The sequence below is a fragment of the Acidobacteriota bacterium genome (assembly GCA_022340665.1).
Classification (GTDB): domain Bacteria; phylum Acidobacteriota; class Thermoanaerobaculia; order Thermoanaerobaculales; family Sulfomarinibacteraceae; genus Sulfomarinibacter.
In genome coordinates, this window is sequence record JAJDNM010000027.1 from 1 (window position 1) to 57671 (window position 57671).

Below are 57671 nucleotides of genomic sequence, written 5' to 3' on the forward strand. Positions count from 1 at the left end.
AACCCCGAGCGGCAGCATTCGAATGGGCGAGCCCGCCGCGTAGTGGTCCGGCACCTCGTCCGGAGATCCGCCCAGAAGCTGATCGATGACATCCCCCCCGCACACCTCATTGTCCATGTCCCGAAACGGTGCCAGCTGTCCTGGTCCGGCCAAGCTCACCGCAGCCACGATCGGCAGGGACGTTTCCGAGTACAACACGCTCTCTTCCTCGATCCTCGGTCGAGCGGCTGCCCAGAGAGCGAGGTGTCCACCGGCCGAGTGGCCTACCGCGACCACACGATTCAGATCGAGTCGATACTCGGACTCCATAGCCCGCAGAAAGTCGATGGCTTTGGCAACATCGAGAAGGGTATTCGGCCAACCACCTCCGGGGCTGTCGACGCGTCGATACTCTATGTTCCACGTCGCGATGCCCGCCTGCGCGAAGGCTTTCGCAAACCGACCCAGGTACTCCAGATCTGCGAACGACAGCCAGCATCCGCCATGGATAACGACGAGCACCGGGAACGGGCCTTCGCCGTCCGGCAGAAACAGGTGGCCGAATTGGTTTGCGTCCGTCCCATAGTTCAGCACCACGTTAGGCACCACCGGATCCGCTCCCAATACATCCCGAGATGTCAGATACTGCGCCATCGACCGCGCCGACCACAGGCACAGACAAGCACACGCAATCACGGTTGCCGTTCGAGTTCCCGGAACCCTAAATCGCATCCCGACCCCCTTCAATCGCCCAACAGATTTCAGGTCGAGCAACAACCTTTTTCAACGAGAGATCCCGCCCATCTTACACGGCTCGAGAAGGCAAGCGGCGAACACCATGCCTCATTCCGAACTCCGAATTTCGAATTCGTTCTTTTCTCCCATGAGAAAATCTCCACAATGACTATCGACTGCAACCATTGCGGCCTGCCTGTGCCGACGGGTCTGGTGGAGGACGGGGCCGAGCTCCAGTTCTGCTGCAACGGATGCCGGGTGGCTTACGAGGTGATCCATCAGCACGGGCTCGACGGCTACTACGACATCAAGGCCCGTATCGACGGGCCCGATCTGGCCGCGCAGCGCTCCGGCAAGAGCTTCGCGGAGTTCGACGATCCCGCATTCTGGGACCTCTACTGCCGCGACCGGTCCGACGGTGTCGCGACTGTCGAGCTCTACCTCGAGGGCGTGCACTGCGCCGCTTGTGTGTGGCTGGTGGAGAAGCTAACGGTTGTGGTCGACGGGGTAGCCGAGGTGCGACTCGACCTCGGCCGCTCGCTCGCCACTGTCACCTGGAACCCCGAAACCACGCAGCTGTCGGAGATCGCTCGGTTCCTCGATTCCATCGGCTACGCGCCACATCCCTTTCGCGGGGTCGAGGCGCGGGACATGGCGCGGCGTGAAGAGCGCTCCTTGTTGATCCGGATAGCAGTCTCCGGTGCCATCGCCGGCAACGTGATGCTCATCGCCTTCGCTCTCTACGGCGGCCATTTCCACGGCATCACCGACGAGTTCAGGAACCTCTTCCGGTGGGTCAGCATGGCCCTCGCGGTGCCGTCCGTCTTCTGGTGCGCCAACGTCTTCTACCGCGGGGCCTGGGGGGCGCTCAAGACTCGCAGCCTGCACATGGACCTGCCAATCGCGATCGGCATCCTGGCCGGTTTCACCCAGGGTGCCATCAACACTGTCCGCGGCACCGGCGAAATTTACTTTGACTCGGTGACGGCGCTGATCTTCTTCCTCCTGGTTGGCCGGTTCCTGCAACGTCGTCAGCAACTCAAAGCGGCAAGCTCCACCGAGCTGCTCTTCACCCTCGCCCCATCCACCGCGCGCCTGGTGGAAGCCGAGGGTGTTCGCGAGGTACCGATCGAAGCTCTCGGACCCGGGGCCATAGTCGAGGTCCGGGCCGGGGACTCGATCCCGGCGGATGGTGTCGTGTCCGACGGCTCCTCGACCCTCGACCGATCGCTGCTCACCGGTGAGTCACTGCCCGAACCGGTTACCGCCGGAGACCCCGTCCACGCCGGCACCGTCAATTTGGGAAGTCGAGTCCTTGTGGAGGTCCGCGCGACCGGCGAGGACACGCGCGTCGGCCGATTGATGCGGCTGGTCGAGGAGGGAGCCCTTCGGCGCGCCCCGGTGGTACAGCTCGCCGACCGGATCTCGGGTTGGTTCGTAGCCCTCGTGCTGGCGTTGGCGGCAATCACCGTCGCCGTCTGGCTGCCGCTCGAGCCCGAGCACGCGGTCGAGCACGCAGTCGCGTTGCTCATAGTCAGCTGCCCCTGCGCCCTCGGGCTCGCCACGCCGTTGGCGGTCAGCGCCGCGATCGGCCGTGCCGCCCGCAAGCAAATCCTGATCAAGGGTGGCGATGCGCTCGAGAACCTGGCCCGGCCTGGGCGAATGATCCTCGACAAGACCGGCACGCTGACAGAAGGGAAACTGGGGATCCTAGCCTGGTGGGGCGATGTAAGCGTGAAACGGATGGTGGCGGCGATCGAGCGTCACTCCGCCCACCCGGCAGCTCGCGCCCTGGGATCGGACGATCTCATTGAGGGGCTGCCGGAGGTGACGGAGGTGCGAGAGATCACCGGCGCCGGCATCAGCGGGATGTGCAATGACCAGGAAGTCATGATTGCCTCGACGGGCCACGTCTCCAGCGAGCTTGGCGGCCTGCCGGAAGAAGCCTCGGAGGCCGCGGATGCCTTCGCCCGCAAAGGCCTGAGTCCGGTGGCAATAGCGGTCGACCACCAGGTCGTGGCGATAGTGGGGATCGGCGATCCCCTTCGCCACGACAGCGCGGATGCCGTGAGCGCAATTGTCGACGATGGATGGACTGTTGAAATTCTCTCCGGGGACCACCCGCTGGTCGTTCAATCGATCGCCGAACAAATCGGCCTTCCGGCGGCATCGGCTCACGGCGGAGTGACCCCAGAGCAAAAGCTCGAGGCGGTGCGGGAGGGAGCAGCAGGCGCAACGACGGCAATGGTCGGCGACGGCGTGAACGACGCCGCGGCGCTGGCCGCGGCCACGGTTGGCATAGGCGTCCACGGGGGCGCAGAGGCTGCGTTGGCCGCCTCCGACGTCTATCTCGCACGTCCCGGCCTCGCGCCGGTTGTGGAGCTTCTCGACGGCGCGGAGCGCACGCTCGGCGTGATCCGCCGCAATCTCGTCTTTTCACTCGCCTACAACCTTGTCGCGGTGAGCTTCGCCATCACCGGCCACATGAGTCCGCTCCTCGCCGCAATTCTGATGCCGTTGAGCAGTATGACGGTTGTGTTGAGTTCGTATCGAGCACGGACGTTTTGAAGTTTTGAGTTCTTAGTGTTGAGTTTTGAGTTCCCACCCGGCCTCCCAGTTCTCGGGCGGGCGGGGGATAACTCAACACTCAAGATTCAAAACTCAACACTGAGGAAACGGGCGGTAGAATAGCGTCGTGTCCGCTGTCTACATCGCCCTGCCATTCGCCCTGCTGCTGGCATTGCTCTTCCTCGCAATGTTCATCTGGTCGGTGAGATCCGGGCAGATGGACGACCTGGAAACCCCGGCCCACCGCATCCTCGGAGAAGACGAGGAGCGAAGGACGCCCACCCCGTCGGACGACGACCCACTAGATCGGTGACCAACTCGACTGCCGCTGGGGCGGGGCTCGTAACCGTCGGCCCCCCTCCGGAATAGGAATCCACAGGAGATCCAGTGATGTGGTGTTTCACTCTTGAAATGGCTTCCCGGAGAGCCGACCGCAGCCGCCCTCCAGCGGTCACGGGACGAGACACCCATCCCCCAAGAGATCTCCACCCCAACGTCATCCACCTGATCTGCTGACAACCCCACCCAACCCGCACACCGTTGCGGCGTCCGGGCGCCGCGATGGTCCATCCCCGACCACCCAACCGATGCTCGATGCTCGATGCTCGATGCTCGATTTAACGAATCGATAAATCGCGTTGCTGAATTGTCAAGGGGCTTACCATGGCAAAGCCCGAGGGGCGAAGCCGGGTGGGCGGATCGATTATCCAGTATCCAGCATCTAGCATCGGGTGGGCGGGCGGTCAGACGATCAGCATCGCATCGCCGTAGGAGAAGAAGCGGTATCGTCGGCCAATCGCCTTGGCGTAGGTGTCGAGAATCTTCTCCCTTCCGGCGAGGGCGCTGATCATCATCAAAAGGGTCGAACGAGGCAGGTGGAAATTGGTCAGCATGGCACCCACGCCCCGGAACGCATATCCGGGCGTTATGAAGAGCCGGGTCAATCCGTCGCCGGTCCGGGCGCGGCCCTTCCCTGCGGCCAGGGCACCCTCGAGGGCGCGCACCGAGGTGGTGCCAACGCAGACGATCCGGCGTCCCGCCTCGAGGGCGGTGTTGACCGCCACCGCCGTAGGTTCCGACAGCCAGTACCACTCCTCGTGCATCTCGTGATCAGAGATGTTCTCGACCGATACCGGCCGGAAGGTGCCGAGCCCAACGTGCAGGGTCAGCGATGCGATTTCGATGCCGCGGTCCCGGATATCCTGCAGGTGGCCCTCGGTGAAGTGGAGCCCGGCGGTCGGCGCCGCGGCCGCACCCGGAGCGGCGGCATAGACCGTCTGATAATTCCGCCGGTCCTCCTCGATGCCCCCCTCGGGCCGTCCGATGTAGGGAGGCAACGGCATTTCGCCAATGCGGTCCAGCCGCTCGAGACCGAGCGACGGGTCGAACCGCACGCGCCAACGTCCCTGGCCACGCCGCCCCTCCGGAATCGCCACGCCTCCATCGGAGAGCACGATGCGTTCGCCGATCCTGGCGCGAGCCGACGGGCGCAGCAGTGCTTCCCAGGCGTCACCGTCCAGCGCTCTCAGTAGTAGCAGCTCGAACTTCCGGCCGGTGGGGCGGTGGGCCCAGAGGCGCGCCGGAATCACGCGCGTATCGTTGAGCAGCAGCAGGTCATCGGGCCGAAGGTATTCGACGAAATTGCCGATGTGGCGGTGCTCGAGTTCGCCGCTCGCACGGTCGAGCACCAGCAGCCGCGACGTGCCGCGCGGCACCGGCGACTGCGCAATCAGCTCCTGCGGCAGCTCGTAATCGAAGTCGTCGGTTCGCACGGGCGCATTCTACCGTTCGCCCGTCGATCCTCGATGCTCGATCCTCGATGCGCATCGTTGTTTTCGACTCGTGGATCGGTAATTGAGTACCTTCCGGCACGTGACAGATGCCAACCCAATCTTTCCCTAACCGGTCGGATAACCCGACCCCAATTCCTGTACTACCTGTGAACATCGGATCGAGGCGCATGGCGCCGGTTCGACGTTAGAATCACTGAAATGAAACGACCGAAAGAACACCGCCTGGGTCGTCGCGCCGAATGGGCGGCGATGGTGCTTCTGCTGGCCAAGGGTTACCGCCCAAAACACCGCAACTGGCGCGGTGCCGGAGGTGAGATCGACCTGGTGATGAAGCGTAACGGCACCACGGTCTTCGTCGAGGTCAAGGCCAGGTCGGGCCGGGAGTTCGGCGGCGCTGGCGAGGCGCTGAACACCAAGAAGCAACAGATTCTCACCCGCGCCGCCTCGGCCTACCTCGGTACGTTCGGACTCTGGGAGGAGCCGTGCCGCTACGATCTGGTGACTATCGAACGCGTGGGGGGCCTCTTCCCCTGGCGCATCCGCCACTTCCGCGACGTCTTCCAGCCGAATCTCGGACGGCAATTCTGAATTCTCAATTTTGAATGTTGAATTCCCACCCACCCGTTCTCTGGTCGTGCGGGTGGGAAATTCGAAATTCGAAATCCCAAATCAGCTCTCTACTGCCTTCACCTGCCGACTCACTCTCATCTCTTCGGTTGCGGTTCCAAAGGCCATCTTGAGGTCCTCGAGGATGCGATAGAGCGTCGGTACGAGAAGCAGTGTGATGGCAGTCGCGAAGACGATGCCGTATCCCAGACTCACCGCCATGGGAATCAGAAACCGAGCCTGCATGCTGGTCTCGAAGATCATCGGTGACAGACCGAGAAAGGTCGTGGCAGTGGTCAACAGGATGGGTCGGAATCGCCGTTCGCCCGCCTCCCTGATGGACTCGTCCACCGACACACCTTCACGGCGCAGGCGATTGATCAGGTCGACCAAAATAAGCGAGTCGTTGACCACGACGCCGGTCAACGCAACCATTCCGAACATCGACAGCATGGTCAGGTTGAGACCCATCGCGATGTGGCCGAAGACGGCACCCACGAGGCCAAATGGAATCGCCGACATGATAATCAGGGGCTGGGTGTAGGACCTGAACGGAATCGCCAGGAGCGCGAAGATGGCAATCTGAGCCACCAGGAAGTTGACCTTCAAGCTGTCCAGCGATTCCTTCTGTTCGCGCTGCTCACCTTCAAAGTCGTACGTCAGGCCGGGAAACTCGAGCGCGAGATTCGGCAGCACCTCTTTTCGCAGATCGGCGTTGATTTCATTGGCGTTCGCCACGGATGCGTCGACATCGCCCGTCACAGTCACCACGCGACGGCGATCCGTTCGGTTGATTACGGCGTATCCCCGTCCCTCCTCGACCGACGCGACAATCGTGAACGGAACCTCGCTACCGTCCGGCAGGCGCACCCGCATGTTCTCGATGTCGCCCAAAGACCGCCGCTCATCTTCCGGGTACCGAACCATGACCCGGATGTCGTCTCGACCGCGTTGGATCCTCTGGACCTCCCGACCGTAGAAACCTGCACGCACCTGGCGACCCAGATCGGCCAGGGTCAAACCGGCGGCACGACCCTCTGGCGTCAGCGAGAGCTCGAGCTCCTGCTTGCCCGGAAGGAATGAGTCCGCGATGTCCTTGGTTCCCGGGTACTCGGCTATGATCCCCTTGAGCCGATCGACCACGTGAAGCAGGGTGTCGAAGTCCCTGTGAGCGAGCTGCACGCTGATCGCGTCCCCGGGTGAAAAGAGGCTCGACTTGTATATGAGCGACACCGCACCCGGAACCTCGCCGACGATCTCGCGCCATCGGTTCAGGAGCTCTGAGGAACTGACCGATCGGTGCTCTGAACCCAGAAGTTCAACGCTGACCTCGCCGAGGTGAGCGGAGTTCTGTGCCACGTTCTGTGACGCCATCGGACCGTGCGCCCCGGCGGTCGGATGTTGTCCCACGGTCGCCGAGATATGGGTGACGATCGAAGGGGCCCCTTCGGACTTGCCCTCGTCGTACTCCCGGGCGAGCTGTACCGCGCCCTCGGTAATCCTGTCCAGCACCGCCTGCGTCTGCTCGACCGGCGTCCCCTGCGGCATGGTCAACATCGCCGCCATGCTGTCGGCATCCACGTTGGGCATCATGCTGAACTTGAGGTATCCGCCGACTACCACCGCCACACTCACGATGAGGAAAACGAGAGCCATGGAAACCGTCAGATACCGCCACTCGAGGGCCAGGTCGAGGCTCTTCCGATAGGGACCACTGATGATCCACTGGAGACCTCTATGGACCGTCTTCTGGACACGCTCGATCGGGCCGAGGATCGGCCTCAGGATCCGGTTGAAGAGATGACCGTCACCCGACAGGTGGGCCGGCAGGATGAGGAGCGCCTCGACCAGCGACATCAGGAGCACCGAGATGACGACGATCGGGATCTGTTTCATGATCTGGCCCATGCGACCCGACACGAAGAGCAGCGGAGCGAAAGCGGCAACCGTCGTGATGACGGCGAAGGTCACTGGCATCGCCATCTCGCGCACGCCGCGGATGGCCGCGTCGAGGGGTTTGATGCCTTTTTCCAGATAGTTGTAAACGTTTTCGCCGACAACGATTGCGTCGTCGACCACGATGCCGAGGACGACGATAAACGCGAACAGCGAGACCATGTTGAGGGTGACATCGAAATGTGGGACCAGCCAGAATCCCCCGAGGAACGAGATTGGAATTCCCATGGTGGTCCAGAATGCCAGCCTGAGATTCAGAAACAGGGCCAGACAGGCAAAGACGAGGATCAGACCAAGGCGGGCGTTTCGCAGCAGCAGGCCGATCCGCTGCCTGAGAATGATCGAATCATCGTCCCAGGTATCGACTGAGACCCCCGCCGGAAGGGTCGGCTCGAGGTCCTCGATGAAATCCTTGGTCACTTCGGCCACCTCGAGCGCACCTTCGCTGCCGACTCTGTAGACCTGTATCAGGGCCGCTCTCTTGCCGTTGAAGCTGGTAGCCGTGTCGGTGTCCTCGAACCCGTCGACCACGGTCGCGACATCTGACAGGTAGACCCGTGTCCCATCTGACCGGGTCACCACGACGATGTCCTCGAATTCGGTGCCGTGATACATCTGGCCCTTGGTCCGGAGCAGGATCTCGCCGCCACGAGTCTTGACCGCTCCACCGGGTAGATCGAGGGACGACATCCCCACTACGTTGGCCACCTGCTCGAAGCTGAGGCCATATCGCCTCAGATCTTCCTCCGAGACCTCGATCGAGATTTCGTAGTTGCGGACACCCGCAATTTCCACCTGAGACACGCCTTCCCGGGCCGTGAGCTCATCTCGAACCGTTTCCGCCAGTGCCTTCAGCGTCTTCTCGGAGGCGTCTCCGTGGAGCACGACCGTGATCACCCGTCGCCGGGTGTCACCCTCGGCAACCACTGGCTTCTCGGTCTCGATCGGGAAGGTCTCGATCCGGTCGACCGCAGCCTTGATATCGTCGAGGACCTTTGTGTCGTCCGCGTCCTCTTCAAGCTCGGCGGTGACCACTCCCATGTTCTCTTGCGCCACGGACCGAATTCGCTTGATACCCTCGATCGAGGCGATTGCCTCCTCGACCCGCACACACACACCCTCCTCCGCCTCGGCCGGTGACGCTCCACGATAGGGCACCCGGATTGTCACGGTGTCGGTGTCGATTTCGGGGAAAACCTCGACCACGACTCGAGCCAGGGCCAGCGCACCCGAAACCAGAATGAAGATCATCAACATGTTCGCCGCGACGTGGTTGGCGGCAAACCAGGCCAGCGGTCCCTTGCGGCTGTCTTTCATGCCGGTCCTCCCGCCGGGCCGTCGCTCGCCCGCCGCACCTTCATCCCGTCCGTCACCGCGTCGAGCGCAGTCACAACTACCAGATCACCGTCTTCGAGACCCGCCGAAACGAGGCTCCGCTCGCGATCCGCACGCAGCACTTCCACATTACGAATCTCGAGAGTACCGTTCTCAAAGACCCACACCCGATTGTCCTCTCGAACTGCATAGCGGGGCAGGGACACGACATTGGCAAGCGTGCGGCCGAAAATCCGTACGTCGGCGAAGGTGCCGGGCAGCAGCGGAGGGTGATCTACGTTGGCTTCGTACGGATCTGCGACCTCGACCACTACGTGAACCATCCTCGAGATCTGGTCGACCTGGGCTTCCATCCGCGTCACCGTGCCATCCCACACGACCTCGTGGCCTCCGAGCTCCGCGCTGACCTCCGCTCTCGGACCCGAACTCCGGTTCCCGGAAGGCACGTCGAACCACGCGAGCTCTCGGCTTTCGAGCGGAACTCGCACCTCGACGGTGTCGGTGCCGTAGACGGTGGCGAGACGGCTGCCGACGCCCACGAACTGGCCGACATCGACGTTTTCAGACACGACCACCCCGTCAAACGGAAGGGACAGCCGGGTTCGCTCCAGATTGAGCTCTGCGACGGCGAGATCCGCGACGGCCGCCGCGTACTCCGCCTCGGCCTGCCGAATCTGCGGTTCGCGAATCACGAGGCCGGTCGGCTCCTCACCTGGATGGAGTCCGTCCCACTCTTCCCTGGCCACCTCCGCCTCCGCCTTCTCGCGGTCGAAATTGACCTTTGCTCGAGCCACAGCCGCTTCCGCGCGCTCCATTGCCAGCTCGTAATCGCGCGGATCGATGGTCACAAGTACCTCTCCTTTCTTGAAGAAGCCACCCGCGACCACCGATGGGTGAACCCGGATCACCTGGCCCGGTACCTGGGGCACCAGGTCGACTGTTACCCGAGGTGCGACCTCACCGTGGCCGGTGACGATGATCGGAGCATCAGCGACTTTCACTTCGATGACCTCGACCAGAGGCCCGAGGGCCGGCCGTTCCACTCTGGGGGGCGCCTTCCGGGCGGAGGCAATCAGCGCTGCGGCGGCGACGCCCACGACGAGAACGATGACCGGGATGACGAGCTTGAGAGTTTTCGAAGACATCAGAGCACCTCTCTTGAATTCGGAATGAGGAATTCGGAGTTAGGAATTGTGGATTCGGCCTGTTTCCCACGTTCCTCGGAATCACCAACTTCGGCAGATGGAGTGTCTGTGGACCAGTCGCCACCGAGGGAGAGGAAGAGATCGATACGCGAGCTCCATACGTCTGCGGTCGCCGCGAGGTTTGCCTGCTCGGCGAGCCGCAGCCGCCGTTCGGTCTCGAGCACGGTCAGCAGGCCCCCCACACCACGCTGATACCGCTCCTTGGCCAGGCGGTCGGCCGCTCGGGCCTCTTCGACCCGCTGGTCCGAGAACTCCCGGTTGCGTTGCGAGGCCTCGCTGAGCACCAAGGCCTCCTCCACGTCGCGCAGAGCGTTGAGGACCGCCCCGGCATACAACGCGGTTGCCTGCTCGGCCCGCGCCCGGGCTGCGTCGACATCCGCCCGCCGCTGACCTCCGGAGAAGATCGGCCCGACGAGACTGGCGATCGCGTTGTAGACGATCCCGTCCACCGACGTCAGATCGGCTAGGGTGTCCGAACGGCCGCCCGCCGACCCGGTCAGGCTGAGGTCCGGATACAGGGTTGCGATCGCCGCACCGACGCCGTAGGTAGCAGCAGCAAGCTGCATCTCCGCCTGACGGAGGTCCGGCCGGCGATCGAGCAGCTGGGCCGGAAGACCGACCGGCACCGGATCGAGCGACGGCAGGCGCGGCAGGGTGTCGGGAAGATCTCCCCCACTTCCGGGGCGCCGGCCTACCAGCACGTCGAGGGCAAGCTTGGCCTGCTCGAGCTGGGCAGCGATCACCGCCTCGGAGGCCCGGGCCGAGGCAAGGTTTTCACGCGCCAGGTGGACCTCGACCGCGTCGGCAATACCCGCTCTGTAACGCCGCTCCACCGTGCTCAGGGTCGATTGCCAGCTTTCGGTAATATCGCGATTGATATCCAGTGCCCACCCTGCGGTCGCGACCAGGACACGGGCGCGCACCACCGCGCCCACTACCGAGTGGATCACCGCCTCGCGAGACGCTTCCTCGGCGAGCAGGCTCGCCCAGGATGCCTGCCGCGTCCGCTTGAGACGTCCGAAGAAATCGGCCTGCCAGGAGACGTTGAGATCGTACGAATAGGTCGTCGAGAAGATTTCTCTTCGCCCCGTGCCCGGCAGGACAAAGGACATCTTCTGGCGGGTCCCACCCGCGCCGTATCCAACCTGCGGCCACATCGCGCCCCCGGCCCTGCGCAGGCCGGCTTCGGCCTCGAGTACCCGCGCCGCCGCGGCCCGCAGATCGGGGTTGTTGGCGAGGGCCAGTTCGACCAACACGGTGGTTGTCTCGTCACCGAACTCTTGCCACCAGGGCGTTACTTCCGGCAGCGGCTTCGCATCGGCCCCCGACGCGTGAACAAAGCCGTCGGAAACGTCCGCAGCCGTCGCAGGGCGTTCGGGATCGGGACCGAGCGTGCATCCCACCGCAAGCAACAGGGCGATTCCCACTCCCGCGAGCCGAATCAATGGCTGATTTTTCATGAGACTACCTCTCGTCCTGGCTCACGATCTTCCCGGATCATCTCCGCGTCGGCGCAGGCGCGGATGCCTCCGGCCGAGAACCGAACGAAATGGCTCACATGATCCGCGAGGCGTTCCGGTACCAGATTGGATCTTTCGTGAACCGTGAACAGGTGATAGGTCTTGAGCACGTGCAGGAGCTGGCCGACCTGTGACATGGTGCACATCCGGGCGGTCTCCGGATCGAGAGGCGGCCCGCACTTGGCCAGGGCAGCGGTGGCGCGCTCCATTAGCGGTCGGATGAACTCGTTCAGGAAAACGCCTTGTGGAAGCCGCGGAGTGATCATCTCTCGCGACACCAAATCGAGAAAGAGGCGGCCGTGGCTATCGTCGACCAGAGGCTCGAGGAATCCGTTTGCGAAAGACTGCAAGTACTCCTCGAGAGCCGGCGCCGGGTTCCTCGCCAGCAACTCGTCGAGGGTCTCGATTCGCCGATCGCGAAGGGCGGTGACCATGGACCGGAAGGTCTCGAGATAAAGGTTTTCCTTGCCGCCGAAGTGGTAATTGACCGAGGCCACGTTGCAGCCCGCTTCGGTCGTGATGTCGCGCACCGAAGTCGCTTCGAAACCCTTCTCGGCAAAGAACTTCTGTGCTGCACGGAGGATTCGCTCGCGGGTATCCTCAGACTCCTGAGTTCGACAGACATGGGTGGACGATGCTTCCATGACAACTCCCAACAAATGTTTCAAACAATGATTCTAAACAAATGTTTTAAACTGTCAAGAAAGGCTCGGCTCGACGGTCGATCGGCTGGACGGCTCATCGGCCCGCCGTGTTGCCGTCTTGCCGTCCTGCCATCTTGCCGATTGTCGGCGTTATCATGCCCTCCATGCAATACGACCTCACCTCCCGCCGTTGGCTGATACTCGCGTCCACGGTCGTCAGCTTCTTCGCTGTCGGCGTGACCTTTTTCGCGGTGCCTCCGTTGATCCCGGAGCTGGTCACGCGTTTCGGCCTCAGCCATCTCGAAATCGGAGTGCTGATGGGATCGATCGCCATCCCGGCGATATTCCTGTCGATTCCACTCGGTGCGGCTGTCGATCGTTGGCCGGCGCGAGCGGCGGGAAACGCCTCACTGTCCCTGATGCTCATCGGCTCACTCCTCTTCGCCGTGGCACCGAATTACATGACCCTCCTGATCGGTCGCCTGCTCTTCGGGCTCGGCGCTCTCGTCGTCAATCTCCTGCTCGCCCGCCTCGTCACCGCGGCCTTCGCCGGTCGGGAGCTTTCCCTGGCAATGGGCGTCTTCAATGCCGTGTATCCGGCGAGCATGGTGGTCATGTTCACCCTTCACCCGCGCCTCCTTGGAAGTCTCGGGTGGCGGGGTGAGCTCATGGCGCTGGCCATCATCGTCGTCATCGCCATTCCTCTGCACAATTTTGCGGTCCCGAAAAACCTGCGCGGCGAAGCAGCTACCGAGACCGACTCGCGCGAGCCTTGGATCACAGCGCCGCTGCTGGCGTTGGCCGTTTCCTGGATGCTCTTTTTCGCGGCCTACGCCTCGGTCTTCACCTTTGCTCCGGAGTGGGCTGGTGGCGGCTCCTCATCGCTCCTCATCGGCAGCCTGATTGCCTGGGTCGCCCTCATCCTCGCCCCAGTAGTGGGGACATTGATCGACCGTACCGGACGCACCGCCAGGTGGGTGCTCGGCGGTCAGCTCCTTCTGGCCGCAGTGTTGGCGACAATGGCCGGATCGGTGATCCATCCTGCTCTGGCAATGATTCTCGTTGGCCTCACGTTTGCGACGGTTTCGACTGCGACCTACTCGATGCCGGCTATTCTCGCACCCCCCGCCAGGATCGGATTTGCATTCGGTTTCATCACTGCCTTCTCCAACCTCGGAACACTGCTCGGGCCGGCGGCCGCCGGAGCAATCCGCGATCAAACCGAGGGCTGGAGCCTTGCGTGGGCGGTCCTCGCCGCCGCGGCAGCCGTCGGCGCTATGGCGACGCTGAAGTTGCCGGTCAAAGGAAATCGAGCTGCGGGACCTTCGGAATGAGACGTTCCTCGAACGCGCGCTCGAGGAACGAACTGACGGCCCTGCGCCCTCTCTCTCCGTAGTCCACGGTGAGCTCGTTGACGTACATCCCTACGAATCGGTCCGCCTTGTCGCGGTCAAGGCCACGACCGTAGTCGAGGGCATAATCGAGCGCCTCCTCACGATGTTCGAGGGCGTACTCGATGGATGATTTGAGGAGCACCGCGACCCGCTTGCACATCTCTCCGCCGAGATCGCGTCGGATAAGGTTTCCACCCAGCGGGAGCGGAAGCCCGTCGGTCTCCCCCGCCCACCACACTCCGAGATCCACGATCCGGTGAAATCCCTCGTCCTTCCACGTCAGCTGGCCCTCGTGGATGACTACGCCGGCATCCACTTCGCCGGATCTCACGGCCGGCATGATCTCGTCGAACGAAAGGGGCACCGTTTGCAGCCGCGGGTTCCACATCTTGAGGGCGAGTGCCGCCGACGTCAGACGGCCGGGAATGGCAACCGTCATCTCGGCGAGATCGTCCGACGATACCACCTCTCTCGATACCAGCACCGGCCCGTAACCGTCGCCCATCGACGCACCCGACGCGAGCAACGCATATCGATCATCGAGGTGGGCGTAGGCGTGGATCGACACAGCTGTCACCTCGTAGGTCCCGTCGAAGGCCTCGCGGTTGAGGGTCTCGATATCGGAGAGCACGTGCTCGAAGCGCAGGTCACCGGTGTCGATCAAATCCTTGGCCAACCCGTAGAACATGAATGCATCGTCAGAGTCCGGCGAGTGCGCAACACGAATCAGGGTCATCGATCCTCCAGGTCCCTGAACGGGAGGCGGCATTCTAACCCGGACGCTAGAATCACCACAGAGTCACGGAGAGCACAGAACCCGCCCGCCCAACCTCGCATTTCGGATTTCGGACTTGCCGCCCACCCACCTAACATCACCAAAACGTCAAGAAAACCAGCAGGCCCTCTCTGTGTTTCTGTGGTTCAAAAGTCTTTTTGACGCGCGACGAAACGTTCGATCAGCGCGCGAGTCGAGCTGTCGTGATGCGAGAGATCGACTTCACGGCCCGCCTCAAGGCTGCCGGTCTCGCCGAGGACGGTCCCCGCGAGGATTTTCCCCAGCTCGACGCCCCACTGGTCGAAGCTGTTGATCCGCCACACGACACCTTGCACGAATATCTGGTGCTCATACATCGCCAGTAGCATCCCCAACGACCTCGGCGTCACACCGTCGAGGAGAAATGTGTTGCTCGGGCGGTTGCCCTCGAAGACCTTGTGCGGCACAAGCGCCTCGATCTCTCCGTCCTCCATTTGCCGCAAGCGGAGTTCTTCCTCCACCTCGTCCGCGGGCCTTCCCCGCATCAGCGCCTCAGACTGGGCGAAGCAGTTGGCGATCAGCTTCTGGTGGTGGTCTCCAACCGGGTTGTGGGAGTTGATCACGCCGATGAAGTCACACGGCACCAACTCGGTGCCCTGGTGAATGAGCTGATAGAAGGCGTGCTGGCCATTGGTGCCCGGTTCACCCCACACGATCGGCCCCGTACGGTAACCGACCCGGTGTCCTTCGCGGTTGATCGACTTGCCGTTCGATTCCATATCGCCCTGCTGCAGGTAGGCCGGAAATCGACGAAGGTACTGGTCGTAGGGCAGCACCGCCCTGGTCGATGCGCCAAAGAAGTTACGATACCAGATGCCGAGCATCGCCATCAGGACGGGGATGTTCTTTTCGAGCGGCGCTTCGGCGAAATGCCGGTCAACCTCGTGGGCTCCCTCGAGAAATTCCTCGAACCGCTCGAATCCGATGGCCAAAGCTATGGTCAGCCCAATCGCGGACCAGCTCGAATATCGCCCGCCAACCCAGTTCCAGAACTCGAAGATGCAGTCAGGATCAATGCCGAACGCCTCGACCGCTTGGTGGTTGGTCGACAACGCCACGAAGTGTCGCGCTACAGCCGCTTCGTCTCCCAAAGCATCGACTAACCATCTACGAGCCGTGTGCGCGTTTGTCATCGTCTCCTGGGTGGTGAAGGTCTTAGACGCGATGACAAAGAGCGTTTCGGCGGGGTCGAGATCGCGGGTGTTCTCCGCGAAATCCGTCGCGTCGACATTCGAAACAAAGCGGACCTTCGGTCCGTCGCAGTACGGGGTCAGCGCTTCACAGATCATCGCCGGGCCGAGGTCCGAGCCACCAATGCCGATGTTGACGACAGTGGCAATCGGCCTCCCCGAAAAACCGAGCCACTGACCTGTTCGAACCGCTTCGGTAAATCCCCTCATCTTCCGGAGTACCGCTTCGACGCCCGGCATCACGTCTTCATCATCGACCTCGATCGGTGTCGCTGCACGGTTGCGCAACGCCACGTGCAGTACCGAGCGGTTTTCGGTCCAGTTGAGCTTTTCACCGGCGAACATCGCCCGGGCCGCCTCTTGCACACCGCTCGCCCTCGCCAGGTCGATCAACAGCTCGATGGTGGTCTCGTTGACCCGGTTCTTCGAGTAGTCGAAGAGTATGCCCGCAAGCTCGAGAGAGAACTGACTGAATCGGTTTGGGTCTGCCGCGAAGAGGTCGCGCATGTGGAGGCCGCGGATTTCACGGTGGTGCGCCTTCAGGGCTTTCCACGGCGCGGTCTCGGTGAGCGGTCTACCCTCACGCACCGCACGGTCTATCTCTGAGTCGAAAAGCATCGCCGAGCCTCCTCGAGTTCTGACGAGGATAGCGCAGAAAGGCTTTTCGGCTCGTCGGCCGTGCGGCTCATCGGCAAGTCGGGGGGCCCAGAGGACAGCTCGTCGAGCCGAGGGTGGGAGGGCGGGGGAAGCCGTTGGACCGTGCCGGCCGGGCGGGTTAGGCGGATTCAGCTACTCGCCCACTCAAGCGCGCGTGCGGGGTCCTCTTCGAGGAGCTCGAGCACCTCGTCAGAGGGCATGCGGCCGCGGGCGGTGTAGTGCTCGAGATAGGCTTCGACGGACTCGATATCCTCTTCGGCGACGTAGCCGTCGGGAAGCGATCTCGCGCCTTCGAGTCCGATCCTCCACAGCTTACACGCCAGATCTCGCAGTTCAGGGTCACGGACGCCATCGATCGCCGCCCTCCGCCACATGTCTGGGAGGCGGGATCGTTGAACACCCAGAAGGTCGAGCGCTCGGTGGCGTGCGTTGTCGTCGTATAGCAATGCGGCGGTCAGGGTCACCGGCACCACACGCCAACGATCGGGGAGCGCTTCTCCGGCCCTGAGCTCGAGAAAGCCGCGGGGACGTACCTCGAAAAACAACGTCGTCAGGTGGTAGTCGAGATCGTCGGCTGTCGGCCAACCCCAACGTGGGTGACCCTCGCGAATCCACTTTTCGAAGTTGCAACCGCTGCAACCGGGCTCGAAGTGATCGCCGTCAACCCGGAAGATCATTACGTCGGCCTCGAGTGCCGCACGGCCCCATTCTCCGCGCGGATCGTTGTCAGGTTCCTCCACCAGGAGGCGTGGGAATCCACTCCTCGTCGGGTCGAGCTCCTGCCAGGCGCGTGCACGACTGCAGACCGCGCCCGGCCCCGGGCTGGAGGCGAAAGTCGCGGTCATCAGTGGACTCAAAAGATTGGAGATCAACCAGCGTTCCTGCCAAACGCATTCCGGACCGAGATCGAGATTGATCTGCAGGCTCGCTGTGTGTCGCATCATGACCGAGCCCCACTGGCCCCGCTGCCGGTAATACGCCGCCTGGGCCGTATATCTCCCGGCCCGGAGCTGTTGCGGCACAGTGTCCACATCGTGCCAGACGTCAATGCCGATCGCAGCGAGCACTGTGCTGTGGCGGCCGAACGCTCCCCGAAGCCGACCGAGAATATCGCCGACATCGGTGCAGGCGGTGGCGACCGAGGGATAGACGGCGGTCGAGTGCTCCACCTGCGCTCCAGGTTCGAAGGTCAGCCGCCCTCCACCATCGACGGGGTACTCGACCGCCGCCGGAGGACTCGATCGACGTGCGCCGATGCGGTCATCGGACACGGCAAGCTCATCCACCACCTCCAGCACGCCACAACCCTCCGGCTGGGTCAGCAGGAGCCGCCCTTGGGGTCGTCCCTTCTCGTCGCGAATGATAGGGAAGAACTCGGGCTCGAGTCCGATGCCACCGACAGAGGCTCCTGGCACCGGCTCCGGGAACGCTTGCATACCCGCTCGGTGGAGAGCTTCATCCATCGAGATGGCGGCACCTTTGTCCTGAGTCGGCATGAACCTCCTCTCGCGTCACGGAACGATACACCCGCATGCATAGGATGCCAACTGACCGATCCTCCGCTCGATGCTCGATGCTTGCGGCTTGAGGCCTGGGGCTTGGGCCGGACGAAAGCATCGAACCTCAGACCCCGGTCCCAAGCCAAAAAAAAGCGCGGCCGAAGCCGCGCAGATCTGGATGTGGATAAGAGCCTTTTCTGGCTATTCCCCCGGGGGATTCTTGAACTCGTGGATCGCTTCTTTGTTGCTGAGCTGGTCGCCGATCACCATCGCAGTCGCGTGATCGTCACCGGTGTGACAGCCATCACAGGTCGCCTGGGTCGGGATGACCAACCCGTTCGCCTTCGCGGCCTCGAGGTCCTTCATGATGCTCATCTTCTTGTAGTCGTTGCCGGGCCCGTGACAGGCTTCACACTGAACGCCAGGAAAGTCCTCGCTCGAGTTGGTGGCGTGGCATCCCAGGCAATCCGCCGAGAAGGTCCGATCACCGGTCGAGGCCTTCGCGTTTTCAGTCGCCTTCGCGTGCTTGGTGTTCTCCCACGAAGCGTACTGCACCTTATGGCACATCTTGCACTTGGTGGCACCCGCGTACTCGTGGTCCTGCGCCTGGGCGCTGAGGGACACTGCCACGACTGCGATCATCAAAGCGATCCAAAGAGATGTCTTTCTCATCATTCTCCTCCACTTCTCGCGCACGACCCTGCCGGGCGCGCAGCGTGGGCCGAATCTACCACTGTCTCACCGTCTGTTCAACAATGACTCCGCTGTGACATTTCATTTGCCCGCAGGTCATGCTCGGAAAACCGGCAAGCCGAACGATCAAACATATGCGCTTACAACATCCTAAATCATTAAAAAATTATGCACTTGGATCCGCAGGCTACTATCTTCACCAACGGTCCGGGTCGACGCCGTTGAAGACCAGCAGACTGCTGGAGGTCGTGCGCCGATTCATCACCAATTCACCCGTCCGGGGGCTCACCGTGAGCGGCAGGTGCTCGAGATGCGACGCTGCCGGGGCGCCGAAATCGAGAACCGAGCGGCGGGACCAGGACCAGATTCCAGGCGTCGCCTGCCACAGCTCGATCCGGTCGCCCGCGCGCCGGAGCTGCAACAAACGACTCCCATCGCGGCTCCAAACCATCCGGGTCGGATGCTCGCCGACCATCCTGGGTGTGCCCCCTTCAGCGGGCACGACCCACGCGCCCTGGTTCGGATCGGAGTCTTGGGTCCATACGGAGTATGCGATCCAACGCCCGTCGGGACTCCACTGCGGATAGTCCCCGCCCATCGGCGTGAGTTCCCTCGGTTCACCGCCCGCAGCGGAGACGACCCATACCTTGATCGGCGAACCGGCGGCAAACGTCACATAGCGACCGTCGGGCGACCAGCTCGGGAACTCGGACCCTTCAACTGTTGCAGCGAGGGTCACGGGTTCACCTCCATTGCGGGAAACAACCCTCAAGGCGGTGGGGCCCTGTTCATCCTGCGCCAGATACGCAATCCTCGTACCGTCGGGAGAGATCGAAGGGCACGAGGCATCTTCAGACGGATCAGTGATTGAAATTTCCCGACCAGAGGGCTCGCGCAGAAACAGCGTCGCGCTGCCGACAACGTTGCGCCGGTAGGCCACGGACCCGTTCTCATCCTCGCTCCCCCATCCGCTGTCAGGCACGCCGCAAAGCAGACAGCTCCAACCATCCCCATCCAGGTCCACAGCCACGAGATCGTTGATCGTGTTCCGGTTCACAACTGCCAGCCGATCACCGCTCGGCGAAAAGGACGGGTACCACAGCCTCTCCAATCTCGGGATCACCGGGGCGCCTCCGTTTTCATCGACCCGAACGATCTGACCACCCACCGACGCCACAACGGACCGTCCCGAAGCCGCCCAATCGACGCCATAAATCCGTTCGCCCGGAGGCAGCCAGGACGTGACCGGTCCGGAAAGCTCGCGTGCCACGAAGAGACTGTCTGGGTTGGCTGAAGGCCCCGCGAGCAGGGCGAAACCGCCACCGGGCCGTACCAGCGCCCGATACCACGAAAGACCACCTTCGGAATCCCGCACCCGGACGGCCTCCTGCCGGCTCACGGAAAAGCGATAAAGACTGAAACCCCCCTTACCGTCCTCCCTCGAAAAGAGGAATACGTCGTTATTCTCCCAGCTGCCGCCGCCGGAGTTGATCACCTCGGTGATCGGCTGCCCGCCGACTACCGGAAAGACCCTGAGTATTGGACTGCCCGCCACCACCGCCTCGAGCAGCAGCGCCTTTCCGTCAGGCGAGTACTGCGGCATGCTCAGGGCCTCGCCAGGAGCGCCCTCGACGATCAACCGGGTCTGGCCGCGGGCAACATCGACGCCGATCACCTCGCCCGATCCGGCGTGGTTCTTGGCGACGGCGATCTCGGTCCCAACCGGGTTCCAGCCGGGAAAACCGAGATTGCCCACCGAATCCAACAGCGACCGCGCCTGCCACTTCCCCGGATCCGGGCGCAAGGGCTCCGTGTCGAAGCGGCCAAAAAACCACCCCAGCAGGATGCCGGCCACGATCGCGGCTACGGTAATGATCGCTCCGTGAACCGCGAGACGACGACGACGCGCGGACACTGCCTCGAGCCTGCCAGAGCTGATCGCCAGGGTCGGCGCTTCCGCGAGGCTGGTTTCATCGGTGCCCTGGAATATCGTGAGGTCACGCGCCAAATCTGCGTTCGAGCGATATCGACGGTTCGGTTCACGCTCGAGGCAGCGCTCGACAACCGCTACCAATTCCTGAGGCGTCTGCGGCGCAACCTCGTTGAGCGGGCGATACTCCGATCGCACGACCGCCTGCAAAACCTGGAGTGGTGTCTCACCATCGAATGCCCGCACGCCGGAGAGAGCCTCGTAAAGGACAGTGCCACAGGAGAAGATGTCTGATGCGGGCGAAACGCCCTTTCCGAGGGCCTGTTCTGGCGCCATGTAAGGACACGAGCCCAATACCATGCCCGGCGAGGTCAGGGTTTCGATCGGCGTCTCCCCCTCTCGCTCGGTGAGGCGAGCAAGGCCAAAATCCAACACTGTCACATGGCCGCCGTCACCGACCATGATGTTCGAGGGCTTGAGATCGCGATGGATGACGCCGACCTCGTGCGCAGCGGCAAGTGCAAGGCTCGCCTGCTCCATGATCCGCGCGGCCTTTCTCGGAGGGAGCGGGCCTTCGGCAATCAGCTCGTTGAGCGATTGCCCGCGGATCAACGCCATCACGAGATACGGGAGCTCTTCCCCCACCCCCGGATCGAATGTGCCGACGTCGAAAATGCTGACCACGTTCGGGTGCTGCAACCGCGCCATGGCCCGCGCTTCGCGCTCGAACCGCGCTTCGGCAGAACTCTCGGAGACCAGAACTCGCGGCAGGAGCTTGAGAGCGACCTCGCGATCGAGACGCTCGTCCCACGCCGCCCACACCGAACCCATCCCCCCACGTGCGAGCTGGCGGCGAAGGCGAAAGCGCCACACATTCATCCCGGGCTTGAGATCGGCGATCATGTCAGCACCATCGTACGAAGCTTATCAGTTGCGTTCGACGATCAAAATCGTCAGGTCGTCTGCGAGGGGGACTTCGTCAATGTGTGCACCCAGGGAATCGAGGATCTCCGCGGTGAGACCTTCCCCAGATCGATCCTCCACGCCTGCGACCGTCCGATCGAGACGATCATATCCGTACGGTTCGCCGGCAGGAGACAGCGCTTCCACCAGCCCGTCGGAGTAGAGCACGAGGCGGTGACCGGTCGGGAAAGGACGATCCATCGATGCCGGCCGGCAGAGGCGGCTCCCGATCGGTGGCGAGCAGGCGGCCAGCTCATCCGGCGGACCCTTGGGTCCAACGAGCAGTGCCGGGCAATGGCCGGCGTTGGCCAGGGTCAGCCAATCCTCTTCGAGATCCATTTCGACCACAGAAAGAGTGATCATGGTTCGATGGTGGCCATCGGCCATGAGGAGGTGGTTGACCTTTTCGATCAGCTCCGACCCGCCGTAGCCCTCGTGTACCAGCGCGGCCACTGTCGATTTCAGGCTCGCCATCAGCAGACCGGTCGATAGTCCGTGGCCGGCCACATCGCCAATCGCCACCACCAGCCGATCTGTCGACAGCGGAAACACGTCGAAGTAGTCACCACCGACTTCGGCCGCCGGCCTGAAGGTGGCGTGCACCGTCACCGGGCCCATCTCGAGATGGCTGGACGGCAGCAGGCTCTCCTGAATTTCCCGTGCCAGTTCGAGCTCGCGCGCGAGGCGCTCCTTTTCCGCAACGTCTGCCAGCATGGATTGGACCGAATCAGTCATGAGATTGAAGGACTCGGCGAGGTCGCCGAGCTGGTCCTTGCGCTTCACAGGCACCCGGTGATCGAGGTTCCCCCGCTCGATCTGTCGTGCACCCTGGGTGAGTCGCGAGGTCGATCGCGCGATCGAGAGTACGACCATCGCAGCGGCTGCCAGCGCCAGTCCATACCCGACGAGAAACAGGATGCCGAGACCGGCGAGCGCTTTCTTCAACTCTGTCCTGAGCTCGTACCGAAACAGGGTGAAATCGCGCCACACGTTCTGCGGTGAGGTCCTCACCAGGGCTATTTCTGTTGCATCCGATTCGACCGCGCCCGACCCCAGATCAACCACGTCCGCCGCCGACCGGAACCAGATTATGAGTGGCCTCGAGAGCAGTCCCTCGCCCCCTTCGGCCCAATCCGCCCAGAGTCCTCCGTCGTCGATGGAGACACCGTCATCCGAAATGCGGACTTCCCCCCGTCCGGAGCCACCGTCGTCGGTCTTCGCAGCATCCGCATCAACGTTTTCCGGGCTTTCGCCACGCTCGTCGTGGAGGTCGAGAAATGCAACATCGAACCACCAATGCGAGCTGAATGCTTCCTCGTTGTCCTGGTCAAATGGAATCAGGGCAACCACCCGATTGCCTGAGGGCTGGCGCTTCGCAGCACTTGAGTACGTCATTTCGTCCCGATGAGCGATCTGCAGGGAGATACCTTGCGGCAGCCAGTCGAAATCCAAACCGTCGGTTTCGTCGGAGGATGCTGTCGTTTCACCGTCGATCCACGCCCACCAAATGACCCTCGAAAGCGGGCTCGGAGGATCGGCCGCCATCTTCTCGAGGAGGGAAAACGCCGCGTCGGTCCCGGACGCGCTGGCGATTTCCAACACCGCCTCGCAGTCGCCTGACAACGTCGCCTCGAGCTTCTCAAGCTCTGTACCGAACCGCACCGAGGTGTATTGGCCCATCAGGACGTAGAGGCCGATGCCCGCAAATGCAGTGGCGAACAGCAGCGGCAGCACTCCGATCAGAAGGTAGGTGATGAAAAGGCGCGTCCCGACGCGATACGTCATCCATCGCCAGGCCCACCTCAGGGCTAACAGACCGCTGATGATTGCCCAAAGAATTGAGAGCGCAGAAAAGACTTCGGACACGTCGGATCCGGGCCTCACAGCACCAGCGATCACTGCTATGACAATGGCAATCGCACCGCCAATCCACCACCAGCGGCCGGGCATGTTCAGTCCTCTGACTCGCTGGCCGAGACGTTCGCCGGTGGGATGAGCCACGGCTCGATCGCCGGCGGCGCACCTTCCGGTTCGTGGCACCGACGGCACCGTGCCTCGTAAGCGCCGGACGCGCCGACCACCACCAGTTCGTCAGACTCGACGAGCCTTTGGGTGTATGCCGCCGGGGCACCGCAGCTGGTGCAGATTGCGTGGATCTTGTGGACCTCTTCTGCCACAGCGAGAAGCACCGGCATCGGGCCGAAGGGGACGCCGCGGTAGTCCATGTCGAGGCCGGCGGCGATCACCCGTTTCCCGAGGTTTGCCAGGTGCCCGCAGATCTTTGGCAACGAATCATCGAAGAACTGCGCCTCATCGATGCCAACTACCTCGGTTCGGGGATCCAGCCGCGGCATGATTTCATCAGCACGATCAACCAATTCGCAGGGCACCCGCATCTGCGAATGCGAGACCACATCGCCTTCCGAGTACCGGTTGTCGAGCTTGGGTTTGAAGACCTGGACTCTCTGACGGGCGATCATCGCCCGTTTGAGAAGTCGTATCAGCTCCTCGGACTTACCCGAGAACATCGGACCCGCGATGACCTCGATCCACCCCGTACCTGGACGCGATGGGTTCATGAACACGCTCCCTTCGAGGCAAACAGGGTAGCAGGATCCGAAGGAGGAATGAGGAGTCAGGAATTCCGACCCCTCCCCCCCGCATGCCGGAAGGGTGGGTGGCATTCCGAATTCCTCATTCCTAATTCTTATTGACCATGTGGACGGCTTGCCCCAGAGCCCCTTCGACGGCTTCCTGCAGGGCTTCCGACATTGTCGGGTGCGGGTGAATCGTCAGCCCGACATCCTCGAGAAAGGCGCCCATCTCGAGCGCCAAGGTGGCCTCGCCGATGAACTCGCTGACCCCGCGGCCAACAGCAACGACGCCCAGGAGCTGCTTCGAATCGGCGTCTGCAATCGCTTTGACGAAACCATCGGTCGAATCGAGCGACATGGCACGGCCCGAGGCCTTGAACGGAAAGGTGCCGGTGACCACGTCATAGCCCTTCTCCTTCGCCTCTTCCTCACCGAGCCCGACCCAGGCGACCTCCGGATCGGTGTAGATCACGGCGGGCACCACGCTGTCGAATGCGGCCGGTTCCCCAGCAATCACTTCCGCCGCTACTTTGGCCTCCTGGTAGGCCTTGTGGGCCAGAAGGGCGCCGCCGACCACATCTCCGATAGCGTAGATGCCGGGGGTGGAGGTCTGCATCTTCTCGTTGACCTCGATGAATCCCTTCTCGTCGGTCGCAACCCCGGCCTGTTCCAGCCCGAGACCTTCCACGTTGGGCACGCGGCCCACACTCATCATCACGACGTCGGCCTCGAGCCTCAGTTCCTCATCTTTCGGTCCGCGGGCGACGACGGTCGAGGGCTCGCCCGGTTCGAACGACTCCGCACGATGGCTGAGGTACAGCTCGACCTTCAACTTTTTGAGCTGGCGAATGAGGGCCTTACCCACCTCGGGGTCGAGATTCGGTGCGACCTCGGGCAGAAACTCGACGATCGACACCTCGGAACCGAGCTTTGCGTACACGGTGCCGAGCTCGAGGCCGATGTACCCCGCGCCAATGACCACCATCTTGTCCGGCACCGCCTGCAACGAGAGGGCTTCGGTCGAGCCGATGATCTTCTCCCCATCGTGCTCGAAGCCGTTCAGTGCCATAGGACGCGAACCGGTGGCGAGCACCGCTTGCTCGAACTCGATCTCGATGCGGCCCTCTTCCGAGGTCACGGCGAGCGCACGATCAGAGATGAACTCCGCCGATCCGTGGACCACCTCGACGCCATTCTGCTTGCAGAGAAATGCGACACCCGTTGTCAGCCGTTCCACGATGCCGTCCTTCCACGCCACCATCTTCGGTTGGTCCACCGTCAGGCCCTCGACCGAGAGACCCATATTCCCGGCGTGCCGCGCCTCGTGCGCCAGGTCTGCCGCGTGGATCAACGCCTTTGACGGAATGCAGCCAACGTTGAGGCAGACACCGCCCAGGGTCGGACTCTTCTCTACCAGAATCACGTCCTTGCCGAGCTGCGCGAGACGGAGAGCCGCCACGTAACCGCCCGGACCGGCGCCGATCACAACCACCTGACAACCACGGGAAACTGAACCTACAACCATCAGAACCTCGCCATCAGCACCATCGGCTCGGAGACCAGGTGCACCAAATCGCTCATGAATCTCGCGCCTTGCGCGCCGTCGATATATCTGTGGTCGAACGAAACGCTGAGATACATCATCTTGCGGATCGCGATCTCACCATTGACGACCTCGGGGCGTTCTTTGATCGCGTGCAGGCCGACGATCGCGAGCTCAGGCTGATTGATGATCGGAGTGGCGAAAACCCCTCCCAACGGCCCGATGTTGGTGATTGTGCAGCTGCCGCCCCTGATCTCGTCGAGCGCCAATTCGCGTGACCGGGCCCGTTCGGCCTTGTCCGCCACCTCGCGGGCCAGCTCGACCAAATTCTTCGAATCTGCATCCCTGATCACCGGTACGATCAGGCCCTCGGGTGTGTCGACTGCCACACCGATGTTGTAGTACTTCTTGAAGAGGATCTCCTGCTTCTCCTCGTCGACCGAGGCGTTGAAGATCGGGTGTTGCTCGAGGGCGGCTACGAGTGCCTTGATGAAGAAGGGCAGCAGCGTGATGCGGACTCCCGTTCGTTCCTCGATCGTCGGTTTGGCGCGACGGTAGTGGGCCACCAGTTCGGTCACGTCGGCCTCGTCGACGTGGGTGACGTGAGCGGCGTTGTGCTTGGATGCACGCATCGCGTTGGCGATCATTTTTCGGAGATGGGTGATTGGAACCCTCTCGACCTCGCCATCCGCAGTCACCGCCGGCACACCGGTCGGTCGCACCGCCTCGGGTTGAGGCGCGCTCCCAGCGGCCGGGCGTCGCACGTCTTCGTCCGTAATGCGCCCGCCTGGGCCGGTCCCTCTCACAGCGGAGAGATCGACACCCAGCTTGCGCGCCAGAGCCCGGGTCCGCGGAGTCGCCAGCGGACGGCGACCCGCGACAGTTGGAGCTGCGACCGCCGGCTCGTCCGCAGCAGGTGTTGCGGTACGGGGTGCAGCATCCTGCTGAACCACGTCCCGGACCACTTCACCCGCTTCGCCGATGGTCACAAGCGGGTCGCCAACGAAAATCGTCGAGTCTGCTTCGACGTGCACCTTGAGCACGGAGCCGGCGTGCGGCGAGGGCAATTCGACCACCGCCTTGTCGGTTTCGACCTTGAGGAGCGGCTGGTCCTCCGTCACCACATCGCCCTCGGCGACCAGCCACTCGACGATCCGTCCCTCGTGGATCCCCTCCCCGACATCAGGGAAATTGAATACGAACGCCATCTCTCAGCCTCTCTTCGTTTTGCGCACCCGGTCGCGGGCACCTATGGTAACGGAGCGAATCAGAAGGCGAGTACCTTCTCGACCGCCCTGACGATTCGTTTCCGCGAGGGAAGGTAGAGCTTTTCATTCTTGGCCAGCGGAAAGACGACATCGAAACCGGTGACCCGCTCTATGGGGGCCTCGAGCTGAAGCAGGGCGTGCTCGGATATCTGGGCCGAGATCTCGGCACCGAAGCCGCTGGTTCGCGGTGCCTCGTGCACCACTACCGCCCGGCCAGTCTTGACGACGCTCTCAAGCATCGTCTCCCGGTCAAGCGGGTTGAGGCTCCGCAGGTCAATGATTTCGGCGCTGATGCCATCACGAGCCAAAACCTCCGAAGCGTCCAGACAAACCCGGACCATTGCTCCCCACGCGATCAAGGTGACATCCGTCCCTTCTCGTGCCACCGCCGCCTTGCCGATCGGCACCGTATAGCCCGCGGCAGGCACTGCCTCGCGAAAGGCACGGTAGATTCTCTTCGGCTCCATGAAGAGCACCGGGTCGTCGTCACGGATGGCGGAAATCAGGAGGCCCTTGGCATCGTACGGGTTCGACGGCACGACCACCTTGATACCGGGAGTGTTGAGGAACAGGGCCTCGTAGCTCTCCGAATGATGCTCCGGTGGATGGATGCCGCCGCCGTAGGGCATGCGAACCACTATCGGGCAACTCAATCTCCCGCGCGTGCGGTTACGCATCCGAGCCGCGTGACCGAAGAGCTGATTGATAGCCGGGTAAACGAAGCCCATGAACTGGATCTCCGCGATCGGCCGAAAGCCCGTTGTTCCGAGTCCAATCGAGATTCCGATGATCGCGCTTTCAGCGAGTGGCGTGTCGATCACCCTTTCCGAACCGAAGCGTTCGATGAGGCCGTCAGTCGCACGAAATACGCCTCCGTCCACTCCGACATCCTCGCCGAGGACGATCACCCTGTCGTCCCGGTCCATCTCTTCCAGCATCGCGTCACGGACCGCGCGCGCGATGGTGAGCTTCTCGGTCGCCACCTCCGGAACGGCATGCAACGGTTGTAGGTCGGGTTTCTGCGAGCTCACGACCGCACCTCATCTAACAGTGACTGCATTTGCTCGACCACATGCGGCGGCAGCGCGTCGTACATCGAGGTGAAGATTTCCTCCGGAGCCTGCGGTTCCATGGCCTCGAGTTCCTTGACCTGACCATCGACCCAGCTCACCGCTTCTTCTTGCAGCACTGCCTCCTGATCGTCATCCCACAGTTCCCGGCTGACGAGATATCGGCGAAGCCGCAGAATCGGGTCGCGCCCCTCCCATTTCTCGAGCTCCTCTTCGGCACGGTACCGGCTCGCGTCGTCGGCGGTGGTGTGATCACCGAGTCGGTAGGTCACGGCCTCGATCAAGGTCGGCCCGTCACCACGCCGGATTCTCTCGATGGCTTCTGTCGCTGCCGCGTACACTGCAAGCACATCATTTCCGTCGACCTGAATGCCGGGTATTCCGTACGCGTGCGCCTTCTGGGCGAGGGACTCCGCCGCCGTCTGACGGTGGAGGGGCACCGAGATCGCCCACTGGTTGTTCTGGATCACGAAGAGCGTGTTGGCGCCGTATACGCCGGCGCAGTTGACCGCCTCGTGGAAATCGCCTTCAGAGGTCGACCCGTCGCCACCAAAGGTCACGGCCACCGCAGGTTCACCGCGCAGCTTGAAGGAAAGCCCGACGCCAGTGCCGTGCTGCCACTGGCTCCCGACCGGCACCGCTACCGGAAAGCATCGCACGCCGGCCGGATAGCTCGACCCCCGCTCGTCGCCCGCCCAATAGGCGAATACCAGATGCAGCGGCACACCACGCAGGACCATGATGCCGTGCTCGCGAAAGGCCGGGATCAACCAGTCGTCTTCGCCCATCGCCATGGCGACGCCTGCTTGCACCGCTTCCTGACCCTTGATCGGCGGCCAGGTGCCCATGCGGCCCTGCCGCTGGAGCTTGAGCGCCTTGGTGTCGAAGGTGCGCATCTGCACCATGTCGCGGTAGAGATCGCGTATCCGACTGGCATCGATTTCGGGCATCAGGGCGGCATCCACCTGGCCCTCCGAATCGAGGATTTCCAGCCGTTCGGTCACCGCTTCATACACCTTCGTCCGAGGCATACGTTCTCCCTCTTCGCTCTGTCCGGTCGAATTACGACAACAGGAAATGGTAGCAGGGTATTTCGGAGGAACTTGAGGCCTCGAGCTTCGGCCCGAGGTCCGACGGACTGAGGGTGTTTTGTCGACCCCGCCCTTACCTTCGGTCTCCGTTGGGCGGCTTACCAGCTCTTACCGCGGATAATTTCTCGGATTCGCTCTTCGGTGTCCTGGTCCACGAGAATCATTTTTTCTGCCTTGGCCTTGTGAATGATTTCGGAAAGCTTCGAGAAGTCGATCGGCTTCTCGAGAAACTCGAGTGCGCCCTGCTTCATCGCCTCGACACCCTTCTCCACCGTGGCGTGGCCGGTGAGCAGCACCACCTGGATATCGGGTCTGCGTTGCTTGATCCGCTCCAATACCTCGATGCCGTCCATTCCGGGCATCTGGAGATCGAGAACCACGACGTCGAAAGAATCGCTGTCGATCAGATCGAGGGCATCTTTCCCGGAGTTGGAGGTGGACACCTCCATGCCACGATTTCTCATCCGTTCCGCAAGCGTATCCACGAACTCCTCTTCGTCATCTACCAGTAACACCTTTTCCGTCATGCTGTCCTCCCATGCGACAGACCCTCGGGATAGGGAACGTCGAGGTGCAAGGCCGTACCGTCCGGTTCGACCCTGTAGCTGGCCCCGAAAAAACCGAGGATCTCGGAAACACCATCCTGATTCGACCCCGGTAAGTCGCTCGGTCCGGTCAAGCTTGAGAGACCGCTGAATGCCACCGTGAAGCCCCGGTTGGCATTTTCGACGGCGGCATATACGGTCCGGGCTCCCCCAACTCGCGCCAGGGCAAACTCGAATCCTCGCCCGATCAGACTTTCCAACATGAACGGGTTCGTCCGCACGGTTACGGGCTCGCCGGCATCCGAAACCAGCAGCTCAGCCTCGGCCGTTTTCGCCTTTCTCGCATACAGCGCAGCCACCAGACCCAGAAGCTCGGTAACCTCGACTTCGGCAAGCTCTTCATCGGCGCTGTGCGCGAACCGATTGAGGCCGCGCACCACTTCCCTGGCCAGTGTTACCTGTTCCACGATTTTCTTGCTCTGCTCCTCGAAACGAACCGGGTCGACGTCCTTGCCGTGGGCCAGCATCGCCGCCAAATCCTGCAACAGGCCGGCTTTCTCGTTGATCACCGCGAGCCTGTTGTTGATCTCGTGACTGATGCCGGCGGACACATCGCCGAAGAAGCGAATCTCCTCTCGGGCTATGGCCTGCCAGTCGGTGTTCGCCTTCATTGCGTTACCGCCTGTTCCATGGCTTCGATCAACAGATCGATGTCGAGGGGTTTGGCGAGGTAGCGGGAAGCCTCGGCCGAACCGGCCTTGAAGTCTTCCTCGGACCCGTGTCCGGTGAGAAAGATGTACCGCATGTCGGGTCGCGCCTTCTCGAGTTTCTTCTTGAGCTCGATGCCGCTGAGATTCGGCATCTTCACATCGAGCACCGCTACGTCATACGGTTTTTCTGCGGCGAGCTCCAGCGCTCGTTTACCCGAGGTTGACCAATCGGCCTCTATGCCCCTGTAGGAGAGACGTTCAGCGAGAGCCGTGACCAGCTCTTCCTCGTCGTCAACCAGAAGTACCCTCATCTGTGGCTCCCTTCTCCTGAGGCTTGGCCAGAGGCAGAATGACGCGAAAACGTGTGCCTTTGCCAGGTTCGCTGTCCACCTCGATGCTGCCTCCCAGTTCCTGGGCCAGCGTATAGGTGATCGACAAACCGAGTCCGGTACCTCCGTGCTTGCTCTTGGTTGTATAAAACGGCTCGAACACCCGCGTGAGCTCGTGGTCGGTCATCCCGCAACCGTCGTCCTCAACCTCGATCGCGATCGAATCCGAAGACGGCTGACTGACCGATATCTCGATGTGTCCACCATCCTCGACCGCCGCAAATGCGTTGTTGATCAGGTTGAGGAGAATTTGCTGTAACTTGCCGCAATTCGTCTCGATCGCGGGAAGGTCTGGGTCGATGTCAATCGCGACCTCGATTGAACGATACTCCGCTTCCTTGCCCACGAATCCCAGAACCTCGGTAACCGTCTCCTCGAGGTCCACCAGTGTAGTCTCCTGGTCGGTGTCGCGGGCGAAGTTCAACAGTCTGCGCGTGATGTCCGAGCACCTTTTTACCGATGAGAGAATCGAATCCACGATATCCATCAGCTTCGGGTCGTCGGCATAACGATCGGTATACGTGAAGAGGTCTTTGATGAGACCTGCCTTCTCATTGATGATTGCGAGCGGATTGTTGATCTCGTGGGCCACCCCGGCGCCGAGCCGACCGAGAGATATCATCTTGTTCGCATACTCCACCTGATGAAGGGTGGCCAGGCGACGCAGATCTGCCAAGCGGATCCTGTTCACGAGATAGGTAGTGACTGCCAGCACGACCACCAGGATGCCGGAGATGCTGATCGCGAGAAAGCCGATAAGCTGTCGGCGCGCGTCGCGCCAGGGCTCCATCAACACCGCCTTCTGCTTGACGATCATCAGGATGAACGGCGTCTGAGGGATGTTCGAATAGCCGATCAGTACGTCGTTTCCGTCCGGAGTCCCGGTCTCGTAGACCCGGGTCGACTCCGAGTACTCGGGCACCTCGAGGGATATCGTTTCGAGGACGTCGCCGTGCAGCCGAGAGGAGGTCTGCAGCACGCCCTCGCCATTGATGATAAACGCATCTCCGTTGCCGCTCAGTTCGAGATCGGCCAGCAAGGTATTGAAGAATTCCGCCTCGAGAGATGTTCGGAGCACATAGAAACCGCCGCCGGGTAGCTCGTGCCGTTCGGCAATCACCAGGTGGGGAACTTGCCGGAAGCCGGGGAATACGTCACTGATCTGCATATACCCGTGATCCCGCACACTCTGAAACCAATCCTGGTCACTGTAGTTGACGCCAGCAAGATCGTACGGCCCCACATAACACGTTTGCCGGCCGGAAGAATCGATGACGCCGAGATCGACGAACCCACCGAAGCTCTGCCGCAGATGACTGAGAATCTCCTCGAGTCGAGCACAGTCGGTGAGTTCGCCGTACTCGTTGTCCTGGACTATGAAATCGAGCGCGGCAGTCCGTTCCAGCAGCGAGAAGGCTACCACCCGCTTCGTGTTCGATACGGTGCGAGACGTGCGAAGAAGGAACTCTGATTCGATTGACTGTTGCGTCACCCGGTAATCGGCCGCAGACATCAAAAGCAGCGGCACGAGTGAAACGACGGTCATGATGAGGACCGTGATCTGCCACAGACGGCGCAAATTAAGGGAGTGTTGTTGTGGCGAGTCAGGGCCGCCCGGAGCACCCCAGGATGCGGGTCGTTTTCCCAGCTTCCAGCGCTGGTCGGATTGATCCAGCTTCTTCACCCGCTCCCGTCCGTCCGTGATTCGTCCCCACCACCGGAGGCACGCGCCTTTTCATTGGCCTGCCTCAGGGTTTCGCTGAGCGCTTCGATGTCGACCGGCTTGTGCAGGTAGGCGAACGCACCGAGCTCCATGCAGGTCTGCCGGTCCTCCTCGGAACCGTGGCCCGTGAGAATGATCACCTCGATGTGCGGGTGAGTCTGCTTCACGCGGCGCAGCACCTCGATCCCGTCGATGCCCGGCATCCGCAAGTCGAGGATGATGACGTCCGGCTCGTCATCCTCCACCATCTTCAGGGCTGATTCGCCGTCATATGCCACGGCCGAACCGACATCCCGCATTTCAAGACGTTCGGAGAGCGTCTGCACGAACTCTCGTTCGTCGTCGACGAGCAACACCCTCGACGGTTCCTTGAAGTCCATTTTGCGATAAATGTCCGGCTTGTAGAAGTCCTTCCCGACACGGGTTTCCACCGAGCGAACCCCCTCGACCGGCGCTGCGATTGCCTTGAGCTCGTCCTCGAGCCGGCCGAGCATGAGAACGTTCTTGTTGATGGTAAGGGTCACCGCTCCATCGGAGCACTCGACATCAACGTAATGGCCCTTCTCGGCGAGCGCTCGCTCGACGCGGGCTGCCACGAAGAAGTCCTCGGCTGCCTTCTTCGAAGACGGCGTCACTTGAACGACATCTTTTTGCAGGCTGCCTACGATCAGATCGACGGCCGCATCCAGGTCCGTCTTGTCGGTCGGAATCAGCACATCGTAAAGATCCGGATTCCAGGGATCTTGCGAACCCGCCACAGCCAGTACCCAGGCCGTCGCCTTCTCGTCCCTCCGGCGGACCAACTTGCCGGCCTCCTTTTGCTTGAGGTCCTGTTCTGCAACAGCCCGGTCGATGCGCGCCGCCATGTCGGCGATCAGACACACCTGAAGAGCGTGGGTGATCGTCCGTGGGATCAGGTGACTGCAAAATCCTTCCAACACCAACTCGTCATCGAGAAGCCGCTCCGCAACCGCGTAGCGGAGGTTGGCGATGGATCGCTCCGGTTCCCCAGTGAAGCTGTTGAAAACCGATGATTTCGCCGATAGCGATCGCACGAGCTTCTCTTGCGACACGCCGGAAAGCTCACTCGCTCGTCGGACGATCTCTTCATCCGCAACGTGCACGAAGCCGGTGCGCTCGAGCAGCAAGGGAACAATTGCTTCCGCTTGGCAGAAACTCCCACTGAACACCGAAATGATCGACATCAGGGACCCCCGTCCAGAACCTTGATTTGACCCGCGCGGCCGGTTGTCGTCAACGGGCACGGCTCCTCTTCTCCCTCATTATGGGCATGAGCGTGAACCGCCCGAATGGCCTGTTCCATGGTTGGGTAGATGTGGTCGCGACCGATTCGCTCTATCAGGAAGGTCCGCTCCAGGACATCCATGACAGACTCGTTAACGCCACTGAACGAGATGTCGACGCCGGCAGTTCGGACCCTGTCGACGAGCAGAGAAAGCGTCTCTTCGCCGGACGCATCGATATCGCTGATCGCGTTGCTCACGATGATGATGTGCCTCAAGTCTTGTTTCGCCTGCATGCGCTCGTTGATCTTGTCCTCGAGGTAACTCGCGTTGGCGAAGAAGAGCGGCCCGTCGAATCGGACGACGTCCATGAATCGGCACTCCTCGAGACCGTGTGTTTGTGCGGCCCGCAACGAATCGTCCTCGTGGCGGGAAAGGCTGATGACCGTGGGCCGCATGCTCTTGTAGAGGAAGACCGCCACCGAAAGCACGACACCGATCATGATTCCCTTGTCGAGATGTGGGGCGAAGGCAAGAGTCGCGACGAATGATGTCACCGAGATGATGCCGTCATACCTCTTGGCCTTCCAGGCATGCACGAATCCTGTGACGTTCACCAGCCCGATGACCGCCATCATGATGACCGAGGCAAGGACGGCCTGCGGCAGGTGATAGAGCAGAGGCGTAAAAAACAGGAGAACGATGACTACCGTGAAGCTGGTGATCACGCTCGAGAGACCGGTCTTGCCGCCGGCCTGGAGGTTGACTGCGCTGCGGGAGAAACTTCCCGAGACAGGATAGCTCTGACCGACTGAACCCACCATGTTGGCGAGGCCCTGGCCGATGAGCTCCTGGTTCGGATCCAGCCGCTGGCCGGTTTTTGCAGCCATCGCCTTGGCGATCGAGATCGCCTCCATGAAGCCGAGCAGGGAAATGATGACCGTCGCGGTGAGCAGCTTTGGAATGACATTCATGTCCAGCCGAGGTGCCTTGGCCGACGGCAGGCCGCGCGGGATCACGCCGACAACGTTGCCCCCGCCGATCATCAACAGGGCATCCGGATCGAGCGGATTGTTGCCGACCTTCAAACGCCAATGGCGACCGTCGGTGGGGCTCCCCTCGGGCAACAGCGCCTGCTCGTAAAACCTCCCTTGGTTGCCATCTGGAACCCTGGCAAAGACCATCGAGCGCAGCTCCGAACGCAGGGAGGAGATCTCCTCCTTGATCTCCGCGGCGTGCACGTCGAGCACACCCGCCATATGATGAAGGGCGAGTGTCCTCCCTTCGATTCCGAGATCATCGCGCGCGCCAGGGGCCAACACGAGCGCTTCGGGCTCCCGCGGTCCGTGGCAGCGCTGGCATTGACTGTCGATCGCTTTGGTTTCGATTTCACTGCTGAGGGATCCCGCGTTCGACCTCACCTCATTCACTCTTTTTTGGAGGTCCACGGCGAAATTGAATTCCTCGACCAGACTTTCGAGCCGAGAAGACTCGATGTCCGGCACCGCCACCACCTCGTTGTGCTCGAAGTGAAACACCGCCGAAAGCGCGGTGGTCACGACCACCGCAATCAGAACGTTTGGAATCCGCGGATTGATTCGTCGCAGGCCCATCATGATGGCAAATGCCAGCACGGCCATGGCCAGGGTCGGCAGATGCGTCCATTCGATCGCGGCTGCCACCGTCCGCGCCACCGTTTCGTAATGGTGCTCCGCCTTTTCCACGCTGACGCCGAAAATCTTGTCGAGCTGTGAGGTCGCGATAATGATGGCGGCCGCGTTGGTGAAACCGTTGACCACGGGGTGCGAGAGGAAGTTGACCACCACGCCGAGGCGAAGGACACCCAGCAGGAACTGGAACAGCCCGACGAGCAGGGCGAGGAGCACGGCGTACTCGATGTACTCGACGCTGCCAGCGGTGGCCAGCGGTTCGAGGGTGGCGGATGTCATCAGCGAAACGACTGCAACCGGTCCCGTCGCCAGCTGACGGCTGGAACCGAAGAGCGCAGCCACCATCGGCGGAAGGAACGAGGCGTACAGACCGAAATGTGGCGGCAGTCCTGCCAGCTGCGCGTATGCCATGCTCTGCGGAATCAACACCAGTGCAACGGTCAAACCGGACAGGAGATCGTCCTTCACCGTCGACAAGTTGGATTCCTTGATCCACAACAAAAAGGGCAGGATCATTATCAGGACGCGCACGACCTACCCCCCCACCCGTTCCGCCTGAACCAACCTTCGAACGCCCTCGAGGAAATCTTCGATTAACGAGTCTGCATCGTAAAGGTTGTAGTTCTTCAGCCGGACCAATCCGTCAATCATCATGTACACGAGTAGGGCGGTTTTGTGCACCGGCAGCTCCCCCATCGTTCCATCGTTTTGTCCGCGTTCAATCGCGTTTTCGAACGCTTTCACGATTCGGTCATAGATTGTCTCCAAAAGAGCACGAAACTCCTCATTACCTTTGGCCAAGTCATACGCGTGATGCCTGTGAAGAAGCATGAACTGAGCTTCGTTGTCCGCAGCCAGCCGCAAATAGAACGCCACCAGTTTTTCGAGAGTTTCGATACCCGAAAGGTCCCCGGTCGAAGGCAGGAACTCTTCGAAAGCGTTGTCGATACGATCCTTCGCGTCTTTCAGCGCCGCCAGAAACAGCTTCTCCTTGCTTTCAAAGTGATAAAAAACGGTCCCTTCCGCCGACTCCGTCATCCGCGCCACTTCAGTTGTCGATGTCTCCTGATAACCCTTGGTGGAAAAGAGCCATGTGGCGGCTTCGAGGATTGCTGCTCGCTTGGACTTCACGGCACTCCATTCAGAAACTGACTGAGTACTCAGTCAGAAAAATACGATTCGAAAAAATCGATGTCAAGGATATGCCGAGTGTTTTTGAGAAAAATCTCTGAAAATCAATCACCGACATGCGGTGAGGACCGTTTTTCCGCGCCACCCGAGACCTGCGACGGCGATGGGGACCCCATGGATCACGGGACCTCATCAATCATGTGGGTCAGCGCACGGGCGCCCACTTCGAGTCCGCATAAGGGGCGAGGTACTTCGGCGGCATCGGAGCGAGAGGACGCTCTTCAGCCTCGAGCCGAAGCGCATCGGCAAACGCTCCGACCAGGACATCGGCTGTCTCGCGCCAGTCCACACCCCTCAGGGCGGGGGCGAGTCCCGCCGCGACCTCCTCCTCTGCCACCCCGAACACGCTCGAATAGAGCGCCGCATCGAGACCGAGGAGAATTGCAGCGTGTATCAGAACCGCACCGTGGCGCCGGGTTTGGGCACATCCGACTGCCTTTTTCCCGTCCACCACGAGAGTGTCGGAGAGCTGGTCGAGGAAGCAGATCGGCGACCTCACACGGCTCGCATGGGCCGGCGCAGCAAGGCGTGTCACACCCGAACCGAGAGAGTTCAGCGCAGGCTCGAGGACTTCGAGGAAACGGTCGTAGGAACGAACCACACCGTCTGCCCAGGGATGGTTGGCCGGAATGGTCAGGCCAACCCCGAGATCTCGTCGATGCACAACGCCCGTGCCTCCAGTCAGGCGCCTGAACACCGGCACGTCCTCTGCGCGGCACCAATCGAGATCGGCATCCTCGGGTGGTTGTGCGTAGCCCAGAACCACAACCGGTCCCTCCCACGACGTGAGAAACAACGAAGCGTCTCCCTCCGCTGCGCGATCCATGAGCCACGCTTCCCGCGCGAGATCGCGCAACGGTGAACCATCGGACATGAAAACACCGAGCACTCGTTCTGAACTCATAGCGCAATTGAAACACAGAACGCCACTGATTGACCGTTTCGACGTTGGACCTCAGTGCCACTTCGGTGGATAATTCGCCCGAGGAGCCGTCAGATGTACTGCACAAATCGAGACTGTCCCGATTTCATCTCCACCGGGATTCACGGTGAGTACCGAGCAGGTGTCAGCGTGTGCCCGTACTGCGGCGAAGCTTTGACCGACTCTCTTCCCGACCCAATCGTGGCAGAGGGGGCCGATCATGTCGCGCAGGATGATCAGTGGCATCGACATGACACGCCTCCTGGCGACGACGGCGGACAGGAACTCGAGCCGGTATTCGAAACATCCGATCCTGCCGAGGTGCCGATCGTCCGTTCGTTTTTGGACAACAACGGCATTCCGCACGTGGTCGTCGGCCAGGAACGATTCGATGCTTTCCGCGGGAGCCTTTCACCCTTTCGCTTCAACCCGAGGGCGGGTGTGGTCGCCTTTCTGGTGCCTGTTTCTCTGGCGGAAACGGCGAGAGAGCTCCTGGTGGCGATAGAAGACCCACCCGAAAACGGCGGCTGATCTCCCCTGGCCAGGGAGGAGTAGACTCCTCCGCAGGGAGAGGAGCCAATGCGCAAGATCACGCCTGTCCTGTGCTGCATTCTGGTCACGTCGACTGCATTCGCGGAAGAGCCCGGCAGACGTCCGACCTTCGAGTCAGTCTTCGAGCAAGATGCACTTGCGTTGGAGCAACTGAGTGGCGTCACCTGGCTTCCGGACGCCGAGCATTTCATCTATTTCACTTCCAGAGGTGAACAGAAAACGCTGTGGCGGGGCGATATCTCGGGTGGCGCACCCGTCGAGCTGGCCGACTGGACGGCCGTGATGAAGAGTCTCTCTGACCTTCGACCCGATTACGAGAAACCCGTGATGAGCAATCCGAACAGCTCCGCGTCACTCCGCGTAGCAGCGGTCCTTTCACCGGACGGCACGACGTTGGTCGGCGGCTTCTCCGGGGATCTTTTCCTCTTCAACCTCGCCTCGAAAGAAGCGAAGTTCTTGACCAGCGACAGCACGCAGGAGATCTTTCCCGCGTTCAGCCCGGACGGTACTGAGCTCGGGTTCGTCAAGAACGGTGACGTCCATCGACTGAATCTCGAGACCGGAGCGATTTCACAAGTAACCGACCGGGGCGAACGTACCTACCTGCTCAACGGGGTCGCCGACTGGGTCTACGAGGAGGAGCTTGACGTCGAACGCTCGTACTGGTGGTCGCCGGACGGATCCAAGATTGCATTTCTTCAGTTTGACGAACGTCCGGTTGGCATCGTCCCGATCACCGGAGATTCCATGCCCTACCCCGAGCTCGAAGAGCAGTGGTACCCGAAGGCCGGGACCGCAAATCCGGTCGTGAAGTTGGGCGTCGTCGATCTCGAGGGAGGCGACCCGTCGTGGTTCGATACCGGCGAGGGCGATTTCTACCTGCCGCGCGCCGGATGGACGCCCTCGGGCGAGGTCTGGGTCCAGCGCCTCAACCGCGACCAGACAGAGCACGATCTGATGGTCGGCGACCCGAAAACGGGCAAGGTTCGCACCCTGCTCACCGACCGTGACCCGGCATGGATCAACATCCGCGACGATCTCCATTTTCTGGCCGACGGCAGATTCCTCTGGACATCGGAACGCGACGGGTGGCGCCATCTCTACCTGTACACGTCCGACGGTCGCTCCTCTCGCCAGCTCACCTCCGGTGAATGGCAGATCGAAAATCTCCTCGGCGCCGATAGCGATCAGCAGAACGCGGTCATCGTTGCCAACCGGGGAGACCACCGTCAGCGTACGCTGTTCCGGGTCGATCTCTCAAACGGCGCGATCCAACCGATTGGCGATTCCATCCGAGGAGTTCACAGCGGCACCGTCGCCCCGGACGGCTCGTATGTGATCGACCAGTGGTCGGCCCTCGACATGCCTCCACGAGCCGACCTGATCGCCGCGGACGGGACGATTGTGGGCACGTTCTGGAAATCCGGAGACCAGCTGCGTGGTTGGGACCTGCTGTGGCCGGAACCGGGATCGGTCACCGCGGATGACGGAACCGAGCTCTTCTCCCTGCTCTTCAGGCCCCGGAATTTCGATCCAACCAGGCGCTACCCGGTGGTCCTCTACGTGTACGGCGGCCCACATTCTCAGCTGACCGCCGACCGCTGGGGAGGTTCCGTTCACAACACCTATCGCCTCCTCGCAGAGATGGGCATCGCGGTGTTCCTGGTCGACAACCGCGGCACTTGGGGGCGCGGCCACGCTTTCGAGGCGGCGGTCCATCGGCGGCTCGGCCAACTCGAGGTTGCCGATCAGCTCGCCGCCGCACGCTGGCTCGAGCGGCAATCATGGGTCGATCGAGAACGGATTGCGGTTTACGGCGGCAGCTATGGCGGATACATGACGCTCCTCTGTCTGCTGAAGGCACCCGAAGTTTTCCACGCCGGCGTCGCCTATGCGCCGGTCACCGACTGGGCGCTCTACGACACCATCTACACCGAACGGTACATGGACACTCCCCGGGACAATCCGCAGGGATACGAGGTTTCGGCACCACTCACGTACGCAGAAGACCTCGACAGCAAGTTGCTTCTCGCTCACGGCACGATGGATAACAACGTCCATTTCCAGAACTCGCTGCAGATGATCGGCAAGCTGGCCGCAGCCGACAAGGAATTTGAACTCGTGATCTATCCCCGCACACGTCACGGAATCAGGCTGTCGAATTATCGTCTTCATTTCCATCGAAAAAAGTTTGAATTCTTCAAAAAATATTTACTTGATAATGTCGAGGAATAACATTATGATCCCATATTTCGTAATCCACGCATTTACTGACGAAATTTTCGGCGGGAATCCTGCCGGAGTGTGTCCGCTCTTGGAGTGGCTCGACGACTCACTCATGCAGCGAATTGCAGCCGAAAACGACCTTTCAGAAACTGCCTTCTTCGTGCCCGGAGAAGATCATTACGAGTTGAGGTGGTTCACGCCGACAATCGAGGTCGATCTCTGCGGTCACGCGACCCTGGCCAGCGCCTTCGTCCTCTTCCAGGAACTTGAATACCAGGGAGATATGATCGCATTTCGCACCCAAAGCGGTGACCTGCACGTTTCACGAACCGGCTCGTACCTGGTCATGGATTTCCCGGCTCGGCCGGCCGTGCAAATTGATCCCTTTCCGAATCTCGTGAATTCATTTGCGACTCCTTTTTTGGAAGCTCATAAAGCGAGTGATCTTCTCGTTGTTTTTGATTCTGAGGAAACTGTAAGAAATCTGGAACCAGAATTTTCGGAACTCTCGCAACTCGACTGCACCGGAATTATTGTCACCGCTCCCGGAGAAGATGTGGATTTCGTTTCTCGTTTCTTTGCACCACAGGCTGGAATTCCCGAGGATCCGGTGACGGGATCGGCGCACTGCACGCTCGCTCCCTATTGGGCTGACCGGCTGGGGAAGACGGAACTGTCGGCGCGACAGGTCTCGGAACGGGGGGGTGAGCTCGCCTGCCGGGTCGCTGGTGACCGGGTCCATATCGCCGGTCGCGCGGCCCTGTACTCCAGAGGATTCCTGAATATCGACTGAGAGAGTCGTGCCAGAGGACGTATTTTCGTTGAACCGGCAGGCCTGGAACGCGCAGGTCGAATGTGGGAACCGCTGGACCGTGCCGGTTTCGTCTGAAGAGATCGCGGCCGCACGCCGTGGCGAGTGGCAGATTGTCCTCACCCCGACGAGGCCAGTACCTCGCTCCTGGTTCCCGAATCTCGACGGCGCGAAAGTCCTGTGTCTCGCTTCGGGGGGCGGCCAGCAGGGTCCGCTTCTCGCCGCTGCCGGCGCGCAGGTGACCGTGTTCGACGCCTCACCCAAGCAGCTCGAGAAGGACCGGATGGTCGCTGCCCGGGATGGACTCGAGTTGGCCACCATCGAAGGCGACATGGCCGACCTCGGTGTATTCGAGGGCGGAGCGTTCGACCTCATCGTCAACCCGGTCTCGAACTCCTTCGTAGCGAACGTCCACCCGGTCTGGGCGGAATGTGCCCGCGTGCTCCGGCCTGGCGGAGACCTGCTCGCAGGTTTCACCAACCCGCTGCGATATCTTTTCCCATACGATCTGGAGCACGACTCAGACCTCCTCTGTGTCGCCCATCGAATCCCCTACTCGGATCTCGAGTCACTCAGCGAAGAACAGAAGCGGCAGATGGTAGAAGCGGGAGAGCCGTTTGAGTTCAGCCACACACTCTCCGACCAGATCGCCGGACAGATTCTGGCGGGTTTCGTGCTCACCGGTTTCTACGAGGACCACTACCACTCCGAAGACGACGAGCTTTCGAAGTACATCCCGTCTTTCATCGCCACCAGGGCTCGAAGGGCACAACCGTGAGGCGCCGCGACAGGGAGATCACGGATCGCGGCGAGATCGATCGGATCATCCACGCCGCAGAGGTTTGCCGGATCGCCATGGCGCGAGAGGATCAACCGTACGTCGTGCCTCTTTCCTTCGGCTACGACGACGAAGTCATCTACATCCACACCTCCAAATCGGGGCGAAAGATCGACTTTTTCGAGTCCAACAAACGTATCTGTTTCGAGGTCGAAACCAACGTCTCGCTCCAGGTCGACGAAGAGGACGCGTGCGAATGGACCTTCGCCTTCGAAAGCGTGATCGGCTACGGCACAATCTCTGAACTCGCCTCCAGCGCCGAAAAGACGCACGGGCTCAACCAGATCATGCGGCACTACTCGGGGCGCGACTGGAATATCGATCGGGCGGCCACTGCGACTACTCGCGTCTGGCAAATCGAGATCGAGTCGATCACCGGCAAACGGTCTGTGGAAAAACCACCGACGTAATCCGACCGGATGCTCGGTCCTCGATCCTCGATACTCGATTTTCTCTCTGACGTACCGGTATGCGAGAGGGTGGAATCGAGGATCGAGGAACGAGCATCCAGTATCCAAAAAGGAATGCCCCCTCGGGCGGGGGCACTCCCAATTCCGAATTCCGAATTCTTCAGAAACGGTATCTCGCCGTGACCCGGAAGTTCCTCCCCGGCTCCGGCCGGTTGTTGAAGGGCTCGTTGTAGAGCTTGTCGGTGATGTTCTCCACCGACGCGATAAAACCGAGACCGAAGTCGAAATCGAAGCCGCCGCGCAGATCGTAGACCGTGAATCCGACGGTCCCGGTATCGAAGAACGGGTCGTCTTCCGGAAGATCGGTCTGTCGATCGAGGAAGCGGAGGTTGGCTTCGGTCCACCAGGCGCTTCGCTGGTACCGCAATCCGAGAAGAACCTTGAGTGGCGGAATTGTCGACAACGGTTCGCCGGTCGATTCGTTGTCTCCCTCCATGTAGGCAATGGAACCGAACGCCGTCCACCAGTTGGCGAAGATCGCCTCGAGGTCGAACTCAACACCCTTGATGGTCGCTTTGGCGATGTTGGCGAATTCCGCACACTGAATCCCCGGAGGAGCTGGAGGAGAGGCACAAATCGGGTCGTCGAGATCGAGGAACTCGAGGGTGATGAAATCCGAGAGATCGTTGTAGAACAAGTGAAGTCCTCCACTGTATCGCTCGTACCGCACCTTGGTGCCGATCTCGTAGTTCCAGGAGCTCTCCGAGCTCAGGCCGGGGTTTTGGAGAATATAGGCCTCCCCGTTAGTGGCGAGCCCGAAGTACGACCGCTCCTGGAGGTTAGGCGTCCGAAATCCACGCGCCACCAAGGCGTTGAGATTGACGTGGTCGGTGACGCTCCAGGTGACCCCAAGGTTGCCCGAGACCGCGGAATCGGTCTCGTCAAACGGCTCACCCAGATAATCCGGATCGTCCTCGCTGACAAAGCTGAAAGTGTCGCCGCGGAGACCGAGCTGGAGAGTCACCGAATCGCTAAGCGACCAGCCGTCCTGGATGTAGACACCCAAACCCGTCTGCTCGCTCCTCGGAACCGCCACCTCGGTGCTCGGTGGCAGACAGGACGGTCCGAAACATGTCTCATCGAGCGTGGTGTCGTCAACGTTGTCGATGTAGAGATCGATGCCGAAGGTGAGGTGGTGGCGGCCGACATGAGCGATCGACTGTGCGTTGAACCCGAACGAGTTGATCTCCGACTGCGTAAAGCTGTCGGAGAAAAATCCGGGGAAATCGAAGATACTCGCGCTCTCCTTGTTGACGGCCTGATAGTAGGTGCTCAGCGAAATGTCGGACAGGCCCCACACCGGCCCCGCGCTCCACGAAACGCCTATCTTGTCGCGGTCGAAGTTGGGAAAGGTGAACTCGATACCGTTGGTGTCGAGCGAAAAGCCCGGGAATCCGACGTCTTTCGTGCGAACGACCTCGGCATCGATTCGCAGCACCCCCTGCTGACCGGTCATGAATTTGAGTCCTCCGTTGAAGTTGGTCTGCTCCATGCCGCTGTTGGGGACCGAGTTGTCCGCGCGGACGTATGGCGCATATCGCTCGTCCTGGGACGCTCCGTCGGCGGCGGTGTACTCGTCGACCTTTTCATATGTAGCACCGGCATAGAACGAGAACCCTTGTCCGGTGCCCGTGACCGAAGCCCTGCCGAGCTGCGAGTCCGAGATCGTGCCGTACTCGAAAGCCGCTTCACCGCTTACCTTGAAATCCTGTGCCCCAAGGTTGGGCTGGCGAGTGATGATGTTGACGACACCGCCGATGGCATCGGAGCCGTACTGAACCGAGGCCGGTCCCCGCAGAACCTCGATGCGCTCGACCTCGGCGAGGTTGACCAGAGCCGGCTGGATGCCGGCAAAGGTCGTCGACTCGCGGGAGTTGTTCAGCCTCTGGCCGTCGACCAGGATGAGCACCCGATTCGAGCTCAGACCGCGGATGACCGGGAGACCGCGGAATGGTCCCTCACCATCAATTTCCACGCCCGGCACCATTTTGAAGAGATCCGCCATCTTTTCGGGTTGGATCTTTTCGATCGTCTCACGGTCGAAGACCGTAATCGGCGCGGGTGCGTCGCCAGACGCCTGCTCCTGTCGGCCGGGGGTTACGACGATCTGGTCCCTGAAGACCCGGCCCTCCTCGGTCGCCTCTTCATCCTCGGTGCCCTGGACCGCCTCGTTCGGCGGATTCTCCGGTTCATCCTGCCGGGCGGCTGCCGGCATCGTTACCGCAACGAGAAAAAAGATCGACAGGACGTTGGCAAGCGCTCTGATCATGGGGAAAACCTCCTTCAACCACTCGGGCATCCTTGCTCGAAAAACTCGAGTCTTCGGATGGTACGTAAAGTGAGACGGTTTGTGGGAACCCGGGATCGAGGTTTTACCCCCAGGTGACAGTTCACCCACACATGACGTAAAAAACGGGCTTTTGGCGGTCAGGTGCGCAGGATTTCGTCGAGCCTCAGGTGTTGCAAGGGCCAGGCAGCAGGCAGCATTTCGCGGAACGCGTCGGACGCGAACCACTCGTCATCGCCGGGATAGGTGGGCACCACGAGGCGCGGGAACCTGGCCACAATCTCGCGATCGGGAACGACCCGGGCCTCCTGGATCTCCCTGCGCCGCCCCCCGGCGTCGTCGAGGTTCGAGAAGAAGCCCGATGCGGCGCGCAGCTGCATCAGGATATGGCCGTCTTCAAGGGTCGGCGCCCCGACCCGCGGTCCCAACAGCACTCTCGCCAGGGCATGGCGAGCCGAGCCGACGATGCCGTTGTCACGGATGCGGCCGCGCCAGCGCTCACCGCGAGACATCGGCTGGGGGCCATTGCCGAACGGATCGGCCGCATGCCGCGCCATCTCCGGATCGGCCTCCAGGTAAGCCGTCAGCCGGTGCAGGTAGGTCGCCCAGACGGCCTCGCCGAAAGCTTTACGGTGCTCGTCATCGGCGCACACGAAGAACGTGCGCAGTGCATTTCGCTCGAACAGCACGCCGCGCTTGAAGTCGCCGAGGCTGGCCGAGGTCGCGGCTCCGCGGTGACGTGCGACCGCGTCCGGTGCGGCAACCACCTCTCGGCCACGGGCCCAGAGGCGCCAACCGAGGTCGACGTCCTCGAAGTAGGCGAAGAGCTTCTGATCGAAACCGCCGCTCGACTCCCAATCGTCGCGCCGGATCGCCATGTTCCCGCCGCAGGCAAACGGCAAGGACTCACCCGGGGCGGGTGGCTCGACCTCGGTCAGCTCGCACCCCTGACCGAGCTGGAAGGCGTGGCAGTCGAAGGTCACTCCGCCACGAACGAAATCGTGACGATCGCCATCCCAATTCGTGAGGCGCCCGGCGCTGGCGGCAGCCTGCGGGTTGGAGCCAAGGGCTTCGAGGTGAGCGTCGAGCAGGTTTTCCTCCGCCGCTGCGTCGTCGTTGAGAAGAACCAGGACATCGGCGCCCGCTGCTTCGACCCCGAGGTGAACGCCGCCGGCAAAGCCGAGGTTTTCCTCGGCCCGGACGACGGTAATCCAGGGCCATCGCTCGAGCGCGGCGTCGCCACAACGGTCGCCAGAACCGTTGTCGACGAGGATCACCTCGACGTCTGATCGATCGGCGTAAGCGGTGAGCGAGGCAAGGCTGTCCTCGAGGTGGTGAAACCCGGCGTGAGCAACAACGATCACCGCCGTTTTCATCGCGAACCTCGCTTCCGGCGCAGAGCACGCTGGAGCTTCTGGAGCAGGGGCTCATCGCCGGCAACCTGCCCGGGCGCGAGCTCGGAAAACCGTTCGCGATGCCCGTCGCGCCACGGATTGTCCGCGAATTCGAGTAGTGGCTTCGCAACCAGGCTCCACCTTCGATCGGCAGCCCATTTCCGACCGGCATCGGCTGCAGATTCCCTTTGCTGCGGATTGTCGAGCAGGGTTGCGACGGCAGCAGCCACAGCCGCTGGCGCGCCCTCCGGCACCACCTCTCCGGCCCCCGACTCCGCCACCACCCGCGCCATCGTTCCGCCCTCCGTTACCACGGTCGGCAGACCGAGCCATAGCAGATCCACGAGACGCGTACGAAGGCTGAGGTCGGTCTCGAGGCCCGCCCGATGGGTCACCACAGCGACATCCGCCGCCTGGGCCACCTCGAAGCGACGATCGTACGGCCGCCACTGCTCGAATCGGACGGAGGACCCGAGCCAACCGCGTCGTTCCGCCTCGCGCCGGATGCGCCCCGCTACTGTGAGAGGCGTCAGGTCGGGATGGGGGTGTTCGACGAACACCAGTACCGTCCGCGGGTCGCGCTCGAGAAGTGCCGGCATCGCGTCGAGCACGGTCAACGGGTCATACCAGTCGTAGATGCCGCCGAAGTAGAGCACCGGTGCATCGATGTCGACTCCGGGCAATACGTCGGCTCTCTCGGGCTTTGCCGGCAGTTCGGCCTCCGGCACACCAAACGGAAGCTCGACGATCAGTCTCCGCAGCTTGGGGTCATCCTCGAGACTCAGTGGATTCACCCTGCCGAGGGCGCTCAACCAACCGAGGTAGTACAGGCGTTGTTCTTCCGACGAGCAAAGGAAAAAATCTCCCCGTCCCATCTGCAGTCGCCACGTATCGTGATCGGTTGAGAAAGGTGTGAGTCCGAGATCTCGGTGGTAATGGAGATTCTCCACCAGGAACGGGTCGTAGAGATCGACCACCAGCGGCAGGTCGTCCCGTTGAGAGAGATAGCTGTTTCCGAGGTGCGCGTGGAGCAACACCCAGTCGTGATCGTCCGCCTGCGAGCCCAATCGCGTCGGCTCGGCGCGGATCACATCAACCCCGTCGAACCGAGGTGCCTCGTCCGTGTCGTTCGGAATCGCCAACGTCACGCCGTGCCCGGCATCCGCGAGGACCCTTGCAAGAGTCGCGAATCTCGTACCGACGCCGGCGGTGACGGCTCGCACCGGCTCGGGGCAGATCAGGAAGGCGCGGCTCATCGTCCCTGCGATCGGCCGAGGAGCCGGCTCACAAACTCCTTGAGCCTCCACGTCCTCGAGTTGGTGATCATCTCGAGAACCGCGTTCAGGTGCTCGACCTCGGACTTGAAGGTGTCCCGGGCTGCTTCGAGCTCGGCACAGCGATCCTTCAACTCGCGGCTCTCGACAACCAGAGGTTCGACCTCGGACCGAACCCGACGAATTTCGGCAGTCAGGCCGTTGTTGGCTCCACGTGCCTCCACCAGCTGCTCGTCGCGGACGCGCGCCCGCTCGGACGCACGGTCTCGGGCTTCCACTAACGACATCACCGCCGCCGCCAGCTTGGTGCGGTTTTCGAGGAGCCCGTGCCGATCCCAGATTGTTTCGAGCGCCTCGAGCTGACCCGGCGATCCGGGAGGATTCGCGCCGGTGATACCGCCAGCGCCCTCGATCACACGGTACTCGCACGTGACCTTGGGAATGTAGACTGGCGACGTACTCTCTGCCACGCTCAGCAGTAGGTCCCAGTCCTCGTACATGTCGAGCTCCGGGTCGAAGCCCCCGACCTCGAGGGCGAGCTTCCGCGGGATCGCGACGCACGGCAGCGGAATGTGATTGACCAATGCGAAGCGGGAGCGATCGAACTCGCCGCCAAAGGTTCGATGGCGCGAGACCTGGACCAGGTCACCGGCGTCGTCCATTCGCCAGACGCCCTGCACCGCATCGACATATGGAACAGACAGGCCACGAGCCACCGCTTTGCCGAGCGCCAGCAGGTGGTCGGGATACATCAGATCGTCATCGTCGAGGAACACCACATGCGTCGATTCCGCTCGTTGGAGCCCGGCCTGAGCGGCGGCGGATCGTCCCCGAGACGCCTCGAACTCGATCGCTTCGAGGTTCAGCCTCCCTTCGAACTGGGAGCACAGAGAGGCTATCGGCTCCCCGCCATCGTTGACGACAATCACCCTGTTGGCTGGGTGGAGCTGGGCGGCAATCGAATCGAGGGCTTCTCGAAGGAGATGGGGGCGGTTCTTCGTGCGCACGACCACGTCGATCGCCGCAGCTTCCGCAGATTCTTCGAGGCCCGAGCTCGGCCCTTGCGCGGCCGCCCACTCGGCGATCGAGTGGGTGCGGACGTAGCGCGGGTCCACGACGTGGTAGGCCTCCGCCCGTCTCACTCCGTCTGGAAGGGTTAGGCGCCTCGAGCGCGCGATTCCATCCATCACCTCGATATAGGGATGCACTTCGAGTTGCGAGGCGTACGCCTCCGCAGCCGAAAGAACGGTGTCCCACTCGGCGCTGACGTCAATCAGGAGATTGGGTCGCATCACCGCAGACACCTCGTAGGCGGCCAGGATCGTCGACTGAAGGGCCTCACCGGCCTCGCTGTCCCGCGGGATCGACTGCAGGAGACCGTAGACGAGCAGGGCCAGCGCCCGATGATCCGGGTGAATCTCGGCCGGCGAAGGAGCGAGGATCAGCGCCGGCGACATCTCGCTCAACAACGAGAGCAACCGATCGGCGAGAAGCGCATCGTCGGGCCGAATCGACCGGTCCGCAAGTCCCCAGAACTCGGGCTCGCTGAGACCGAGACGACGGGCCGCCTCGAGCGCCTCCTCCCGGCGGACGGTCGGATCGCCCTGCGCAGCGCCATCAGTGAGGATCACCAAACGAACATCGGCACCCGCCGCGACAGACTGCACGATCGCACCGCCGCATCCGAACACCTCGTCGTCGGCGTGCGGCGCCAAGACCAACACCGGCGATCCGTCGAGTCGGCCGGGCGCGTAAGGAATCAGGTCCTCTTCGGACCGCATCATGGGGCCATGGTAGCTGATCCGCCATTGCCCGCGCCCAATCCTCGGTTTTCGATGCTGGACGCTGGATGCTCGATGCTCGATGCTCGATGTTGGATGTTTGTTTTTTTGATTTTTTCACTCGATGTTCGATTCAGTGAATTTTTGACCCACTTTGCAGAGTCGTGCAGGGACACGGGCAGGCAGATCGAGACTCAGGTATTGAGAATCGAGGATCGAAAAAGGCACGCCCCCACCGGGTGGGCGGGGGCATTCCTCATTCCGAATTCCGAATTCCGAATTCTCCTAGGCTCCGTACTGCTTGATCGCCGCATCGAGCTTCGGCAACAGCACGTATATGAACCCGGCAACGCAGAGGATGCCGGCGGCCAGAACCAGGAACATCATGGTCGACGGTTCGAGACCGCTGATGAACCCGGCCAGCTTGTTGCCGATCGAGGTCGCGAGGAACCAGCCGCCCATCATCAGGCCGACCAACCGCTTCGGAGACAGCTTGGTCACCAGGGAAAGACCCATCGGCGACAGGCAGAGTTCTCCGCACGTGATGACCAGGTAATAGATGACCAACCACATCATCGACGTCTTGATCGCGCCGTCCTGACCTACGTATGCACCGAAGGCCATGATGAGGATTGAAATCGTCGTGATGACCATGCCGTAGAAGATCTTTCGCGCAGTCGAAACCTCTCGCCCACGTGCCGCAAGCATGCCGAAGAACCACACCACAACCGGCGTCAGCACAACCACGAAGACCGGATTGAGGAGTCCGGTGATCATCTCGGCGTTGACGAGACGCACGTACGAGCCGGGTTCAAGCGTCTCGGTCGACTCGTCCGTGAGCCGGTAGACGGAGTCGAACGTCTCCTGGCTCACCAGGATGACCGGCACATTCCTCCCGCCGAGTGCTCGCCCGAGCAGGACCTCCCTCGATTGGCTGGCGTTCTCGGGGCTGAGCGTGACGCTGGTGGTGGTCACGCCGTGTGCGTCTTTCGAAGTTGTGAGACTGACGTTCTGGTCACCGTACACCCCGCAGGACATGAACCGCTCGTCCTCGGGAAACTCGGACGGATCGAGCACCTGGACGTCGCGGCCCGACTTCTGTTCGAAGCTGCGAACCAGCGACTCGGTGAGGATCCGCGCACCGAACATCGACTCGGCATCGGCATCGACGACAACCAGCGTCTCCGGGTCCGGGCGCGGCATGTCCGGGGTCGCGTTGGCAAAGTACGACGGCATCGCTTTCTGGGCATAGAAGTCGGTCGCTCTCGGAATCCACTCGGCCTGGCGATCGGTGTCGTGCTCGGCAAACACCGTCATCAGACCGCCGCTGAGGTGCAGGACCATGAAAAACGCACCCCCCGCGACGTACACCGGGATGAGCGCGGCGAGCCCTGGTTTCTCTTCCGGAGCTGCCCTTTTGACGAGCAGGACGAAATAGGCAGCGATCGGCAGCATGCCGACCAGGAAGGCGAAGGTCACGCTACCGATGGTGTTGACGACAAACGGCAGATACTGGCCGACGAAATATCCGATTGCACCGAACGCCGCCGCGGGCAGCAGAATCATCATCACGATCTGCCGCATGCTGACATCGTCCTCGCTCGGTGCGGACCGCGGAGGATCGGCTGCGGCAAGGCCCTTCCACTTGAAAACCAGGGTGACGACCGAGATCAACAGACCGACCCCAGCGGCGGTGAATGCGAGGTTGAAGCTCCACAGATTCCGCAGCGGTGCCGCCAGCAGCGCCGAGGCGGAGGCACCGATGTTGATGCCCATGTAGAAGATATTGAATCCCGCATCGCGGCGCGGATCGCCCGGTTCGTAGAGATTGCCGACCATCGCCGAGATGTTCGGCTTGAACAGCCCGTTGCCGAGACACAGGAGGACGAGGCCCGAGTAAAAGGTCGGCATGCTCCGAATTCCGAGGGCGAAATAACCCGTCGCCATCAGGAGACCACCGATGAAAACGGATTTACGGAAGCCGAGGTACCGATCGGCAATCATCCCTCCGAGGAACGGCGTGAAATAGACGAAAGCCAGGTACGTGCCATAAATCTCACCCGCAGAGGCGTTCGACATCCCGAGTCCACCGCGCTCGGTGTCAATGATGTAGAGGTAGAGGATTCCGACGATCATGTAGAAACCGAGCCGTTCCCACATCTCGGTGAAGAACAGCGCTTTCAGGCCCTTTGGATGCCCAGAACTCATGTATGTCTCCCGGGAAGTCGATCTCGCGCCATCGTTCGCTCACGATGAAGCCCGGCGATCGTACCTCATCCCTGCACCTGCACCAACTCGATTTTCGTTCCCGGCCCTCGTGACATTTGACACCTCGCCACCCGCGGCCGACCGGACACCTGCCGACAAAACCGCGTCGGATTCCACTCTTCGAGCCGTCGATCGTCAAGCCGCGGCTTGACGAATGTCGAAAACACCAATAGCTTTTCCGGGACATCAGCGAGGAGAATCCAGGAGCTGACGCGAGCCCCGGCTCGCGTCCCAACACAAGGAGGAGGATTCATGGGCGAAGACACGTGGACGCACGAAGCGAAGTCGAACGCAGGTTGGCTGATTTTCTTGGGATTCCTGACCGCCATACTCGGCGTGCTGGCAATGGTCGCGCCGACCATCACCGGCGTGGCGGTGACCCTTCTGGTCGGCGTGCTGCTGACGATTGCCGGAATCTCGAGGATCATCCATGCGTTCAAATCAGGGAACTGGGGCACGGGCATCTGGGGGACCCTCATCGGCCTCCTCGGCGTCGTCGCCGGCCTGATCATGATCTTCAGGCCGGGCGTCGGACTCGCCTCGATCACGATGCTGATCGGGGTCTACTTCCTCATCGACGGCATCTCGGAAATCATTGCCTCGTTCAAGATGAAGCCGATCGATGGCTGGGGGTGGCTGCTCTTCGGCGGAATCGTCGCCCTGCTGCTGAGCATTCTGATCTTCATCGAGTGGCCGGTTTCCGGCGTATGGGCGGTCGGCGTACTGGTGGGCATCCACATTCTCATCGCTGGCGTCACCATGATCGTCTTCGGCTTTGGCGCGCGACGCGTCGCCGACACCATCGAGGACGCGGTCGAAAAGGCCGGCGACCTGGTTGAGGACGCTTATGACAAGACCAAGGAAGTTGCCGGCGACGTCGCAGAGGCAACTGGAGACGCTGTGGATAACGTCGTTGACAAGACCAAAGAGATCTTCGACAAAGACGACGACTAGCCGAGCAACGAGTCCGGTCGCAGACCTCTGATTGTGAGCCTGGCATCGCGCCAGGCAGTAATGGTGAAATCGATCAGCCGGCCGCAGCACGTGCTGCGGCCAGCCTCCTTTTCACAATCCAGGCCGTATGGGCCGCAAACCGAGTGATCGCGGAATCACTCGTGTAGAATCTCCGGCCATGAAAATCACGCGAATCACCTCGGCCGCCATCGCTTTCTCTATCATCATCGTGCTCTCCAACCCGATTTCCGCCCCGGGCCAGACAGCCGATCGAGACGCTCTCCGGGATCGCATCGAAGCCCTCTCGTCCACCCGTGGACCGACGGTGGCAGGCGCCCCCATCGCGGCAATGCCACTGATCTCGGCTATTTACGAATTGCGAGCATACGAGCCGGCGTGGAAGGATCCGAAGATGGTCGAGGAGCTTCTCGATCAAGTCGAGGGTTCGGCCTATCACGGACTCAACCCGAGCGACTTTCACGTCCGCCAGATCCGTGAAAGTCTTGAAGCGGGGGCCCGGAACAGGGACGCGAACTCTCGAGCCGACACCGAGATCCTCTGCACCGACGCCCTGGCCAGGCTGGGCGTCACGCTCAAATTCGGCAAGCTCGACGCGAAAAGGCTCGACCCGGCCTGGAATTTCGACCGCGAGATCGAATTCGAAGACCCCGTCAAGGTATTCAACGACGCCTTGAACAGCAAGAGGATCTCGGCAGCTCTCGAGAACGTGGATCCGGACACGGAATTCTACGATCGTCTCCGCCGGGCGCTCGTCAGGTATCGAGATATCGAGCAAAAGGGCGGATGGCCGACTGTTTCTGAAGGCCCGGGGCTCAAGTTGGGGGCGAAAGACGAACGGGTGATTTCGCTCAGGAAACGCCTCCGAATGACTGCGGATCTCAAGGGTGCGGAGCCGGCTGATCCGAACGTCTTTGACGATCACCTGGAAGCCGCAGTCAAGCACTTCCAGACGAGGCACGGCATCGACGCCGACGGCAAAGTCGGACCCCGCACTCTCGAGGAGCTGAACACCACGGTTGATGCGCGGATCGATCAAATTCGAGCGACCCTCGAGCGATTCCGATGGGTCTTCCGTGAACTTCCGGAGGATTACGTCATCGTCGACATCGCGGGCTACAACGCTCACCTGGTCAGGCACGAAAGAACAATCTGGAGCACGCGCGTCCAGGTTGGAAAGCCCTACCACATGACTCCGGTGTTCAGAGACACGATGCAGTACATCGACTTCAATCCAACCTGGACGATCCCTCCCGGAATTCTGCGCAACGAGACCCTGCCCAGGGTGCGCAAGGATCCGGAATACCTCAGCCGCAACAACATGAGCGTGGTCACTCATTCGGGCGAGATCATCGATCCGTCAACCGTCGACTGGGCGGCGACGGCCTCCGGGAAATTCCCGTACATGATCCGTCAGGAACCAGGTCCCGACAATGCGCTCGGCCGGGTCAAGTTCATGTTTCCCAACCAGTACATGGTTTACCTGCACGACACCCCGAGCAAAGGGCTCTTCGCGCGCACCGAACGCGCCTTCAGCCACGGCTGCATCCGTACGCAGAACCCGTTCGAGCTCGCGACTCTGCTGCTCGAGGACCAGGGATGGGACCGAGCGCGGGTCGACGAGGTGGTGGATTCGCTGGAGAACACGAGGGTCGATCTCGAGAAACCGATCGCCGTCCTGCTGCTCTACTGGACCGCCGAGGCCGACGCCGACGGGACCGTTCAATTTCGCAGGGACGTTTACAACCGCGACGCACCGATCATCGAGGGCCTCGACCAGCCTTTCCGGGTCGACCCACCGGAGGGCCTGCGCGAAGCGATTGAAAAAAGCTGATCCACAGCGTCCGGGTTCACTCGTCGTCGAGGAACTCGGACTCTCCGAGCCACTCGTCGTGCGGGTAGTAGATCCAAAGCACCGACCCGTCCTTGATGGCGTCGATGAGAATTCTCGAGATCGCAGGCCGGACTGCAGGGCATCCCCAACTTCGACCGACAAGGCGGTCATCGGCACGACCCTCGGACACGTAGGAGGCGCCGTGGATCACGATCAGACGCTCCCGGGCGTTGTCATTGATACCCTTCTCGAGGCCATCGAGCCGGAGCGAGTAGCCGTGGCGACCGTAATAGGTCTCGGCGGTCACGAACAGACCGAGGCTCGATTTGAGAGTGCCTTTCTCGTTGGAAAAGGTCAGGGCCTCCTCCATCGTGCCGCCCGACCCCCTCGGTTTGCCCATGCCGTGCGCCACCCACTCCTGGTACAGCACGCGGCCCGCGTTCATGTCGATCACCCACAACCTCTGTTGATAGGAGGGGAGCTCGTAGTCGATGATCGTCAGGATTTCCCGACGGACGTGACCGCCTTCCTGCGCCTGTTCGTAGGCCCCCAGCGCCAACTCGAGCACCTCGGGACGGAGGTTGCCCGCGTGCTCGAGAATGGATTTCGGCTCGATAGCCGCAACTGGGGCGCTCATCAAAACGCAGATCGTGAGCATCAGAGAGGTTCTCATCATCGCCCGGCCACGAATTGTAGCTCACACATTTCTCACCCAGAGAACCAGATTCCCGCTCGGGCACGCGCCCGACGGACCGTTATTTTCGCTCGGTTCTGGCCGGACCCTTCCCGCCAACCGGTTGCCATCAGTCGTCGTCAGGTGACATCTCGAGCAGCTCTACGACTTCGGTGTGACCATTCCTCTTGGCGAAGGACAAAGCGGTGTCGCCATCTTGGTCTTCGAGATTCCGATCCGCGCCGTGGACCAGGAGAAGGCGCACGATGTCCAGGAGACCTTCCGCCGCCGCGGTCATCAAAGGCGTGAAACCTTCCAGAGTGCCCTGGACGTTCACGCCGGCTCCCTGTTGCAAAAGGAGTTCGACCGTCTCTGCAAAGGGTCCGCTCGAGGCATACATTAGCGCCGTCCGGCCGTTGCCGTCTTTGGCGTCAATCGCGGCACCCGCGTCGAGGAGAAATTCGACCACCGGGAAATGCCCGTTGAACGAGGCGAACATCAGTGGCGTGCGCCTCTCGGCGTCGATCGCGTCGACTGATGTTCCGTCCGCCACAAGCCGTCGTACAGTGTCCAGTTCTCCGACGTATGCGGCCTCCATGAGGGTCTGCTCCTCCGGAGTCAGCTGTACCGGAGCCTGTGCCACGAGGGGAGTGCACATACTCCACAGCACTACAAAAAAACCGGCTATGGATTTCATGACCCCTACCTTAACCCGAATATCACACCCGCTTTAGTCGCCTGGCTGGGAAAATGGTGGAAACGTGGTGTCTGCATCCTGAGGCGCGGGCGAGTCACAACCCTCGCAGATCGCCCGTGACTCATGACGTCCGGCTTGATACCGGACTTCACACCCAGCGGTAGACCACCGAGTTGATGTTCATGCCGGCTCCGACTGATGCCAGGACCACGGCATCGCCCGGATCAACCCGCTGACCATCCATTTCTCCGCGTGCCACCATATCGACCAGCGTCGGCACGGTCGCAACCGACGAGTTGCCCAACCACGATATGCTCATCGGCATGATCCCCTCGGGGATCTCTCTGACCTCGTAGAGCTTGAACAGGCGCTTGAGGATCGCGTCGTCCATCTTGGCGTTCGCCTGATGAAGAAAGACCTTTTTGACATTTTCCAGGCTCAACCCAGCGCGGTCGAGACTCTTCTTGACCACCCCCGGCACATTGGAAAGGGCGTAGTTGTAGAGCTTGCGGCCATACATCTTGAGGTAGAGGGTCTCGTCTGCGTTACTACGATCGTACGACTCCCCCATCCACAGCAGGCGCGCGTGATCGATCGTGTCCGAGCGCGCCGCGTGAGCGAGAATGCCAATTTCATTTTCCGTCTCGTGGACCTCGAGCACCGTCGCCCCGGCGCCATCCGAATAGATCATGCTGTCTCGATCGTGGGGATCGGAAATGCGGGACAGGGTTTCCCCACCGATCACCAAGGCACGAGATGCGTCACCCGATCTCAGAAAATAGTCCGCTTGAATGACGCCTTGAACCCAGCCGGGACACCCGAAGGGCAGATCGTAGGCGATGCACTCGGGGTTGGCGATCCCGAGATGCTGCTTGACCCGCGCGGCCAGACTGGGACAGAAGTCGCAGCGACGGTTGGCTGCAAGGACATCACCGAAATTGTGGGCAAAAATGATGTAATCCAGAGACTCGGGATCGATCCCGGCGGCTTGAATCGCCTTCTCGGAAGCCAGAGTACCGAGGTCCGAAGCGACTTGATCGTCCTCCGCATATCGGCGCTCGGCTATCTCCGTGATCTCCTCGAATTTTTCGACTGTCCTGTTATTGTCAGCCCTGTCGATCGGCTGGTCGTAATCGATGAAGAATCGGTTGTCGAGGAACTCGTCGTTGCTCACCCGTCTTTGCGGAATGTAGCTCCCCGTTCCCGCGATCACTGTTCGGCGCATCTTTCCTCCCCGCCTGCCGCCCCCGCTCGATCCACTCGGTCAACGCGGGCCACAGCAGGGCGACAGCGTACCGTTTTCAGCGCCGGCGTCAATGGCACATGGCATCCTTCATCGTCGCCACCTCGATGACACCAACCGAAACCATCGTCATTCACATTCCGTTTCCCATCGACTCGGGTGCGGATACTGTCACCGCTAACCCCGGGCCGAACCGTTCTCGGGAAAGACCTTTGGCAGAGCGTTCCAGCCGACCCTGATAGGATTCGGCCGTGGCGCGAGAAAAGACTCCAGCACCAAAACCATCGCACTGGCCGATCAAGGTTGCGGCGATCGGTTTCTTCCTGGCCGAGATCGCCGTCCTCCGAGGAGCGGCAAGCCCATTCCGTCTCCCCAAGGACGCGATCGTGTTGGCGACCCTGGTCATCACCTGCGCGATCGCGGTCTGGGCTGCATCGCGGCGCAGAACCATAACCCTCCCGACAGGGCGGATCGCGGGCATTTTCGCGGCTCTCCCGATCCTGCAAGCGATTTCCGCCTTGTGGAGCGCGAGCCCACTGAGGGCCCTTGAATCTGCAGCGTTCACGGCGATTTGGGTCGTTGGACTGTTCTGGGCTACAACGATTGGGTCCGATGGGAGAAGCAAGCTCGCGATGGTCGCCGCCAGCGGCGTCATCGTCTCCGCGGCTGTCATGATGCTCCAGATCGGTGGCGTCCACGTGTTTCGGCTCGCAGGAGAGTCGGCGAAAGGCAGGGTAAGCAACACGGGACTCACCGGAAACCCGTCGGATCTCGCCATGGCCGCTGTCCTCCTCCTGCCCCTCATTCTCGCCGGATGGGAGAAGCCGTCACGTTCGTGGCTTCGGGCTGCCTTCGCGTTGATTCTTGCGATGGCGACGCTGCTCACCAGGAGCCTGTCAGGAATCGCGGC

45 protein-coding genes and 1 pseudogene (1 of these 46 running past the window's edge) are annotated in these 57671 nt (G+C 61.7%); 12 read left to right on the forward strand and 34 right to left on the reverse strand.

The genetic code is table 11. The annotated features are described in order from the left end of the window. Nucleotides 1-711: alpha/beta hydrolase (locus tag LJE93_03670; protein MCG6948000.1), on the reverse strand; the 711-nt coding region annotated here is incomplete at its 3' end. A 168-nt stretch (nt 712-879) separates the two neighbouring features. Between LJE93_03670 and LJE93_03675 the strand changes: the two genes are divergently transcribed. Together LJE93_03675 and ccoS are read left to right on the forward strand one after the other, a co-directional pair. Beyond that, the gene (locus LJE93_03675) at nt 880-3282 is read left to right on the forward strand and encodes a heavy metal translocating P-type ATPase (GenBank protein ID MCG6948001.1); all 2403 of its coding nucleotides are present in this window, start codon (nt 880-882) and stop codon (nt 3280-3282) included. Nucleotides 3283-3409: 127 nt separating this feature from the next. Then, nucleotides 3410-3595 (forward strand): cbb3-type cytochrome oxidase assembly protein CcoS, encoded by a 186-nt coding sequence (ccoS, locus tag LJE93_03680; protein ID MCG6948002.1) that lies wholly within the window; start codon nt 3410-3412, stop codon nt 3593-3595. Nucleotides 3596-4025: 430 nt separating this feature from the next. Here ccoS and queA read toward each other — a convergent pair whose 3' ends face one another. Then, on the reverse strand, nt 4026-5054 hold the full coding sequence (gene queA, locus LJE93_03685) for a tRNA preQ1(34) S-adenosylmethionine ribosyltransferase-isomerase QueA (protein ID MCG6948003.1): 1029 nt from the start codon (nt 5052-5054) through the stop codon (nt 4026-4028). Between the two features lie 219 nt (nt 5055-5273). On the opposite strand from queA, the gene LJE93_03690 reads away from it, so the two are divergent. Next, a complete protein-coding gene (locus LJE93_03690) occupies nt 5274-5663 on the forward strand; it encodes a YraN family protein (protein ID MCG6948004.1) in 390 nt (129 codons plus the stop codon). Between the two features lie 81 nt (nt 5664-5744). Here LJE93_03690 and LJE93_03695 read toward each other — a convergent pair whose 3' ends face one another. The 5 genes and pseudogenes from LJE93_03695 to LJE93_03715 form a co-directional block, all read right to left on the reverse strand. Then, nucleotides 5745-8954: an efflux RND transporter permease subunit gene (locus tag LJE93_03695; protein MCG6948005.1), complete on the reverse strand. Its 3210-nt coding sequence runs from the start codon at nt 8952-8954 to the stop codon at nt 5745-5747. Further along, the gene (locus LJE93_03700; protein MCG6948006.1) at nt 8951-10117 is read right to left on the reverse strand and encodes an efflux RND transporter periplasmic adaptor subunit; all 1167 of its coding nucleotides are present in this window, start codon (nt 10115-10117) and stop codon (nt 8951-8953) included. The genes LJE93_03695 and LJE93_03700 overlap by 4 nt, the downstream gene beginning before the upstream one ends. Continuing rightward, nucleotides 10117-11637: a TolC family protein gene (locus LJE93_03705; protein ID MCG6948007.1), complete on the reverse strand. Its 1521-nt coding sequence runs from the start codon at nt 11635-11637 to the stop codon at nt 10117-10119. Before LJE93_03705 ends, LJE93_03700 begins: the two co-directional genes overlap by 1 nt. Next, nucleotides 11634-12131 (reverse strand): DUF1956 domain-containing protein, encoded by a 498-nt coding sequence (locus LJE93_03710; protein ID MCG6948008.1) that lies wholly within the window; start codon nt 12129-12131, stop codon nt 11634-11636. Before LJE93_03710 ends, LJE93_03705 begins: the two co-directional genes overlap by 4 nt. Before the next feature lie 21 nt (nt 12132-12152). Then, nucleotides 12153-12341, reverse strand: a pseudogene (locus LJE93_03715) (TetR family transcriptional regulator). Between the two features lie 164 nt (nt 12342-12505). Here LJE93_03715 and LJE93_03720 point away from each other — a divergent pair. Beyond that, entirely contained in the window at nt 12506-13675 is a 1170-nt protein-coding gene (locus LJE93_03720) for an MFS transporter (GenBank protein MCG6948009.1), read from the forward strand. On the opposite strand, the gene LJE93_03725 is transcribed toward LJE93_03720, so the two are convergent. From LJE93_03725 to LJE93_03815, 19 genes are all read right to left on the reverse strand, one after another. After that, nucleotides 13641-14471: an ABC transporter substrate-binding protein gene (locus LJE93_03725; GenBank protein ID MCG6948010.1), complete on the reverse strand. Its 831-nt coding sequence runs from the start codon at nt 14469-14471 to the stop codon at nt 13641-13643. The genes LJE93_03720 and LJE93_03725 overlap by 35 nt on opposite strands. 185 nt (nt 14472-14656) lie before the next feature. Beyond that, the gene (gene pgi, locus LJE93_03730) at nt 14657-16357 is read right to left on the reverse strand and encodes a glucose-6-phosphate isomerase (protein MCG6948011.1); all 1701 of its coding nucleotides are present in this window, start codon (nt 16355-16357) and stop codon (nt 14657-14659) included. A gap of 167 nt (nt 16358-16524) precedes the next feature. Next, nucleotides 16525-17892, reverse strand: a complete 1368-nt coding sequence (locus LJE93_03735) for a hypothetical protein (protein MCG6948012.1) — start codon at nt 17890-17892, stop codon at nt 16525-16527. Nucleotides 17893-18096: 204 nt separating this feature from the next. Next, nucleotides 18097-18567, reverse strand: coding sequence for a cytochrome c family protein (locus tag LJE93_03740; GenBank protein MCG6948013.1), 471 nt, complete (start codon nt 18565-18567; stop codon nt 18097-18099). A 217-nt stretch (nt 18568-18784) separates the two neighbouring features. Further along, a complete protein-coding gene (locus LJE93_03745) occupies nt 18785-21421 on the reverse strand; it encodes a protein kinase (GenBank protein MCG6948014.1) in 2637 nt (878 codons plus the stop codon). A gap of 24 nt (nt 21422-21445) precedes the next feature. Next, complete coding sequence (locus LJE93_03750) at nt 21446-23482, reverse strand: SpoIIE family protein phosphatase (GenBank protein ID MCG6948015.1); 2037 nt, start codon at nt 23480-23482, stop codon at nt 21446-21448. Further along, on the reverse strand, nt 23434-24060 hold the full coding sequence (locus LJE93_03755) for a thymidine kinase (protein MCG6948016.1): 627 nt from the start codon (nt 24058-24060) through the stop codon (nt 23434-23436). The genes LJE93_03750 and LJE93_03755 overlap by 49 nt, the downstream gene beginning before the upstream one ends. A 121-nt stretch (nt 24061-24181) precedes the next feature. Continuing rightward, entirely contained in the window at nt 24182-25600 is a 1419-nt protein-coding gene (lpdA, locus tag LJE93_03760) for a dihydrolipoyl dehydrogenase (GenBank protein ID MCG6948017.1), read from the reverse strand. Next, nucleotides 25600-26826 (reverse strand): 2-oxo acid dehydrogenase subunit E2, encoded by a 1227-nt coding sequence (locus LJE93_03765; protein ID MCG6948018.1) that lies wholly within the window; start codon nt 26824-26826, stop codon nt 25600-25602. Before LJE93_03765 ends, lpdA begins: the two co-directional genes overlap by 1 nt. A 59-nt stretch (nt 26827-26885) precedes the next feature. Beyond that, nucleotides 26886-27917 carry an alpha-ketoacid dehydrogenase subunit beta gene (locus tag LJE93_03770; GenBank protein ID MCG6948019.1) on the reverse strand — a complete coding sequence of 344 codons (1032 nt, stop codon included), beginning with the start codon at nt 27915-27917 and terminating at the stop codon, nt 26886-26888. Continuing rightward, complete coding sequence (pdhA, locus tag LJE93_03775; GenBank protein ID MCG6948020.1) at nt 27914-28987, reverse strand: pyruvate dehydrogenase (acetyl-transferring) E1 component subunit alpha; 1074 nt, start codon at nt 28985-28987, stop codon at nt 27914-27916. The genes LJE93_03770 and pdhA overlap by 4 nt, the downstream gene beginning before the upstream one ends. 158 nt (nt 28988-29145) lie before the next feature. Then, on the reverse strand, nt 29146-29574 hold the full coding sequence (locus LJE93_03780; protein MCG6948021.1) for a response regulator: 429 nt from the start codon (nt 29572-29574) through the stop codon (nt 29146-29148). Then, nucleotides 29571-30263, reverse strand: coding sequence for a hypothetical protein (locus LJE93_03785; protein MCG6948022.1), 693 nt, complete (start codon nt 30261-30263; stop codon nt 29571-29573). Before LJE93_03785 ends, LJE93_03780 begins: the two co-directional genes overlap by 4 nt. Then, nucleotides 30260-30613 carry a response regulator gene (locus LJE93_03790; GenBank protein ID MCG6948023.1) on the reverse strand — a complete coding sequence of 118 codons (354 nt, stop codon included), beginning with the start codon at nt 30611-30613 and terminating at the stop codon, nt 30260-30262. Before LJE93_03790 ends, LJE93_03785 begins: the two co-directional genes overlap by 4 nt. Continuing rightward, a complete protein-coding gene (locus tag LJE93_03795) occupies nt 30594-32375 on the reverse strand; it encodes an ATP-binding protein (GenBank protein MCG6948024.1) in 1782 nt (593 codons plus the stop codon). The genes LJE93_03790 and LJE93_03795 overlap by 20 nt, the downstream gene beginning before the upstream one ends. Further along, nucleotides 32372-33619 (reverse strand): response regulator, encoded by a 1248-nt coding sequence (locus LJE93_03800; GenBank protein MCG6948025.1) that lies wholly within the window; start codon nt 33617-33619, stop codon nt 32372-32374. Before LJE93_03800 ends, LJE93_03795 begins: the two co-directional genes overlap by 4 nt. Continuing rightward, nucleotides 33619-35844, reverse strand: a complete 2226-nt coding sequence (locus LJE93_03805; protein ID MCG6948026.1) for an STAS domain-containing protein — start codon at nt 35842-35844, stop codon at nt 33619-33621. The genes LJE93_03800 and LJE93_03805 overlap by 1 nt, the downstream gene beginning before the upstream one ends. Nucleotides 35845-35862: 18 nt before the next feature. Beyond that, nucleotides 35863-36459: a TetR/AcrR family transcriptional regulator gene (locus LJE93_03810; GenBank protein MCG6948027.1), complete on the reverse strand. Its 597-nt coding sequence runs from the start codon at nt 36457-36459 to the stop codon at nt 35863-35865. Between the two features lie 205 nt (nt 36460-36664). After that, nucleotides 36665-37423, reverse strand: a complete 759-nt coding sequence (locus tag LJE93_03815) for a hypothetical protein (protein MCG6948028.1) — start codon at nt 37421-37423, stop codon at nt 36665-36667. A 93-nt stretch (nt 37424-37516) separates the two neighbouring features. Here LJE93_03815 and LJE93_03820 point away from each other — a divergent pair, with 93 nt between their 5' ends. Genes LJE93_03820 through LJE93_03840 form a run of 5 tightly spaced genes read left to right on the forward strand, consistent with a single transcriptional unit; the run spans nt 37517 to nt 42278 of the window. After that, on the forward strand, nt 37517-37972 hold the full coding sequence (locus tag LJE93_03820; GenBank protein ID MCG6948029.1) for a DUF2007 domain-containing protein: 456 nt from the start codon (nt 37517-37519) through the stop codon (nt 37970-37972). 48 nt (nt 37973-38020) lie between these two features. Further along, nucleotides 38021-40228, forward strand: a complete 2208-nt coding sequence (locus LJE93_03825; protein ID MCG6948030.1) for a S9 family peptidase — start codon at nt 38021-38023, stop codon at nt 40226-40228. Beyond that, nucleotides 40215-41012 (forward strand): PhzF family phenazine biosynthesis protein, encoded by a 798-nt coding sequence (locus LJE93_03830; GenBank protein MCG6948031.1) that lies wholly within the window; start codon nt 40215-40217, stop codon nt 41010-41012. Before LJE93_03825 ends, LJE93_03830 begins: the two co-directional genes overlap by 14 nt. A gap of 7 nt (nt 41013-41019) precedes the next feature. After that, a complete protein-coding gene (locus LJE93_03835) occupies nt 41020-41808 on the forward strand; it encodes a class I SAM-dependent methyltransferase (protein MCG6948032.1) in 789 nt (262 codons plus the stop codon). Then, a complete protein-coding gene (locus tag LJE93_03840) occupies nt 41805-42278 on the forward strand; it encodes a pyridoxamine 5'-phosphate oxidase family protein (protein MCG6948033.1) in 474 nt (157 codons plus the stop codon). Before LJE93_03835 ends, LJE93_03840 begins: the two co-directional genes overlap by 4 nt. Nucleotides 42279-42438: 160 nt before the next feature. On the opposite strand, the gene LJE93_03845 is transcribed toward LJE93_03840, so the two are convergent. The 5 genes from LJE93_03845 to LJE93_03865 form a co-directional block, all read right to left on the reverse strand. Next, a complete protein-coding gene (locus tag LJE93_03845; GenBank protein MCG6948034.1) occupies nt 42439-44607 on the reverse strand; it encodes a TonB-dependent receptor in 2169 nt (722 codons plus the stop codon). A 158-nt stretch (nt 44608-44765) separates the two neighbouring features. Continuing rightward, the gene (locus LJE93_03850) at nt 44766-46001 is read right to left on the reverse strand and encodes a glycosyltransferase family 2 protein (GenBank protein ID MCG6948035.1); all 1236 of its coding nucleotides are present in this window, start codon (nt 45999-46001) and stop codon (nt 44766-44768) included. Beyond that, the gene (locus tag LJE93_03855) at nt 45998-47275 is read right to left on the reverse strand and encodes a glycosyltransferase (protein ID MCG6948036.1); all 1278 of its coding nucleotides are present in this window, start codon (nt 47273-47275) and stop codon (nt 45998-46000) included. The genes LJE93_03850 and LJE93_03855 overlap by 4 nt, the downstream gene beginning before the upstream one ends. Continuing rightward, nucleotides 47272-49077 carry a PIG-L family deacetylase gene (locus LJE93_03860; GenBank protein MCG6948037.1) on the reverse strand — a complete coding sequence of 602 codons (1806 nt, stop codon included), beginning with the start codon at nt 49075-49077 and terminating at the stop codon, nt 47272-47274. The genes LJE93_03855 and LJE93_03860 overlap by 4 nt, the downstream gene beginning before the upstream one ends. A 282-nt stretch (nt 49078-49359) precedes the next feature. Then, complete coding sequence (locus tag LJE93_03865) at nt 49360-51282, reverse strand: peptide MFS transporter (GenBank protein MCG6948038.1); 1923 nt, start codon at nt 51280-51282, stop codon at nt 49360-49362. Nucleotides 51283-51594: 312 nt separating this feature from the next. Between LJE93_03865 and LJE93_03870 the strand changes: the two genes are divergently transcribed. Together LJE93_03870 and LJE93_03875 are read left to right on the forward strand one after the other, a co-directional pair. Then, nucleotides 51595-52296 (forward strand): DUF308 domain-containing protein, encoded by a 702-nt coding sequence (locus LJE93_03870; GenBank protein ID MCG6948039.1) that lies wholly within the window; start codon nt 51595-51597, stop codon nt 52294-52296. A gap of 178 nt (nt 52297-52474) precedes the next feature. Then, a complete protein-coding gene (locus tag LJE93_03875) occupies nt 52475-54148 on the forward strand; it encodes a L,D-transpeptidase family protein (protein MCG6948040.1) in 1674 nt (557 codons plus the stop codon). A gap of 16 nt (nt 54149-54164) precedes the next feature. On the opposite strand, the gene LJE93_03880 is transcribed toward LJE93_03875, so the two are convergent. The 3 genes from LJE93_03880 to LJE93_03890 all read right to left on the reverse strand — a co-directional run bounded on the left by LJE93_03880 (nt 54165) and on the right by LJE93_03890 (nt 56743). Then, nucleotides 54165-54824, reverse strand: coding sequence for a murein L,D-transpeptidase catalytic domain family protein (locus LJE93_03880; GenBank protein MCG6948041.1), 660 nt, complete (start codon nt 54822-54824; stop codon nt 54165-54167). 127 nt (nt 54825-54951) lie between these two features. After that, on the reverse strand, nt 54952-55464 hold the full coding sequence (locus tag LJE93_03885; GenBank protein ID MCG6948042.1) for an ankyrin repeat domain-containing protein: 513 nt from the start codon (nt 55462-55464) through the stop codon (nt 54952-54954). Nucleotides 55465-55666: 202 nt separating this feature from the next. Beyond that, on the reverse strand, nt 55667-56743 hold the full coding sequence (locus LJE93_03890; protein MCG6948043.1) for a ketoacyl-ACP synthase III: 1077 nt from the start codon (nt 56741-56743) through the stop codon (nt 55667-55669). Between the two features lie 269 nt (nt 56744-57012). On the opposite strand from LJE93_03890, the gene LJE93_03895 reads away from it, so the two are divergent. After that, nucleotides 57013-57671: the 5' end (the start) of an O-antigen ligase family protein gene (locus tag LJE93_03895; GenBank protein ID MCG6948044.1), read on the forward strand. It continues 1081 nt past the right edge of the window; the window shows 659 of its 1740 coding nt (coding positions 1-659); the start codon lies at nt 57013-57015; its stop codon lies off the right edge, out of view.

Coding starts and splice junctions, on each gene's coding strand:
- LJE93_03675 (MCG6948001.1), top strand. CDS start 880: ATGACTATCGACTGCAACCATTGCGGCCTGCCTGTGCCGACGGGTCTG.
- LJE93_03690 (MCG6948004.1), top strand. CDS start 5,274: ATGAAACGACCGAAAGAACACCGCCTGGGTCGTCGCGCCGAATGGGCG.
- LJE93_03695 (MCG6948005.1), bottom strand. CDS start 8,954: ATGAAAGACAGCCGCAAGGGACCGCTGGCCTGGTTTGCCGCCAACCAC.
- LJE93_03700 (MCG6948006.1), bottom strand. CDS start 10,117: ATGTCTTCGAAAACTCTCAAGCTCGTCATCCCGGTCATCGTTCTCGTC.
- LJE93_03705 (MCG6948007.1), bottom strand. CDS start 11,637: ATGAAAAATCAGCCATTGATTCGGCTCGCGGGAGTGGGAATCGCCCTG.
- LJE93_03710 (MCG6948008.1), bottom strand. CDS start 12,131: ATGGTCACCGCCCTTCGCGATCGGCGAATCGAGACCCTCGACGAGTTG.
- LJE93_03720 (MCG6948009.1), top strand. CDS start 12,506: ATGCAATACGACCTCACCTCCCGCCGTTGGCTGATACTCGCGTCCACG.
- LJE93_03725 (MCG6948010.1), bottom strand. CDS start 14,471: ATGACCCTGATTCGTGTTGCGCACTCGCCGGACTCTGACGATGCATTC.
- pgi (MCG6948011.1), bottom strand. CDS start 16,357: ATGCTTTTCGACTCAGAGATAGACCGTGCGGTGCGTGAGGGTAGACCG.
- LJE93_03735 (MCG6948012.1), bottom strand. CDS start 17,892: ATGCCGACTCAGGACAAAGGTGCCGCCATCTCGATGGATGAAGCTCTC.
- LJE93_03740 (MCG6948013.1), bottom strand. CDS start 18,567: ATGAGAAAGACATCTCTTTGGATCGCTTTGATGATCGCAGTCGTGGCA.
- LJE93_03745 (MCG6948014.1), bottom strand. CDS start 21,421: ATGATCGCCGATCTCAAGCCCGGGATGAATGTGTGGCGCTTTCGCCTT.
- LJE93_03755 (MCG6948016.1), bottom strand. CDS start 24,060: ATGAACCCATCGCGTCCAGGTACGGGGTGGATCGAGGTCATCGCGGGT.
- lpdA (MCG6948017.1), bottom strand. CDS start 25,600: ATGGTTGTAGGTTCAGTTTCCCGTGGTTGTCAGGTGGTTGTGATCGGC.
- LJE93_03765 (MCG6948018.1), bottom strand. CDS start 26,826: ATGGCGTTCGTATTCAATTTCCCTGATGTCGGGGAGGGGATCCACGAG.
- pdhA (MCG6948020.1), bottom strand. CDS start 28,987: ATGCCTCGGACGAAGGTGTATGAAGCGGTGACCGAACGGCTGGAAATC.
- LJE93_03780 (MCG6948021.1), bottom strand. CDS start 29,574: ATGACGGAAAAGGTGTTACTGGTAGATGACGAAGAGGAGTTCGTGGAT.
- LJE93_03785 (MCG6948022.1), bottom strand. CDS start 30,263: ATGAAGGCGAACACCGACTGGCAGGCCATAGCCCGAGAGGAGATTCGC.
- LJE93_03790 (MCG6948023.1), bottom strand. CDS start 30,613: ATGAGGGTACTTCTGGTTGACGACGAGGAAGAGCTGGTCACGGCTCTC.
- LJE93_03800 (MCG6948025.1), bottom strand. CDS start 33,619: ATGTCGATCATTTCGGTGTTCAGTGGGAGTTTCTGCCAAGCGGAAGCA.
- LJE93_03805 (MCG6948026.1), bottom strand. CDS start 35,844: ATGATCCTGCCCTTTTTGTTGTGGATCAAGGAATCCAACTTGTCGACG.
- LJE93_03815 (MCG6948028.1), bottom strand. CDS start 37,423: ATGAGTTCAGAACGAGTGCTCGGTGTTTTCATGTCCGATGGTTCACCG.
- LJE93_03820 (MCG6948029.1), top strand. CDS start 37,517: ATGTACTGCACAAATCGAGACTGTCCCGATTTCATCTCCACCGGGATT.
- LJE93_03825 (MCG6948030.1), top strand. CDS start 38,021: ATGCGCAAGATCACGCCTGTCCTGTGCTGCATTCTGGTCACGTCGACT.
- LJE93_03830 (MCG6948031.1), top strand. CDS start 40,215: ATGTCGAGGAATAACATTATGATCCCATATTTCGTAATCCACGCATTT.
- LJE93_03845 (MCG6948034.1), bottom strand. CDS start 44,607: ATGATCAGAGCGCTTGCCAACGTCCTGTCGATCTTTTTTCTCGTTGCG.
- LJE93_03850 (MCG6948035.1), bottom strand. CDS start 46,001: ATGAAAACGGCGGTGATCGTTGTTGCTCACGCCGGGTTTCACCACCTC.
- LJE93_03855 (MCG6948036.1), bottom strand. CDS start 47,275: ATGAGCCGCGCCTTCCTGATCTGCCCCGAGCCGGTGCGAGCCGTCACC.
- LJE93_03860 (MCG6948037.1), bottom strand. CDS start 49,077: ATGATGCGGTCCGAAGAGGACCTGATTCCTTACGCGCCCGGCCGACTC.
- LJE93_03865 (MCG6948038.1), bottom strand. CDS start 51,282: ATGAGTTCTGGGCATCCAAAGGGCCTGAAAGCGCTGTTCTTCACCGAG.
- LJE93_03870 (MCG6948039.1), top strand. CDS start 51,595: ATGGGCGAAGACACGTGGACGCACGAAGCGAAGTCGAACGCAGGTTGG.
- LJE93_03875 (MCG6948040.1), top strand. CDS start 52,475: ATGAAAATCACGCGAATCACCTCGGCCGCCATCGCTTTCTCTATCATC.
- LJE93_03880 (MCG6948041.1), bottom strand. CDS start 54,824: ATGATGAGAACCTCTCTGATGCTCACGATCTGCGTTTTGATGAGCGCC.
- LJE93_03890 (MCG6948043.1), bottom strand. CDS start 56,743: ATGCGCCGAACAGTGATCGCGGGAACGGGGAGCTACATTCCGCAAAGA.